This is a genomic window from Capnocytophaga sp. G1920 (assembly GCF_051417515.1).
This window is the reverse complement of sequence record NZ_JBPRKH010000001.1, coordinates 285,817-343,487: the sequence shown is the minus strand read 5'-3', so window position 1 is coordinate 343,487 and position 57,671 is coordinate 285,817. Positions and strand designations below refer to the sequence as shown.

The following is a 57,671-nucleotide window of genomic DNA, read 5'->3' as shown; positions in this document are numbered from 1 at the left end:
GCCTTTACTATCTTTTCAAGAGGTCCTCCGATGTAATTAGCTGATGAGTTAATGAGTAAATTAGCAAAAGAGGAATGATTCCTCTTCTTATCCAGCTTGCTAATTTTCAAATTCCAAAAATTTCCAAATTGATTTTATGCAAAAGATATTCAGTCTTCTGCTATTCAGTTGTGCTTTCTCGCTATATGCGCAAGAAACCTTACAACTGCAAATAGAAGACACTCAAAAACTACCCTTAGGCAATGCGGTAGTGCATTTCCTTGGAAAGCACTTTATAAGCGATGCCGATGGGAAGGTAACGATAAAAAAACTCAGCAAGGGCTCTTACCCTATCAAAGTAACCTATTTAGGCTATCACGATTACGAAAGTACTGTCATCATTCCACATTCACAACCTCTTGTGATTGTAATGAAAGAAGCAGTGAGCGTACTCGAAGGTACTACCGTATCAGGGCATACAACTCAACAGTATGTGAGAGGCTTAACCCCTTCTATCATATCCATTTCACTCAAAAGAAATAGCTTGATAGAGAAACAAGGCGACGATTTAGCCAAAGTGCTCACCTCTATATCGGGGGTATCGATGATACAAACAGGCGCGACCATTGCCAAACCGGTAATTCACGGCTTGCACAGCAATCGTATCTTGATACTCAACAACGAAGTGCGCCAAGAAGGACAACAATGGGGTGCCGACCACGCTCCCGAAATCGACCCTTTGGTAGCCGACCAAATAACAGTAGTAAAAGGTGCTGAATCGGTGCGTTATGGCTCTGATGCCTTAGGTGGAGTGATTCTCATAGAACAAAAAAAACTCCCTTATAGCGACGGTCTGCACGCCAACTTAGCTTCTTCGTTTGGCTCTAACGGACACAAATTGAGTACTACGTTAAAAGTCGAAAGTTCAGTCCCCGAGTTACCTTCTTGGGCGTGGCGTGTACAAGGAACTTTAAAACGTTCAGGCGACATCAGTACAGCTAATTACCTGCTGAATAACACTGCTGCTCGTGAAGCCAATTTCTCAGTAGCAACAGGCGTTCAGAAGGAAAAAGGCACTGCTGAAATATTTTACAGTAGGTATGAGAACGAAAGCAGTGTGTTCTACGGTTCGCATATTGGGAATTTAGACGATTTGCTCGCTCGGTTCGAAATTGGAAGACCGCTTACCACTTATCCATTTTCGTATAGCATCAATGCACCCAAGCAAAAAGTAGTGCACCACTTGCTAAAAGGTAAAGCGTTCTATTTCTTGCCCTTCGGAGGAAAACTCACCGCACAATACGCTTTTCAGAAAGATATTCGTCAGGAGTTCAGTGTTCGCCGAATGGACAGAACCCGCATTCCAGCCTTAAATATGGAGCTCACTACCCACGCACTCGATGTGTATTGGGAAAACGCTTACAGCAAATGGAAGAGTACCATAGGGGGTAGTTTCAACAAGCAGGACAACTACAACCAACCCGGTACGGGGGTAGTACCTGTAATCCCTAACTATGCTTCACTTAGTTATGGTGCTTTTGCAATACAACGTTTTCAGCGAGATGCTTGGTTATTAGAAGCTGGTGTGCGTTACGACTATAAGTACCTCAATGCCGATGGTTACGATATGTACTCACAGCGTTACGGAGGCGAACACAACTTCCATAATCTCACCTATACCTTAGGAGGAACAATGCCTCTCTCGCGAGTTTCACAACTGAAATCTAACATAGGCGTAGCGTGGCGTGCTCCTCAGGTGAACGAACTGTACAGTAGCGGACTTCATCACGGCGCAGGCACTTATGATTTAGGTGACGATAAGCTCGAATCAGAAACAGGAGTGAAGTGGGTTACCTCTCTTTTGCTAAACAATGAGAATAAACGTTGGAATGTAAATCTCGACCTTTATATCCAATATATTAAGAATTACATTTACGATTATCCTACCGGCGAAGTCCAAACCCTCTTTTCAGGTGTGTATCCTATCTTTCAGTACACCCAAGCCAATGCGTTTTTTAGAGGCGCTGACCTCGATGCTACTGTTCGTTTGTTAAACAAAAACAGAGTAGCACAAGTAGGTAATCCTACAAGTTTAGACTACCATTTGAAAGCCTCAGTAGTATGGGCTAACGAAGTGAAAACAGGGCGTTACTTTCCGTTTATCCCTGCCCCTCGTTTGAGTCAGTCGCTAGAATATAACAAAACGCACCGCAACAGTTTATTGAGCCGTATGAGTGCTAGCATAGGACATACTTTTGTAGCCAAGCAAACACGCTTTGAGCCCTCACAAGAGTTAGTACCTACTACACCTGATGCCTATCACCTTTTCGAGGCGAGCATAGGAGGTACTTTGGATATCGGCAAACGCCAAACCCTGGACATAAGGTTATCCGCCGAAAACCTTTTTAACACCGAATATAAGGAATACACTAATCGTTTTAGGTATTATGCCCACGATTTGGGTAGAAACGTATATTTAAGAGTAAATTACAATTTTTAAACACTATTAAGATGAAAAAGATATCTTATTATTTAAAAGCTATTAGTCTAATAGCATTAGTATGTTTTACAATGGGCAGTTGTAGTAAAGACGACACTAAACCCGCTCCTCCAACCGATGAAACCAAAGACAGAGGGCACGATATGCCCGACAAAGTGCAGTTTATCATTACCAATTTAGGAACTAACGAGGTGCAAGAGCGCACCGCCAACAAGTCAGCTAAAGGAGTAGTGTATGACATCACCGAGCCTATAAAATGGCAAGTGGGACACGAATATCGTTTCGAGATTGTCTATTACAACAATGGAGCTCGTATGAACCACGAGTTTGTAAGTGCCAAAATGGCTCCTATTCATCAGCACTTCTTTCAGTTATTTCAAGGAGAGTATCCTAAAGATGAAGCAGGAAGAACCGCTATGGTAACAGCTATGAACAAAGCGGTAAGCTATCTATATCAAGATACCGACCCCGAAAATGGTACTTACGGCACACAAGGGGTGAAATTGCGCTTGCGCACTTGGGATAAAACTAACCCTGAGCAACGCGACCCTATTGGGCTAAAAGGCGTCTTTCACATCAAAGACGATGCTACCGCAGGTGATTACAAGTTGCGCATCAAGTTAGCACACTTTCTTATTGCTAATAAGCTCAACCCTAAAACCCAAGAGGAACGTCCATACAACGTAGTGGAGTATTCTAACGCCTTTCAATTAGACTCTGATATGATACTCCCTATACAGATTATTCGTTAGCTGTGTGTATTATGAACTTTGCCAAAATTTTAAACTTTGGCAAAGATGATACCTTGCTAATACATTATTTACAAAACAATAACTTTTAATATTAAAAAACGATGAAAAGAATATATTATATCTTAAAAATCAGTTTATTTTTACTATTTGTAACAATAACCCTAAATTCTTGCAGTAAGGACAAAAGCCCAGAAAACCCTATTATTACAGACCCTACTGAATTTGCGTGGAGCAAACTCGAAGTGCGCTTTACCAAAGGGCATTCTCACGGATATTTTCACGGGAACCCCGATTACCCTGTGAAATACCTCAAAACAGTACAACGTTTCTATTTTAATAACATAAATGGAGTGCCTACACCTGCCACCGATAACCCAACTGCTATCCGCTGGGAAGGAACTGATGTAGTGGCTGATGATCACCACGATGAAGATGAGGACGAAGATGCTCTCCACAATCATCAGCACAATGCAGGCGTGAGCTTATACGGTATAGAATTGATATTTTATGACAAAGACGGCAAGCGTGTAAATGCACAACTGAGCACTGGTAATGCTCCTAATCACTACCAATTTTTCTTTATCGCAAATAATTTTGCAGCAGTAGCCAGCAATACAACTGTGCCTACCCAAGCTGAAGCACTCGACTACAAATACCGCGATACCAACCCTGAAGAATTGTATATCAAAGGCGGTAGTTTTGATAAAAACCCTAATGCTCCTAAAGGAGTACTTCGTAAAGAGCAGATAGGCTTGAAAGGCTTTTTTGAAGTAAAAAGAACCTATATAAACTTCGATTTGCAAATCGTATTAGGTGTTTTCGCTACCAAGCCCGCAAATCTAACCTATAATACTGTTCCTGCTAATAAAGTGTTAGATGTAAAAATACCTATACATATCTACACAGACCTTTTGCGAGAAGACAAGACGGTAGAAGATGCAATGCGCGAGTTTGGTGTTAGTAAAGCCGAAATAAAGAAAGATCAAGACGACATTATAGCTTCTGATCTTTCTCCTGAAAGCAGTGGTACCTTTTTATAATTTTGTGTATATCACTTAGCAATAATAAAAGAGACTGTTCTTTTTTAAGGAACAGTCTCTTTTTTAAACAATAAGTAAAGCTAATAAAACCAGTTTATACTCGTTTTACTCCTATTATCCTTCATTTATTCTATATCTATCCGCGTGTTTTGTACCGTTCATTGTTCGTCTTTTGTTCGTCTTAGCTTCGCTCTTCCTTCGAATAAACATTGATATTCAGATACATTTTCCTCCTCAAAACATTTTTCTCTCTTCACTTTTCACTAAAATATCTCAACTTGCTCACAGCATAAAAAGTTATCAAACGAGTTAAAACAATTGTATGAAGTTATAACACATCTTTTACTCTCCACCTTTTATCTTTCACCCAAATTGAGAAATTATCTCATCAAAATTTGCACATTCAAATAATTGTTGTAATTTAGCCGAAATTTTCGAATTGTATCAACAACTAAAAACAACTATACTATGGGAAAAGGATTTTTTAAGGTTCCTAAAGCTACCAACGAACCCGTAAAAAGTTATGCGCCAGGAAGTACTGAGCGTGAGTCTGTACTACAAGCCTATAAAGAATTGTGGAATACTAAAGTAGATGCTCCTCTCTATATTGGAGGTGAAGCCGTACGTACAGGTCAGACAGGTGAAATGCATTCCCCTCACGACCATAAGCACTCATTAGGTGTTTACCACAAAGCGAGCAAAGAACACGTGCAAAAAGCCATTGAAGCAGCGCTAAAGGCGCGTACTCAGTGGGCTAACCTTGCGTGGGAAGAACGCGCTGCTATCTTTTTAAAAGCTGCCGACCTCATTGCAGGTCCTTACCGTGCTAAAATGAACGCTGCTACTATGATAGCGCAGTCTAAAACCGTACACCAAGCCGAAATAGATTCTGCTTGCGAGCTGATAGACTTCTTGCGCTTTAATGTGCAGTTTATGGCTAATATTTATAACGACCAGCCTAACTCTTCCGAAGGCGTATGGAATCGTGTAGAATACCGTCCGTTGGAAGGTTTTGTATATGCTGTTACACCTTTTAACTTCACCGCTATCTCAGGCAACCTTCCTACCAGTGCTGCCCTTATGGGAAATGTAGTCATTTGGAAGCCAAGTACTTCACAAATATTTTCCGCTGAAATGATAGTAGAAGTCCTCAAAAAAGCAGGTTTACCCGATGGTATTATCAACGTATTGCACGGCGATGCAGCTATGATTACCGATACTGTTTTAGCAAGCCCTCATTTCGCAGGTATTCATTTTACAGGCTCTACCGAAGTATTCCAAGATATTTGGAAAAAGATAGGTAACAATATTCACCTCTATCGCTCTTATCCTAAAATTGTAGGTGAAACAGGTGGTAAAGACTTTATCATCGCTCACCCAAGTGCTTGCCCCAAACAAGTAGCTACGGCTATTACTCGTGGAGCTTTTGAATATCAAGGACAAAAATGTAGTGCTGCTTCTCGCGTGTACTTACCTAAATCGAAGGCTGACGAAACGCTGAAATTGGTAAAAAAAGATGTACTCTCTTTCAAAATGGGTTCTCCTGAAAACTTTGAGAACTTCATCACTGCGGTAATTCACGAACATTCTTTCGATAAATTAGCTAAATATATAGACCAAGCTAAAAAAGACAAAGATGCCGAGATATTTGTAGGTGGTGGATATGATAAAAGCAAAGGATACTTTATAGAACCTACTGTGATTGTTACCACCAATCCACATTACACCACTATGGAAACCGAACTTTTCGGACCTGTAGTAACTGTGTATGTATATGATGACTCTAAATGGGAAGAAACCTTGAAACTCGTTGATGAAACTTCAGTTTATGCACTCACAGGAGCTGTATTTGGCACTTGTCGTTATGCGTTAGACGAAGCAGTAAAAGTACTCGAAAACGCAGCGGGTAATTTCTATATCAACGATAAACCTACAGGAGCCGTAGTGGGGCAACAACCTTTCGGTGGTGCACGCGCCTCAGGTACTAACGACAAAGCTGGGTCTGCCCAAAACTTATTGCGTTGGGTATCGCCACGCCTTATCAAAGAAACTTTCGTACCCCCAGTAGACTATCGTTATCCATTCTTAGGATAATAAATAAAATTTTAACTTCGCCAAAGTTCTCAGCCCGTGCGGCTCGCACCTTTGGCAAAGTTTCTCTTAAATCTATGTAAAAACAGTTCCCTTACGAACACTTGTATTTGTGGATTGTCCCTCTTCGGGGGTTCGGGAGCTTAATTAATCATTAAACACTAAACATTAATCATTAGACATTAAATGGAATGGCTTTGGAACTTGATGACTAACCACGAGAGTGTGGCTTACACTGTGATAGTGTATAGCGTGGTCATCGCAGTAGGAGTTGCTTTAGGAAAAATAAAAATATTTGGCATCTCTTTTGGTATTGCTTGGGTACTTTTTGCAGGTATCGCTATGGCTGAATTAGGATTCACTGTAAACCCCCATATTCAACATTTTGTAAAAGAGTTCGGATTGATTCTGTTCGTCTACACCATCGGACTACAAGTAGGCCCTGGCTTTTTTGCCTCCTTCCAAAAAGAAGGCATCAAATTCAATCTCTTGGCAGTGCTCTCTATTGTGAGTTGTGTACTTACTGTAATTGCTATCCACTACATCACCCAAACCGATATGGGTACCTTGGTAGGTATAATGTCAGGTGCCGTAACCAATACCCCAGGGTTAGGAGCCGCTCAAGCTACTTTAGAAGATGTATTTAAAGGCGACCCAACTACAATGCCGAACCTCTCGACCGCCTATGCTGTTGCTTATCCTTTCGGGGTGTTAGGAATTATCTTGGTAATGTTAGGGCTCAAAGCCTTCTTAAAAGTGAATTTAGATGTTGAAAAACGTTTAAATTCTGTACGTCACTCTAAAGATCAAGTAGTGATCAATCGATTCGCGATAAAAGTAAGCAATCCTGCCCTCTTTGGTAAAAAATTGAGCGTTATCAAACAAACTCTTGATTTCGACTTTACCATCTCGCGTATGTGTAGAAAAGGAGAGATTATATTAGCTAGTGCCGACACACTGATAGAAGAAGGCGACATCGTACTGATAGTAGCTAACCAAAAAGAAAATGAGAAGTTTTTGACCCTAATAGGTGACAGCGTTTCCATTTTGGATTATTTCCCTGATGTAAAAGATATGCGCTATACTTCACGCCGTATCAACGTTACCCAACGCGCTATTTTCACCAAAACTCTTGCAGAGCTCGATGTACGCAAACGTTTTGGAGTAACCATCACTCGTGTATATCGCGCAGGTATTGAGTTCGTGCCCGCTGCCGATACAAAATTACAGTTTGGTGATACCATTACTGTAATAGGCGATGAATCGCACATACAACTCGTAAGCAAAGAGTTCGGTAATTCTAAACGACGTATGCAAACCCCTCACATAGCCGAGCTCTTTATGGGGATTACTCTTGGTGTATTATTAGGAAGCATTCCGTTTGCTATCCCTGGCATACCTGTACCTGTAAAATTAGGGTTAGCAGGAGGTCCTCTGATTGTTGCCATTCTCATCAGCCGTTATGGCGGTAAATTCTCAGTAACTCACTACGTATCGCAAAGTGCCAACCTAATGGTACGAGAGATAGGTATTGTGCTCTTCCTTGCTAGTGTGGGCTTAGACGCAGGAGCTACTTTTATAGAAACTATTTTGCACGGACAAGGCTTGTACTGGATGTGTTTAGGAGCTCTCATTACTCTTATACCACTTATTATCACCTCTTTAGTAGCACGATTTAAAGCAAAATTAGACTATTTGGGCATCTGCGGATTGCTCTCGGGAGCCTCTACTGACCCACCAGCTTTGGCATTTGCTAACGATATGTCCAACTCCGAAATTCCTGCGCTTACGTACGCTAGTGTGTATCCGCTTACTACGTTTATGCGAATAATGGTTGCACAATTATTGATTGTCTTTTTTGTGTGATGTTTCAAAAAAAGTTGTATTTTTGCCCTCTGAAAGAATAAAAATATTATGTTTGGAAATATGATGGATATGATGGGCAAACTCGAAGAAAACAATGACTTTTTGATAGTTACCTTAAACAAAGCCATTAAGAGAGTGACCGTGAAAAATGAAGCTACGCTGGCTGAAATAGGCAAACAAGAGCTTCCGTTTAACTTTTAAAATATAAATCTATGGGTAAAATAATAGCTATTGCAAACCAAAAAGGAGGAGTAGGCAAAACCACTACTTCCGTAAACTTAGCTGCCTCTTTGGGGGTATTAGAAAAAAAAGTATTACTCATTGATGCCGACCCACAGGCAAATGCGACTTCTGGCATAGGTATTGATGTAGATTCTATTGAGCACGGTACTTACGAGCTTTTGGAACACACGATGGAGGTTAAAGATATGATTGTTCACACCAGCTCTCCTAATCTCGACCTTATCGCTGCTCACATCAACTTAGTGGCTATTGAGATTGAGCTCGTAGACAAAGAACAACGAGAATATATGCTCAAAAAAGCCTTAGAGCCTATCAAAGACCAGTACGATTACATTTTGATAGACTGTGCACCCTCGTTGGGACTTATCACCTTGAATGCTCTTACAGCAGCTAACTCGGTGATTATACCTATCCAGTGTGAGTATTTCGCCTTGGAAGGGTTAGGTAAACTTCTCAATACTATCAAGAGTGTACAAAAAACCTTCAATCCCGATTTAGATATCGAAGGCTTATTACTCACTATGTATGATGCGCGCTTACGTTTGTCTAACCAAGTGGTGGAAGAAGTACAAAAACACTTCAGTGATATGGTATTCAAAACCATTATCCAGCGTAATGTGCGCCTTAGTGAAGCACCTAGTTTTGGTGAAACTATCATCAACTACGATGCTACCAGCAAAGGAGCTACCAATCACATCAACTTAGCTCAAGAGATTATAGATAAAAACAAAACTGTATAATGACAAAACCTGCTAAAAAACCTGCCTTGGGGAGAGGTATTTCAGCTATTTTTGGCAATAGCCCCGAAGTGGCTATTAATTCTATCAAAGATAAAAATGCCGATAAGATTGTAGGAAATATCATAGAACTTGAACTCGACCTAATAGAAACGAATCCTTTTCAGCCTCGTACTTCTTTTAATGAAGAAGAGCTACAAGGGCTCGCTTCCTCTATTGAGGAATTAGGGGTAGTGCAACCTATCACCGTACGCAAACTCGACGGAGAAAATAAATATCAGCTCATTTCGGGCGAACGCCGTTTCAGAGCTTCTAAATTAGCTGGACTCAAAACGATTCCTGCCTATATTCGCATTGCCGATGACAACGAGTCACTCACAATGGCTTTGGTAGAGAATATTCAGCGTCAAGATTTAGATCCCATAGAGATTGCTCTTTCTTACCAACAGCTCATCGAGCAGGTGAATCTCACTCAAGACCAAATGAGCAAACGTGTGGGCAAGAAACGTTCTACCATTACAAACTATTTGCGTTTGCTCAAACTCGCTCCTATCATTCAAACAGGCATACGCGACGGATTCATTTCTATGGGGCACGGTCGTGCAATAATCGCCATAGAAAACCCTGAACAACAAGCAGAAGTATACCAACGTATCATTTCCGATAACCTATCAGTGCGTGATACCGAAGAGTTAGTGCGCCGCTTGCAAAACTCCGAGACACTTAATGTGGTAAGTATTCAAATCCCTAAAAGCAATAGTAAAACTGAAGTACCTACTTATATCAAAGAAAATATGAGTAGTTTTAATCATTTTTTTGGTACTAAAGTTACTGTAAAGATGAGCAAGAACGGCAAAGGTAGCCTTACCATTCCTTTTAGTTCAGAGGAAGATTTCAAACGTATTCAAAGTTTATTACACAAAAAGGATGAGTAGAAAGATTGTTTTGATAATAGCCCTACTTATGGGAGTGGGTATTTCGTATGCACAAGACGATACAGAGGAAGTGGTAAAAACACCTTCAGACTCTGTGCAGATAGCTGTTATGCAAGACAATATGAAAAAAGTCCCTTGGAATACCGACCCTCTTTCGCCTGCTAAAGTTGCCTTCTATTCAGCGGTTATCCCAGGTTTAGGTCAGATATACAACAAGAGCTATTGGAAAGTACCTTTGGTGTATATTGCTATCGGTACCCCAATATACTTCTACATACAAAACTCTAAGGAATACGATCGTTACCTCACTGCCTACAAACGTCGTCAACAAGGATTTACCGATGATGAGTTCTACGGCAATCGCCCTGATGGACAACCGCGTCTCAGTACTGATGGATTAAGACGAGGCATACAGTTCTATCGTCGTAATAAAGAGCTTTCTATTCTTATAGGGATAGGCTTATATGCCCTGAATATCATTGAGGCGAATGTCGATGCACATCTCAAACAATTCAATGTAGATGAACGCCTCACAGTAGAACCTTTCATTCAACACGATTTCCTCACACAGCCCCAATTTGGCTTGACACTCAACTATAAATCCAAGAAATAATGACCACACAAAATCTATTAGAAACCTTGCGCCACATTGTTGGTGCAAAGTACGTTATTACCGACCCTTCAAAAACTGAACGTTACCGCACTGGGTATCGTTTTGGTACCGGAAATGCAATTGCCGTGGTGCGTCCCGCTACTTTGTGGGAACAATGGCAAGTACTGGAAGCTTGTGTAGCAGCTGATGTGATTGTAATTTCACAAGCTGCCAATACAGGTATCACGGGAGGATCTAATCCTTTTGGTAACGATTACGACCGCGATGTAGTAATCATCAACACGATGCGTAATGACAATATTCAGCTTATACTTGATGCCAAACAAGCTATATGTCTTACAGGAGCAACACTCAACCACTTGGAACAAGAGTTAAAACCTCATAATCGCGAACCTCATTCAGTAATAGGCTCCTCTTGCATTGGGGCTTCAGTTATTGGAGGCGTGTGCAACAATTCTGGCGGTTCTTTAGTACAACGTGGTCCTGCTTATACTGAAATGGCTCTCTATGCCCAACGCAATGCCAACGGTAAATTAGAACTTATTAATCACTTAGGTATTGATTTAGGAAGTACTCCTAAGGAAATACTTACCAATCTGCAAGAGGGTAGATACCAAGCAAAGGATATTCACATTTCTGATAAGAAAGGACACGATCACGACTATTGTAACCACGTACGTGAGATTAATGCCAATACGCCTGCTCGTTTCAATGCCGACCCAGCTCGCTTATACGAAGCCTCAGGTAGTGCGGGTCGTTTAGGAGTTTTTGCCGTACGCGTGGATACTTTCCCTGCCGAGAAAAAAACAGCCGTATTCTATATAGGTACTAATAACACAGCGGTACTTACCAAATTGCGCCGTGATATGCTCGGTACTTTCGAAGAAATTCCTATCTCTGGCGAGTATATTCACCGTACCGCCTTTGATATCGCTGCTAAATACGGTAAAGATACTTTTTGGTATATCAAAAATGTAGGTACTGAATACTTACCCAAGCTCTTTTCTCTCAAAGCGTGGGGCGACCGCGTAGCCAAAAAACTACCTTTTATGCCTAACCATTTCAGTGAAAAATTCTTGCAATTCACCTCTAAACTAATGCCTCAACACCTCCCCAAAATATTGTGGGATTACCGCAACCAATACGAGCACCATCTCATTTTAAAAATGGGAGGCAAAGGGGTAGACGAAGCTAGGGCTTATTTGCAAAAAGAATTTGCCGATAGCACTAAAGGAGCTTATATAGAGTGTGATGCCAAACTTGCACAAGCAGCAATGCTCTTGCGCTTTGCAGTGGCTTCAGCAGCTATTCGCTATCGTTCCGTACACGAGGACGAGGTAGAAGATATCGTCGCTTTAGACATAGCTTTGCGTCGCAATGATGAAGATTGGTTTGAAAAGCTTCCTCCTGAACTCGACGCTAAGATACTTTACAAATTGTACTATGGTCACTTTATGTGCCACGTATTCCATCAAGATTACGTGATTAAGAAAGGTTACAACTGTGAGGAAATAGAAGAAGAGATGCTCAAAATATTAGACACTCGTGGCGCACAATATCCTGCAGAACACAATGTAGGGCATTTATATCACGCTAACGACGACCTTAAGAACTTTTACAACTCTCTTGACCCTACCAATAGCTTTAACCCAGGTATTGGTAAGACCTCTAAGAAAAAAGATTGGAAATAGAAACTCATAGTATTACATATTTAGAGAGGCTACCTCAAAAAATTTTGAGGTAGCCTCTCTTTTTTGTTTTTCTTTATCACTTCATACCTTCTCTATAATCACGTGGCGTTATTTTAGTAGCTTGTTTAAAAACCGTACTAAAATACTTAGAAGAGTTAAATCCTACTTCAAAAGCTATATCAGTAACTGATTTTTCTGTTTGTTTTAAGAGCTGGCAAGCTACTTCTATGCGATATTTATTGATATATTCACTGATACCAATGCCTGTAATTTGTTTCATTTTATTATACACCGAAGCACGACTCATTGCCATTGCTTCAGAAATCATTGTTACATCTAAGTCGATATTACTATAGTGCTTTTTGATGATTTCATTAAGTTTTATCATAAACACTTCGTCAGCATTGCTGATAGTAGTAAGTGCAGGTGAAGGAATCAATAGTTCTTTTTCATAACGTTGCTTGATGAGCTCTTTTTGTTTGAGCAAATTACCTATTACTGAAAGCAAAAGGTCTATATCAAAAGGTTTAGAGAGATAAGCATCGGCACCTAATTTATAGCCTATCTTTTGACTTTCGGTATCACTTTTAGCCGTGAGTAATATTACGGGAATATGACTGATTTGCAAATGCTCTTTCACCTCTTTACACAACTGATAACCATTCATTACAGGCATCATCACATCGCTGATAATAATATCGGGCTGATGCGTTTTTAATAACAACAAAGCTTCCTCACCATTTACTGCTTTTAAAACGCTTTTAAACAACGGACGAAGTTCATCATAAAGATAATTTAAAAAATCAGGATTATCATCTACTAAGAGTACAGAATACATAGAGGTATCCATAGTTACTGCTATCTTCTCTGGGGCTTCAGTTTGTTCTTCTTCACCTTCAAACTTGTGAAGAACACCCTCAGTGCTATGAGAGTAAGGTAATTCTACATAAAAAACTGTTTGCTCTTCTTCATCTTGATAAGCCCCAATAGTACCGAGATGTTTCTCTACTAATTCTTTACAATAAGCCAACCCTATACCACTACCTCGCTGGTTGTGTTTTCCTTGTTCAAAGCGAGTAAAGAGCTTATCCATATCAATATTATGCAATCCTATACCGGTATTTTCTACTTGAAAACGCACTTTTTGTTCGTTATAACTACTGCGAATGTGTATAGTAGAATACTCATTACTAAACTTTACTGCATTCATTAGTAAGTTAGAAAGGACTACCCTTATTTTGGCACTATCTAACTCTACAGGAGGTAAATTTTTATCGAGATGTAGTTCTAAACTTATATGCTTTGTTTCAAATTCTTGTTCAAAATCTTTAGCACTATCGGTGATAAGGTGATTCAAATCAGTATAGGCTTTGGTGAGTGTATTTTCTAACGAAGTATTACGGTTGTAGTCTAATACCCAATTGATAATATTCTTCATAGTAGTAGCTTGACGGAAAGCACTCTCTAACTGGGTTTTCTGTGAACGCGTGAGTTTACCACTTTCGGTATGATTAAGCAGACGTTTTAACGGTGCATAAATGAGGGTAAGAGGCGTGCGCAATTCGTGACTTACATTGGTGAGGAATTGTATTTTATCTTCATTGAGTTCCTGCTGATGCAAAGCTATTTGCCATTTGAGTTGTTGTTTTTTACGACGCAGATAACCCCACATTACACCTGCAATAATAGCCAACAAAAGCAAAGAAACTCCTACCAAAAAAGAAGTGCGCTGATACCACACAGGAAGCACTTCGAAGTTGAGCAATGGGGTATCTTTCGTCCAATAGCCATTTTTAGTCATACAAGCGACTTCTACTTGGTATTTTCCTACTGAAAGCAAAGAGATATCTAAACTATTGTCATAAGTTTCAATCACCGAAGTTTGGGCGTTATTTTTAATCTTAAAACGGAAGAGTATGCGCCTAAACATATCTTTTTCATTCAATCCTACATTTAGTTTTAAGGTTTTGAAATAAGGGGGTACCTCTTTAGGAAAGTTTTCGGCGGTGTATATTTTGCCGTTCAATTCTATATTTTGCAAAAAGAGTAAAGGAGTACTACTCTCTTCGGTGTGAATATTCTTATTTATCTTCACAAAACCACCCACTCCTCCCATATAGATGTAAGGGGAAGGCAACAACTGTACATAGCCTGTAAGCACATCGTTGTGGAGAAAGCCATCGGAATCGTCCCAAATCATTATCTTCTTATCGGGAATATGATAAGAAAACAGCACATTGGAAGCATTAATCCACAAACGCTGTTCAGTATCGAGTTGCATATAGCTAATTTGGTGGAACATATTATCGGTTCCTACGGCACTGAGCTTCTTTTGTGGTATCGCATAACTAAACAACCCATTGGAAGTAGCAATCCAAAGGGTGTGATGAGCTTTATCATTGCATACTGCACTAATAGTATACCCCTCATTAAGGGTTAGATAACGTGTTATCTTAGCTTCCGATAACTTCATTTGGTAGAGTACATTTCCTTTGGAGAGAAATAAAGTATCACCTTGTTGTGCTTTGAGTTGTAAGGCATTTTTAGGAGTAAGTCCTTCGGCAAAAGAAATTTTATTAAACTCTTTGTTTTGAAGATTATACAGATAGGTATTTTTAGCTGTAATGAGTATTTTATCTTTATCAATGTAATATACAAAGGGAGTAAAGCCTGCGTGACACTCCTGCTGGTCAGTAGCTTCATCGATGAGCAAGAAAGGAATGTAGGAACGACTCAGAATATTATATATGAAAAGACCTTTGCCATAGAGAGAGACTAACAACTCATTAGGTGAAAAGTAGGTTATAGAAGAGACCTTATCGTTATACGTATTGGTATGATGTACAAATTGTTCTGTTTTGGGGTTAAAAGCATTGATGCCTCCTCCATCGGTGCCTATCCATATGATGCCATTGGGAGCTTCGAATAAACTTATCACAGCGCGCTCACTTAACCCATTGCTACTTCCTAACGCACTATCGGTATAAGTCTTGATATAGGTTTCTTTAAAGAGAAAAACGCCATCGCGCACTGTACCTGCCCAAAGGTTATGATTAGGGTCTTCATAAAGCACTGTAATGGAATTGACTGGCAAAGAATGTATATTACCGGCACTATGCTGAATATTGTAAAAAGTGTTCTTCTCAGGACTAAAAACCGATACTCCTCCTCCATCGGTGGCTAACCATATATTGCCTTTATAAGGCTTGATATCTAAGATAATATCATTGGACAAAAGAGTATTGTGAGTATCGTAATGTGAGCGCAATTCACCGGCAAGGGTAGCACGAAAAAGCCCTTTTTGAAAAATAGAATAATACACTTCTTTGCGTTGTGCATCATAATACAAAGAACTCAGTGGGCTTGTATTTTCAATAAACAAACTCAACAGTTCTGAGGTAAGAGAATACTTATAAATACCATCGTTTTCAGTGCCTACAAGAAAGGTTGTATTATCAACAGGACATAGATAGGTAATGAGGCATTCTTTATCTTTTGTTTTAGGTTCTTTCCTCAAAGGCAAACGCCCTATATTTTTAGTTTTGTAGTTATACTGGTAGATAGCACTATATCCACCAAAGTAAACCCCTTGCTCAGTAGCACAAATGGAGAAGAGTTGTTGCTGGATTTTAGAGGTAAAAGTATCTTTATTTGGGTCGTATTGCCATACGCCTTTATCGGTTACAGCCCAAAGGTTATGCTGGGTATCTTCATAAAGATGATAGATGTAAGACTCAGTATACCTTTTGATATGATTACGGTCTACCCTATTGATACCCTGACGAGTACCTATCCACAAAATTCCCTTATGGTCACGTACAATAGCGGTAACGCCCGATTGAGAGAGACCGTGTTCAATGGAAATACGTTTAAAATAGTATTCCGTAGGATTTTGCCCGTAGATTACCCACGTAAAAAAAAGTAAGATACAAGTGCCAAGCACCGATGGTAGTTTTATTATCTTCATTGGGTTATTCAGGGTATTCGATGCGTACGTGATAGATATTGGTAAGTTTGCTTTTAAATATGCGTTTGATAGCTTCGATTTCTTTGAAAGATATATCGGAATTGGCAAACTGATTATCGTCTAACTGTTTTTTGATAATACGGTCTACAAACTCATTGAGAGCTTCGAAGGTAGGATTTTTGAGGCTCTTAGTAGCTGCTTCAACCGAATCAGCCATCATAAGAATAGCAGTTTCTTTGGAGAAAGGAATAGGACCTGGATAACGGAAATCTTCTTCCTTAGTACCTTCAGGATTTAAGTCTAAGGCTTTGCGATAGAAATAATAAGTAAGACTGCGCCCGTGATGGGTTTTAATAAAATCGATAATGCGTTTGGGCAGTTTGTTTTTATGAGCGAGTTCTACTCCATCGGCTACGTGCTTGATAATCACCTTAGCGCTTTGTTCAGGAGTAAGCTGGTCGTGAGGGTTGAGGCTTGTTTTTTGGTTTTCGGTAAAGTAAATAGGGTTTTCCATCTTACCGATGTCGTGATAGAGGGCACCTACACGCACCAAGAGGGTATTAGCCCCAATCTCGGCAGCAGCAGCTTCGGCAAGATTAGCCACTTGCATAGAGTGCTGGAAGGTGCCTGGAGCTTTTTCGGAAAGCTGACGCAAGAGCTTGGTATTCGTATCGGAGAGTTCTAAGAGAGAGACATCGGAAACTAAGCCAAAAGTACGTTCGTAGATATACGTAAAGGGTTGCGAAAAGAGAATACCAATACCATTGAGGATAAAGAGCGTAAGTAGAGAGATATCGAGTCCTTTGAGTGTTCCTTCGGTAATGGTGTGGAAAGCGATATAAATAATTAAATAGGCAGCCGTGATCAGTCCTGCTGATACAAAACTGCTCAATCGGTAGTGCATTCCCCTAGGGGTGAGAATGATAGCCATAGCAGCCACAATCTGTATGAATACAAACTGGAAGCTATTGGGCACAATAAAGCCTGTGATGAGTATGGTGCTGATATACACAAAGAGGACGGTACGCAAATCGAAAAACGACTTGAGAATGAGCACCATCATTCCTACAGGGACAATATAGATATAATCGGGAAAATACCTTGAAATGAGCCCTACGAAAAGAATCATACTGAGCATATTGAGTAAAATAACACTCAATTTAAGGTTGCTTTTATATAATTTATTTTCGTATATTTTTAAGTATAACGCCATCAGTAGCAATACCATAGCTACTAACGTGTAATAACCTAAAAGCGACCAATTATAGTTGTTCTGACTCCACGTCTGGGTTTCGTACTCCTCTTTGAGCGACAACAGGGTATTCAGTTTTTCGCCCTCTACCAATTCACCTTTGGCAATGATGAGTTTCCCTTTATTTACCCAACCGCGCGTATAGACTATCTCTTTAAGGTTTTGAGTAAGCGCTTTTTGAGTGAAATTTTGGTCGATTACGAGGTTAGGAGTAAGGATTTCAAAGAAAAGGTCGTAGTAATTTTTGTGATACTCATTATAAGGGGCGGTATCGAAATAGTTTTTAATAGCTGTTGCCAACTGTTGAAGATATAACACACGTTCGGCAGGCACCTCTACTATTTGATTGTTATGCTTGATAATGAAGATTTCAGAAGGGCTAAACGCAGGCTGATTGAGCATTACTCCATTGTGATAGCTTTCGGCTAAAAAAGCCTCAGCTTTTTTCAACAAGAGTTCCCGTTTATCGTCGGGCAGATGTTTGAAATAAGCATACTTTTTCTGTTCAAACTTTTGCTTAGCACTCACAAAGGCGGTAGTATCTTGCTTGTAATACACCGTAGATTGGTTGGTTATTTGTTGTTTTTCGGCTTTTATTTGCTCTTCTGTTTTTTTTAAGGGAAAATCAAAAGGGGCATATAGGTTTTCGTGTTGCCAAAGCTCTCCTTTGCGAAATTCGTATTTAAATTTCGCTTTTTCGGGAAATACTTGCAAGATGAGTACTAAGGCTATAGCAAAGGCTAAAACCTTGAACACAAGTGATTTTTTAATAAATGCTTTGATATTTTTGAGCGTTATCATTGTTTTTCCTTTCTCAAATGTAGATGTAAATGCAATGCAAAGATAAGAAATAATTTTTTAATACCAAAAATGCTAATAATACCAGGAAATGAGAAAATGAGGTGCGAGCCGCACAGGCAGTTAAATTAGCAAATGGGGAAAGGTTGAGAGATTCGAAAGATATCGGAGAGATTCGGAAGAATGGAGGAAGGGTTTTTGATGAAAAAAGGCTATTAGATGGGTGTGGTTAGCTTATAGAGAGCTTATAGGAAGCTTATATGAATCTTGGACGATTGGTATAGAAAGGGTGTATAAGTATTTGAAAGTGAGTGGTTAAAAGATGAGAAAAAGAGGTGGTTTTGAGGGTAATAAAACGAATTAAAACGGAAGTGAAGGGGTGGTTGAGATATATGAGAACCATATTTGAACAATATGTGTGAATAATTTTGTATATTTGCCGAAAATTAGAATGTATGATAAAACTTATTGTAACGGATATTGATGGTACTTTGGTGAATAATCAGAAAGAGGTACCTGAGAGTTTTTGGGAAGTTTTTAAGGAGATACGAACCTGTGGAATTAATTTTTGCGTGGCGAGTGGACGACAAATACAGAGTTTGCACGAGCTTTTTGCACCTATTAAAGACGAGATAGCTTTTGCTCCTGATAACGGTGCTTCGCTAATATACAAAGGGGAGACGCTTTTTGAAAACCCTTTGAACCCTAATGGTATACGCCCTATATTGGAAACTTGTGAACAGATTGGGCAGATAGGAGTAGCGCTTTGTGGAAGAGAGAATGCCTACATTAAGACGGATAGTGTTACTATTTTTGATGAAATAGCCAGACATTATCCCGCTCATACAAAGGTGATGAACTTTTCGGAAGTGAATGATGACATCTTTAAGATAACTATTTGTGATGAAGGAATTTCAAGGATTAATAGCTATCCTCTTTTGAAGAAGTATGAGAATGATTTTAATGTGGTGGTCTCAGGAGAGATATGGCTTGATATTACCCGAAGTGATGTGAATAAAGGAGTGGCGGTAAGACGTCTGCAAGAAAAATTGGGTGTCTTGCCATCGGAAACAGTGGTTTTTGGCGACCATATGAACGATGTGGAAATGATACAAACTGCTGAGATGAGTTACGCGATGAAGAATGCCCAAGAGGCTTTGAAAGCTATTGCTAATTACGTGACTGAATACGATAATAACGAGGCGGGGGTAGTGAAAACTATACAGCATTTGATAAAATAAAAGAAGAATAGCAGAAAAGAAGGAGTACAAAACTCATAAAAAAATAAGGAAGGTTACCTGTTGATTTTCAATAGGTAACCTTCTTTTTTGCAAGAAAAAATTAAAATTGGGCGCAAAAAAATAATACAAAAGATATATAAGATACAATTATCTTTTATATATTTGCACCCAGAAATTACAAAAACACTAATATATTTTATTTATGACAGCTAAGAAATTATGGATTTGGCTTGGGGCAACAGTGGCTGCTTCATTCCTTGTGCTGATTCTCTTCGGTGTAGAAATATACCGTACAGCACCTCCTTTCCCCGAAAAGATTGTAACGACCAATGGGGAAGTGCTCTATGAAGGGCAAGACATTAAAGATGGTCAGAATGTTTGGCAATCGATGGGCGGTCAGACCGTAGGTAGTATCTGGGGACACGGTGCTTATATAGCACCCGACTGGAATGCTGATTATCTACATCGCGAATCAGTATTGCTATTAGAGCTTTTTGCTCAGAAAGACGGTAAGGTGTACAAAGACCTGCCTGAAGATGAGCAAGCGAAGTACCAAGTGCAGTTGCGCAAAGAGTTGCGTACGAATACCTTTAACCAAGAAACAGGTGTGATTACCTTCTCGCCAGAGCGTGCTCAGGTGGCTAAAGAGTTGGCTGCGTATTACACCAAACTCTTTATGGACGACCCTTCGCTAAGTGAAACGCGCACTCATTACGCGATTCCGAAGAATGCTATCAAAGACCCTGTGCGTATGCAACAGATGAATGCATTCTTTACGTGGACTTCTTGGGTATGTAGCACTAATCGTCCTAATGACGATGTAACCTATACCAATAACTGGCCTTATGACCCTGTGATAGGCAATCACCCTTCGACTTCATTACAAATGTGGTCAGGATTTAGCGTACTGATGTTGCTTTTCGGGGTGGGACTCTTGGTGTATTATCACGCAAGCAACAAAGAGGAAGAAGAAAATGAGCATCTTCCTGCGGAAGACCCAATGCGCGGTATGAAACCTACACCTTCAATGAAAGCTACCCTTAAATACATTTGGATAGTATCGTTACTTATCTTGGTACAGATGGTGGCAGGGGTGATTACAGCGCACTATGGTGTAGAAGGGGGAGGTTTCTTTGGCATTCCGCTTGATATGATATTTCCACAGGCTATTTCGCGTAGCTGGCACGTACAGTTGGCTATTTTCTGGATAGCAACCTCTTGGCTGGCTACAGGGCTTTACATAGCTCCTGCGGTATCAGGACACGAGCCTAAATATCAAAAATTGGGGGTGAATATACTCTTTATCGCCCTACTGATAGTAGTGTTAGGTTCTTTGGCAGGACAATGGTTTGGCGTGATGCAAAAATTGGGCTTAGTAGAAAACTTCTATTTTGGACATCAAGGTTATGAATATCTAGAATTGGGTCGTTTTTGGCAAATACTATTGCTTGTAGGCTTATTCTTGTGGTTGTTCTTGATGGTAAGAGCTTTATTACCTGCTTTACGAAAGAAAGACGAAAACCGCCATTTGTTATTGCTTTTTGTGTTAGCCTCTATTGCTATTGCGGCTTTCTATGGAGCAGGCTTGATGTACGGTCGCCAAACACATATGGCTATTGCTGAATATTGGCGTTGGTGGGTAGTTCACCTTTGGGTAGAAGGCTTTTTTGAAGTATTTGCTACCGTAGTGGCTGCTTTCTTGTTCTCACGTATGGGCTTATTGCGCTTGAAAGTGGCGAGTGCTTCGGTATTATTCTCTACTATTGTATTCTTAGCAGGGGGTATATTGGGTACATTCCACCACTTGTATTTTAGTGCTACCCCTACGGGTGTATTAGCCTTAGGAGCTACTTTTAGTGCTTTGGAGATTGTGCCTTTGGTACTCATAGGATATGAGGCTTATCACAACTACAAGATTTCTAAATCTACTGAGTGGATAAAAGCCTACAAATGGCCTATCTATTGCTTTATTGCGATGTGTTTCTGGAACTTCCTTGGGGCAGGAATCTTTGGTTTTGCCATTAACCCGCCTATTGCCTTATACTACATTCAAGGATTAAACACTACAGCAGTTCACGGACACGCAGCCCTCTTTGGGGTATATGGTATCCTTGGTATTGGACTTATCTTGTTTGTGCTTCGCGGTTTGTATCCTGATCGTCACTGGAATAACAAGATTCTTGGTTGGGCATTCTGGTTGATAAACATCGGATTACTTGTGATGTTAGTAGGAAGCTTGCTTCCTATAGGTATTATGCAAGCAGTAGAAGCTATTCAAAACGGCTATTGGTCAGCGCGTTCTGAGGAGTTTATGCACACCGATTTGATGCAAACCATACGTTGGTTACGCATTCCAGGTGATATACTCTTAGCAATAGGTGAATTGCTATTGGTATACTTCATCATTGGACTTAAAACCGGTTGGTCATTAAGAGACAAGCGATAATTTACAAAATAAACTTGAAAAAGCCAAAGAGCTGTCCTCAAAAGAGGACAGCCCTTTGGCTTTTTGGGTATAAAAAAAGAGCAAATCATAAGCCGGATTCTGTACCTACTCTTACCGAGCAGGTGCTTATCATTTATCTCGGTTAATGATTGCTCATTAGCTCTAACCGCCTACCCTCCAACATCGGGCGAGCAACCCTCAAACGCTGGTTTACGCGACGTTGCACCTCATAGAGTTTACCTGATTTCACTATGGCATTACCCATACATTCTTTCTGTTGCACTTGTCCTCGCCTCACGACGGACGGGTGTTACCCGCTATGATGCTCTGTGGTGTCCAGACTTTCCTCTACTTTTGTAGCGATAAGCTGATTTGCTCTTTTAATCTTTATTAGTAGTCTCCTAAAGTTTCAGGATTCTGTGCTAAGCCTTTGGCTAATTGCTCGTCGTTAGGAGCTTTGCCATGCCAAGCGTGAGTGCCCATCATAAAGTCTACCCCATTACCCATTTCGGTATGGAGTAAGATACACACGGGTTTGCCTTTGCCGGTTAAAGCTTTTGCATCTGCCAATCCTTTTAAGATAGAGGCGATATCGTTACCCTTTTCAATATCGATTACTTGCCAACCAAAGGCTTCCCATTTGGCGCGAAGGTTGCCCAAAGGCATTACTTTATCCGTAGGTCCATCAATCTGTTTGTGGTTGTAATCTACAGTAGCGATGAGGTTGTCCACTCCTTTACCTCCGGCGTACATTGCCGCTTCCCATATTTGCCCTTCTTGCAGTTCACCATCGCCGTGGAGGGTATATACCAAGTGGTTATCGCCGTTGAGTTTTTTAGCCAAAGCCACCCCAATCGCTACTGAAAGCCCTTGTCCCAACGAACCCGAAGCCACGCGCACGCCTTCTAACCCTTCGTGAGGGGTAGGGTGTCCTTGTAAGCGAGAATTGAGCAAGCGGAAAGTGTTCAGTTCACTTATTGGAAAGAACCCACGTCGTGCTAATACACTGTAAAACAGTGGCGATATATGTCCGTTAGAGAGGAAGAATAAGTCCTCGTTTTTACCTTCCATAGAGAAAGGTAGTTTGATGTCCATTACCTCGTTGTAGAGGCATACAAGGAATTCAGCGCAACCCAAAGAGCCCCCTGGGTGACCTGAATTTACTTTGTGAACCATTCTGAGGATATCTCTACGCACCTGCGTAGTAAGGTCGGTAAGTTGTTGGATATTCATTGTATTTCTTCAGTTTTATATTTTTAATACCGCAAAGGTACAATTTTTAAAGACAAAAGCAACAACGAAAGGATAATAAATTTTATTTCTTCATATAATGAGCTTTCTTATACATTATCTTTGAAAGCACAAAAGAGGGCATATATGAGAGGAAGCGCATTAACCATTTCATTTGTTTTGGGAATAAAAGCAATGCTTTCTTTTCAGTAATAGCTTGTGCGATTTCTCTCACGGCTTGGGCTTCGGTTACAAGAAAAGGTTTCTTAGAGAGGTCGTTGTGGTTGAGGTCGCGTAGTTTTTGGGTATCTACATAGCCTGGAGCAATGGTAGTAATTGCGATTCCATACGGACGCAAAGCACGGCGATAAGCATCGGCTATTTGTATCACACTACGCTTGGTCTTGGTGTATAGGCTTGACTCGGGATAGTCTAAAATACCTGAAATAGAAGCGAGTAAGACTATTTGTCCGCCTGTGTGGCACATTGCTTTTCGTCCAACTTCTAAGCAGTTCACGGCTCCCATAATATTGGTTTGAAGCATTGCCACAGCCTCTTCATAGCTAATCTCATCTGCTACATCTTCAGCATAACTACCTGCACAATTGATGAGCAACGACAAAGCCCTCTCGCCTGCGAATTGCTGTATAACGTTTTGTAATTGCACTATATTGGTTACATCGGCTTGGTACTTCTCAAAACGCGATTCATCAGTGAGCTTTTGCAAATCTCTTCCACATACGCCTACGCGATTGCCTTGTAGATGATAATAGCTCGCCAATGCTAACCCTATGCCTGAGGTGCCTCCTATGATAAATATATTCATTGTTTAAAAGCGTTTATTGTAGTTTGATAACCGTAGTTCCATTGTTTTTCTATTTGTTCACGATAGTGAGCGTAGCTTTTTGGAAAGTGAATACCTACCGCACATCGCTTCCAGTTGATATACTTCTCTGAGTAAAATCGTTTTAAGACCATAGTAGCATCGCGGGTATCGATGAGCCGAGCGGGATATTGTGCTACTTCGGCTAAACGCTCGTTGCCACTAAAACCTAAAACTGCACGCACTAACGCTTCTTCAGTAGAACTATAAGGCTGTTTTTCCTCTCTTATCACTTCTTGCGAAAGAGCATTTGCTACTTCTATAGGTAGTAAATCTATTGCGCCTCCTGCAAACACATCATCTGCTATATTCACGGGAGCTACGTAGAACATATCAGAAACTGAAATGCGGGCAGCAGTGAGTATTGGTATCTCTGTTTTAAGGAGAATATTTTTAGCAACAGCCGATTGTAAATAGTTATCAGAGGAGATTTCAATGGTTTGCAGATTTATATGTCTTGCAGTTTGTGTATCGGTAAAGAGTACTTTTTGGTAAAGTTTACGAGCCCCTCTCCGTTTGCCACATTCATCAGGAGTAAAAAGCATTTTAGAACCGACAATAATAGTAGGTAGGGTAGAGGAGAAGCGCACTTTGGCGAGACTCGGTAATAGGTTAGAAAGGTCTTGTGCCATTGTTACCAAGTAGCGATGATACACATCTTCAATATAAGGAGCTTGCCTTTTGTCGTATTGTTTTTTAAGAGCTAAAAAGCCTATACCGTATAATTGACTATAAGGGGTGAGAGAAAGACTCTTGATGAAGTTATAAAATTCTTCGGATTGCAGGTAGGCTTTGCGAGCAGTATGTGTAGTAAAAGCGTTGATGATTAGAGTTGCAAAAGCACCTCCACAAGAGGCTATCAGTAGCGAAGGAGTTTTGCCTAAATCATCTAAAGCATTGTACATACCGCCATAAAGGGCAAAACGTGTACCTCCTCCTGAGAAGACTAAGGAGCGATGGAATGTTTTCACTGTACCCATAGAAAGAACCATATACTGTTAAACAAAAGGCTATCCATACGGTCTAAAAGTCCGCCGTGACCAGGAATAAGTTTGCCAGTATCCTTTACGCCTGCTTTGCGTTTGAGAAAGGAAATACATACATCACCCCAAAAGCCGAAAAAGCTAATAGCTACCCCTAAGAGTAGCCACGTGTAAAGAGACGCTTGCAAACCGAGCGTATACGCTAAACACACGCTTACGAAAGGCGTGAGTAAAATTCCTCCTACGCAACCTGCTATAGTTTTATTTGGACTCACCTCGGGCAGTATTTTCCGTTTGCCAAAGCATTTACCTGATAAGTATTGAAACACGTCGTTCAGTTCGGTGGAAACAACCAAAAAGATAAGCCATAGTAAGCCGTTAGGTACTGAAAGCAAAAAAAACAAATGTGGATAAGCAAATAGAACGATACCCAAAGAGAGGACTATATAAAGTACTTTGTTTTTGGCTACAAAGAAAGTTCCTAAAACTGAAATAATGAGCAGAACTATAGCTCCTAATAAATAAAATTGATAATGAGGAAAACAGAAAAGTAAAACGCCTTGTAGTATAGCAATAACAATAGGTAAGTAACGGGTACTGAAAGAAAAGAGCCGTCCTAACTCCTTTAAACATTGAAAACTCACCCAACATATAAAAATACGCATCGTAAGTTTATTATATACAGCCCCTGCAAAGACAGCAATAATGAATACCCAACTCCTAATGCGAAGAGGTACATCGGCAAACTTACTATGGCTATTAGTGTTGGGCATAAAGTCCTTTTTTGAGACGAATAAAGGTGCTGAGGGACAGTAAAGCAATTATAATCCCGAAGACAATCGCTGAGTAGGAAGTGATAGAAACACCCAAGAAAGCTAAAAGCCCGTAAATGCCTATTAGTAAGGCACGGTCGCTTTTGCCCATAGGTCCTTCATAGCGTCTTTCACCGCCTAACACTTTACCCATTACGCCGGCAAATTCATTGAGAACGCTGAGCACAATAAAAATAACTACTAAATAAAGGCTTTCGGGGTGATATTTCAGCAAAGGGAAGAAGATGAACACATCAGAAACCACATCACCCAATTCGTTGAGGATTTCACCTAAAGAAGTGGTTTGCTGGAACTCGCGAGCCATCATTCCGTCGAGTGCATTGAGAATCATACGCAAGAGTAAACCTATAGGTAAGGCTAAGAAGAAGTAACGACATTCAGAAGCTTGCCAAAAGAGCACTCCAATTATTAAAGAAAACAAAATAGCAACTATCGTTATTTGGTTTGCAGTTACTTTCTTACGATGCAAGAACAGCAAGATAGGGTGTAGCAACTGCTGAAATTTAGGTTTTAGTTTGTAAACGGAAATCATATACTGAACTATATAAACATTGATGAGGCAAAAGTAATAAAAAATAGTGAAAAACAAAACTTGCTTTTCACTATTTACTAATCATTTCTTAAGCCAATTGTTTTCAAACTTACAGTTCTTGTATTCTCCGTTTACTGAAATATAAGTTTTCTCGATATGTTCTTTCATCCACTTACTGATGGCTTTCAGTTGTTTTTCTTTCAGAGCTAAATCTTGTATCTTTACGTAATCCTTTACAAAGTCGGCTTGGTGTTCCTCAATACGGTTGGTGATTTGGTAAATCTTATAGGTCTTTTTGCCTGTTCTGTCTTCGTCGAGGAAAGGTACTGATACCTCATTGTCTTTAAGGTCTGAAATGCGAGCGTAAAGTGTAGGCTCTATACGGGTAAGCTCGAAACGAGTAGAAAGGTCTTCGGGGTTGATAAGCTGACCGCCATCGTTGCGGGTTTCTTTTTCATCGGAGAAATTACGTGCAGCCTCGTCGAAAGTAAGCTCTTTGTTTACAATACGGTCGCGTATTTTGGCTATCTTCTCTTTAGCTTCGTTGAGAGCTTCTTGAGGAATTTCAGGCATTAACAAGATGTGTCGTACACTTACTTCCTTACCGCGAATCTTGTCCATTTGGATAATATGCCAACCGAAACTAGACTCAAAGGGCTTAGATATTTCTCCTTCCCGCAGAGTGAAGGCTACGTCTTTAAAAGCTTTATCAAAAGCAGAGTTACGGTTGAAGGTGAGTACTTGTCCGCCAGTAGCGCGGTCTTGGGAGTAGAGAATGGCTTTGGTAGAAAAACTCATACCGTTTTCCTCTACATCTTTTTTAATATCGTTGAGTTGGTTTATTACTTTTTGTACAGAACTCTTGGGAGCTACAGGATTGACTACAATTTGAGCGATTTCTAATTCAGTACCAAAGTGCGGACGTTCATCGGCTGGAATAGCGTTGAAGAAGGTACGTACTTCCTCAGGAGTTACTTCTATATCTTTTATAATTTGTTGTTTCATACGCTGAGCGAGCATACTCACTTTTAGGAGGTTGAAAAGCTCGTCGCGCATAGATTGTTCGTCGTCTTTTTTATAGAACTCTAAAAGTTTCTTAATGTCGCCACCTAACTGAGCGGTCAAAAACTCAATACGTTGGTTCACTTGGTCACGTACTTCGCTATCGGTGAGCTTCACACTGTCTTGCACAGCTTGGTGAGCATAGAGTTTGTCCTCCATCAGTTTGCCGAGCATCTGGCAACGGTTGATTTCACGAGTGTCTACCTCTTGCTGTTGCAAATCAATATACGCCTTGTCGATATCTGATTCTAAAATCAAATAATCACCTACTACCGCTGCTACACCATCTACCTTTCTGCGCTCGTTGTTTTGGGCAAAAAAAGGAGTCGTGAACAACAATATTACAAGTACTGACCAAATTTTTGTTTTATTCATAAACTTCGTTATTAACTTTAAACGTTCTGTTATTATATCAAAAGATGTGCCTAATTGCACTAACCAATTTGCAAAAGTAGTATTTATATTGGAAAAACGAAACTTTCTACTTTATTTTATTTTAAAACTACCGATGAGCCACCCTATTGCGGGAAAGTAAAAAAGAGCAGTGAATGCCCATAACCATTCATAAAAATTACTGAAAATAGGATAGTTTACAATTACTGAAAAACCTTTGTAGGTGATGAGTACCTCGGTGCTGATAAAAGCAAAAAGAAACAGATAAACGAGCCATCGGTTTACTTTGTACACTTCTTCTAAAAACAGTAAAAGACCTATGGTTATAATCCCTAGGAAGTTAAAATGCAAGTAACTTATCAACAGGTCGATGTTTTTAAACAAATAAGGCGTAAGAACAGGGAAAGCACCTGTGAACATCATTACTACTTTGGCGATAAAGAAACTGATAAATACAGTAGCTAAAAAACTCTTAAGTTGAGTTTTTAGGTATAAACGCAATATCATCACTACCGCAATAAGCCAAATAAGTACCGAAGCTCCTCCTACGATATAGTAAATAGGATAACTAAAATAGCCTACCCAAGAGATGAAAAGCGAACCTATAATTCCGGCTTGAAACAGAATAAATACGCGCTTGATGAGCTGAGGATATTGAACGTCCCAACCGTATTTCTTTATAAAGAGTCCCATTAGGCTACTGAGCATAAAACCATTGTATTGAAAGTGCAAAAAGAAGGCAATGGCACACATATACATATCAGAGAACTTGCCGTATTTTACTATGGTTACGGGCATTAGCCATATTCCTAAACTCGATAGGATAAGATACCAAATTCCCATTTTTACAAAAGGAGAAGTGGCATACTTCATAAAAAACTTCGCAAAAAAATAGGTACAGAAGATAAACACTGATGAAAAACTGATAGAAACAGCCCCATATCCTTGAAAAGGAAAGCTACATAACATACCTAATACCGATAACTGAGTGATGTAGAACAGCCATCGGTAACGTTTGTGAAGTTGAGCGTTAAGAGGAATGAAAGTGCGCACTAAAATAGCCGAGAGCAGTACGTATACAAACCCTAAAAGTGCTAAATGCGAATGGGTATGCACGATATTTCGATAATTGAAATCGAAAGGATAGTCCACTACTTGTACCGAGCGCATAAAGATACCCAAGCACACTACTATAACGAAATAGGTAAATGCCCATCGTACATCAGTTCGTATGTTTAATTTAGTATTCAAAAGTACCATATTCGCTTTTTATAGTGAGACATTTATTATCTGATGAGGCTACCCTACCTATGATTTGCGCTTCTACATTAAATGATTTTGCAATAGTGATAATATTTTCTGCAATGGCTTCCTCTACATAAAGCTCCATACGATGCCCACAGTTGAACACTTGGTACATCTCTTTCCAATCGGTGTTAGATTCTTCTTGAATGAGTTTGAAAAGGGGAGGGGTAGGGAAAAGGTTGTCTTTGATAATATGTAAGTTATCTACAAAGTGCAATATTTTAGTTTGTGCGCCTCCACTGCAATGCACCATTCCACATATTTGGGTATTGTTGTACTTTTCTAATATCTTCTTGATGATAGGTGCATAGGTACGGGTAGGAGAGAGAACGAGTTTGCCAGCGTTTAACGGACTGCCAATTACCTTGTCGGTAAGTTGTTTCGTGCCAGCATATACGAGTTCACTGGGTACAGCGGCATCGAAACTTTCGGGGTATTTGTGTGCTAATACTTTTGCAAACACATCGTGACGCGCTGAGGTGAGTCCGTTGCTACCCATACCGCCATTGTATTCGTTTTCGTAGGTAGCTTGACCGTAGGAGGCGAGTCCTACAATCACATTGCCCGCTTTGATATTTGCGTTATCAATCACTTTACGGCGTTCTATGCGCGCTGTAACGGTAGAATCGACAATGATAGTGCGCACCAAATCACCTACATCGGCAGTTTCTCCCCCTGTAGAATGGATATGCACTCCAAAAGCAGAGAGTTCTGCAATCAGCTCTTCTGTTCCGTTGATAATAGCTGAAATGACTTCCGCAGGAATAAGGTTTTTATTGCGCCCAATGGTGGACGAAAGCATAATATTATCGACAGCTCCCACGCACAATAAATCGTCTATGTTCATTATGAGAGCATCTTGCGCAATGCCTTTCCACACGCTTAGGTCACCGGTTTCTTTCCAATACATATACGCCAAAGCCGACTTGGTACCGGCGCCATCGGCGTGCATTACAAGACAATAGTTGTCGTCGCCCGTAAGGTAATCGGGGACTATTTTACAAAAGGCTTTTGGGAATAATCCTTTATTGATATTTTTGATAGCTTTATGCACTTCGTCTTTGGCTGCCGAAACTCCGCGTTGTGCATAACGTTTGCTTACTTCCATTATAGTTTATTTTTGAGAGGCAAAGGTAAGAATAATTTATCAATTAGCAAATTTGATACAATGTGGTGCAGTGCGTTCGCATTTAAAGACCTAACCCCCGTTCCCCTCACATACTCCGCTCTCGCGGACTTTCCGAAAGTAAGGGGCAATCCTCAAAAGTGACTTTTTAATTAGAAAACATCTAATATTCTCTTATTGAGGAGTTTATTTTTGTAATTAATCAAAAAAATATAAGTTTATTATTTAAAATGCAAATGCCGTGAAATTGGAAGAGAATTATACAAAGCTTATAGGATAATTAAACAATAAGTGGCTCTACAGTGGCTCTACAGTGGCTCTACAGTGGGTCTACAGTGGGTCTACAGTGGGGCAACAATGGGTCTACAGTGGCTCTACAATGGTGCAACAGTGATGAATAAACGACCGAATGACGAATAAAACCTCCCCTTTACACATACCCAGCTTTCGCTGGCTTCCTTCCAAAGGGGGAACTAAAGCGACGTAAAGACGAAGGAATAACGAAGAAAATATCCTCTCCCCATCCCTCTCCCAAGGAGAGGGAGTGTAGTAATGGAAAAGTGAGACGAAGAAAAGACGGTGCGAGCCGCACGGGCAGATGATGAAAAGACGAAGGAATAACGAAGAATGAACGAAGAAACAATAAATCTAAGATGAATGTAAGGTGAATGGAAAGAATAAATGTGTTGTGTAAATGACGGTCTTTTGGTGCTGAAAAGGGGAATTTGTACAATTGTTATTATTTTACTACTTTTGCCAAAAATTCTGTACTGATGGAAGCAAATGTTATCAGAGCTGGAAATTACAACGTTTATTTTAATGAGGAAGGGACTGATTTTATCAATCGAATAGTTGCGGAAAAACGTCCTTCGAAGCTGTTTTTGTTGGTGGACAGTCATACCAATGAAAAATGTTTGCCTGTGTTTTTACCCACTCTCATTACTGATATTCCGATAGAAATTATAGAAATAGAAGCGGGAGAACTGCATAAAAACCTCGACACTTGTACGCAAGTGTGGCACGCACTTTCAGAATTAGGAGCCGACCGCAAGAGCTTGCTCATAAACGTAGGAGGAGGAGTGGTAACCGATTTAGGAGGCTTTGTAGCTTCTACCTATATGCGCGGAGTGCCCTTTATTAATGTACCGACGAGTTTACTTGCAATGGTAGATGCCTCGGTAGGGGGGAAGACGGGGGTGGATTTAGGTCCTTTGAAAAATCTTGTAGGAGTGATAAACAATCCGTTGGGGGTGGTGATAGACTCGCAATATTTAGGAACGTTACCTGCTGAGGAATTGCGTAGCGGAATGGCAGAGATGTTTAAGCACGGACTTATTCGTTCGGAGGCTTATTGGGACAAAATGTGTGATTTGAGAAGTCTTTCGTTAGCTGATTTAGACAGCCTTATTCACGAATCGGTGGTGATAAAGAACGAGGTGGTAATGCAAGACCCGAAAGAAAGTGGATTGAGAAAAATACTGAATTACGGTCATACGCTGGGGCACGCTATCGAGTCGTATTGCTTGGAAAACCCCAATCGCCAATGTTTGTTGCACGGTGAGGCTATTGCGATAGGAATAGTGTTGGCTACTTACCTATCGGTGAAAAAGTTAGGTTTTCCTAAGGATAAATGCGATAAGGTGAAAAGCGTGTTGGGTGAGTATTTCAGCAAACAAACTTTTCATAAAGAGGATATTGAGGATATTTGTGAGTTGATGCGTTTTGACAAGAAGAATGTAGCGGGCAGAGTACACTTTGTGCTTTTGGAGGAGATAGGCAAGCCTAAAACGGATTGTGTAGTGCCTGAGGAAGAGATTTACGAGGCGTTTAAGTACTATAGCGAGTCGCACGGGCAGATAAAAGGTAAGAGATAAGAGGTAAAAGGTAAAGCCAGTGAGGGCTCACTGCTGGGTGTGTGGAGGCGGATTAATTAGCAAATGAGGAAATGAGAAAATGAGGGAATGGGAAAATGGGGAGATGAGAAAATTTGACTAATAAAACAATAATTAATTATGACAATCTTTTTTAGGACGTGACAGTGATTTTTTTGGGTGAAAATTAAGTGAGGAAGCAAAAGAAATAAAAAGTATATAAAGAATTAAACATTGAGATATAGCAATTACAATAGTATTTTTTGGTTATTTATTTTGGTGGTGTTACAAGGGTCGGCACAGAATTATTGGCGCAAAGCAGATTTCTCGACTCAGCGCAGTGCAGCAGTAACTACTAATAACCCCAATTATCAGTATTTTACACTGAATAAAAAGGCGTTTGCACGTGCTTTGGAAACCGATAGTAGACGCAGTGAGGCTACCGTTCAGATACCTGATGCCAACGGAGCTCTCATTACTTATCGCATTGCACCTACGCAGGTTCTTTCGGAAGCAGTTGCACGCAAATATCCTTCTATTAAAACTTTTGTGGGTAAATCAGTAACCGACCCCTCTAAACATATTCGTTTTACGTGGAGCGATTATGGGCTTGATGCTATTATGGAAGAAGAGTTGAGCTATTCGTTTATAGAAGCAGAAGATAAAGAAGGCGTTTATTACAGGGTTTATTGTCGTAAGGATGTTGAAAAAGCATTCATAGACTGTAAAACATTGGATGTGCCTACTCTTTTGCAGGAAAGTAAGGCGGCTCAACGCCCTTCATTTCAGACTAAACCTATGCAACGTACTTTTCGCATTGCAATTGCTTGCACCCACGAATATACTGATTATTTCTGGGGGAAGGCTTCAGCTTTTGCCCAAATAGTCAGTACGCTAAACCGTGTAAATGAGGTCTATGGGCAACAGCTGTCGATTGTTTTCCAGTTAGTTTCGGACGATAGTATAGTATATGAGACTAAAGATACTGACCCTTTTACGGGTATTAACTACGAAAAAGAATGGTACAAAAATAAAGCTCGTGTACTGCAAGAAGTTTTGGACAACAAGATAGGTAATGCTAATTATGATATAGGGCAGTTGTTTCACAATGCCGCAGAAGGAGGTAATGCAGGTTGTATAGGGTGCGTGTGTACCAACGACCTCAAAGGACAGGGATTTTCGTCTTATCCGTTTGCTTACGTACGCAATAGAAGTGCTTTTGATATAGATGTGGTAGCTCACGAGATAGGACATCAACTGGGGGCACGGCATACTTTTTCTTATCGCAGAGAAGATGGGTCGGGGTCGCAGATGGAACCAGGGAGTGGTACTACTATTATGAGCTACGCAGGAGTTACGCGATATTATGATGTGCAACAGAATGCTGACCCTTATTTTCATCACCGCACTATTTACGACATTACAGATAACCTACAAGGCAAGTCTTGTGCTACCGAAATTTCTACGGGCAATACCCCTCCTGAGATACCCGACTTGAAAAGCTATACTATTCCGTATGGAACTGCCTATTTATTAGAAGGTACTGCTACCGATGCTGATGGCGATGCATTGCTTTATACGTGGGAAGAAAGCGACAATTATACAGAAACGGGTAATTATTATTTTTCACCTACAATACGTTCAGGAGCTACGGCACGCTCTATGAAACCCTCAGCACAATCATATCGCTATATCCCGCGTTTGGAGCGTATAGTAGCGGGTACGCTCACCCAGCAAAAACCTAAAAAAGGAGATGCTTGGGAAACAGTGCTCAACATAGGGCGTACCTTGCATTGGACTTTTATGGTTATCGACCGTCCTTTAGCAAGTAATCAAACAGGAAATACAGCTTATAAAACCATTGATGTGGTAGTGAGTGCAGATGCGGGTCCGTTTAAAGTGAGTTCGCATACCGAGCAAAGCATCTGGTATGTAGGACAAAAAGTAAGTTTGCAGTGGGATGTAGCTAACACTGATAAAGCACCTGTGAACGCCGAAAAAGTGAAAATACTCTTTTCGACTGACGGAGGAGTTACTTTTTCGCATACCTTAGCTACGGGCTTGCCCAATAACGGGAAAGCTGAAATAAGCGTGCCTGATGCTATTAAAACGCAGCAAGGAAGGTTTATGGTGAAAGCTGAAGAGAACCTATTTTTGGCGGTGAATGCAGGGAATATTACCGTAAAAGAAGATGATGATGTGGATAATGACGGTATACCTTCGCGTATGGATAACTGTCCGACTGTAGCCAACCCTGACCAAGCTGATGCTGATAATGACGGTATAGGCGACGCTTGTGATGACGATATGGACGGTGATGGAATTTTAAATGTTTTGGATAACTGCCCTACCGTGTCTAACACTACCCAACAAGACACTGACAACGATGGTATAGGAGATGCTTGCGATAACGATATAGATGGAGATGGTTTCTTAAATGACCAAGATAATTGTCCTAATGTATACAATCCAGACCAAGCTGATTTAGACGATGATGGTATAGGCGACGCTTGTGATGACGATGTAGATGGCGACGGAATCCCGAATGCACAAGACCCACAGGTGGATTATGTGCTTATCTCCAACGCTTTTACCCCTAATGGCGATGGGGTGAATGATACTTATGTAATAGCGCGTGCTGAACGATACCCTAATAACACCCTGTATATATTCAATACCTTAGGGCAATTAGTCTACTCGGCTCACGGGTATAAGAACCAATGGGACGGTAAAAAGTCTGACGGCACCTTAGTGCCACGAGGTTCGTATGTAGCTATTTTCAGTATTGACGGCAGTGAAAAGAACAAGAAACAACTTTGGATTTACATTAATTATTAAGAAGAGAAAAACACAGAATCCTATGAAAAAGATATTATTAAGTATGTTGGTAATAGGCACAAGTGCTTTGCACGCACAAGCTACAGACCCTACATACATTTTTTATCAACAACACGAAAACCTAATAAACCCAGCGGCAGTGGGAATGGAGTTTGGACACACTATTTCGGTAGATATACGCAACCAGTGGCGAGGAATGACCGAAGCCCCACAAACGCAAACCCTTTTTACTACGCATCGTTTGAGTGACCGCGTGGGGTTAGGTTTTTCATTGGCAAGCAACAAAGTATTTATACAGAAACAAGCAGGCATTTACGCTGATTTCTCGTATGCAATACCCATTTCGTACAACTCGCGATTGATAGGAGGAATTAAATTTGGCGGTGATTTCTATAATATAGACGGCAGTGATATGACGTATTATAACGGTTTATATAACCAATATTACCCTAATGGCACACGTATGCACCCTACTTATTATTACGACCCTTATTTGCAAACCATTTCAGGAAAGTTCCAGACTAACTTTGGGGCAGGGCTGTATTATGACCACCCTAACTTTTACGTAGGTTTTTCTATCCCTAATATGCTTGCTACTGATAGGGTACGAATGGATAATGACCAAATGACTTCTTTAGCCGAAACGATGTACTTCTATACCATAGCAGGCTATTATTGGCGTCTTACTCCTGATTTCACTATTAAACCGCGCTTGCAGATGCGCTTAGCCAAAGGCGAATATCCCTCGACCGATATTACAGTAGCAGGAAACTTTTTGGAACGAGCAGAATTAGGGATTACTTATCGCACAGATAAAGCTGTGAATGCTTATGTGTTATTTAATATTCCTAATTATTATGTATCTATAGGCTATGGTTTTGAGAGCTATTTTCAAACCCATATGAATTTACAGTCGCGCAACTCTCACGAGTTTTTGGTGCAATTTAAATGGTAAAGCTAAGAGGTGAAAATGAAACAAAGAGTGTTATTATAATTCAGAATTTAAGTGTTTGAGTTGTTTTTGTTTCTAATTGTTAGTTTATATTGTCTTTACTCAAATATTGGAGCTTTGTAGTTACAATTTGCTCTTATCCTTTATTAGAAGAAATTATTATCAGAATGAAAAGAAGATTACTTATCAGTGTTTTTTTGCTTATCGCAGGAGCACTACAAGCTCAATCTATAGATCCTACGTACATATTTTATCAACAACACCAAAACTTGGTGAATCCAGCTGTAGTGGGTAAGGAAAAGGGACATACTATTTCAGCAGACATTCGCAACCAATGGCGTGGAATGAATGAAGCTCCTCAAACGCAAACCTTTTTTACCACTCACAAGATAACTGACCGCGTGGGCTTAGGGCTTTCAGTAACCAATAATAAAGTATTTATTCAGAAGCAAACGGGTGTTTTTGGAGACTTTTCTTATAGAGTGCCTATAAACGAACATTCTAATATCGTAGGAGGAATTAAGTTTGGAGGAGAGTTTTTTAATATTGATATAAGCCAAATACGCACATATAATCACTTGTACAATGCGGGACAGAATGCTACGCGCTACGACCCCTATTTGCAAGATATATCAGGGAAGTTCCAATTCAACTTTGGAGCTGGAGTTTATTATGAATTGCCTGACTTTTATGTAGGGTTATCTATCCCCAATATGCTTGCTTCTGATAAAGTGGGTATGGAGAATGATGTAATGACTTCCGTTGCTGAGAATATGTTGTATTATGCAATGGCGGGCTATCATTGGCATATATCTTCTGAATTTACTCTAAAACCAAGCGTACAAATACATCTTGCTAAAAAACAAGATGCCTCAACAAACTTCACTGTAGCTACTGACTATTTAAACCGTGCTGAGGTAGGACTTACCTATCGCACTGATAAGGCTTTTAGCTCTTATGTGCTTTTCAATATCCCGAATTATTATATATCAGTGGGATATGGTTTTGAAACCTACTTTCAAACACATCTCAATTTACAATCGCGTAACTCTCACGAGTTTTTGGTACAAGTGAAGTGGTAGTGTGAGCCGTACGGGCTACTATTTTACTGTATATTGTAGCGTAGTATACTGTGCCACCCGAAAACCTCCAAGAGGGTTCTCACGAGAATTTCCTTTGTTCACAATATTACCTATGGGGCGCGTAGGAATAGTAAACGGACCTTGTCCTTCTGATAGTCTTATAAGCATTTGCACAAATTCTTTGTATTGAGGGTGAATCCGATAAAGTGTTACGTTTACAATATCTCCTTTGTTTAACTTATCATTATTGAGTCCTGTCATTATAAAGAAAAACTTATAGTTAGCTATATAGTTGTCGTCCAAAGTCCCGTAAGTAATTTTTTTACTACTACTTTGTGTCAGCCTTACTAAATAAGCATTGGCTACACCATCACTAATACCGTCAAAGTAGAATTTTAACTCTATTTGGTCACCTAAAAAGCCTCCGTTTTCTTTCTGTGCTATTTTGTCAGAAGGTATTATAGGAGCTTCAAGCATTTTGCTCTTAGCAGTATAGGTTTGTCCGTTGAGTTCTATGATAAGTTCATAGTCTTTGCCCAATTCAGGAGTGATACCTGCGGGAAATACATAACGGCTCCCGCCTTTTAATGTAGCTACGTTATCAGTGGTAATGGTAGAAGTACCATCCCATAACGAGAGTTGGTACTCTTGCGTCTGGGTTTGAGTATGTGCTTTGATTTTCACAATGGCGTTATCAATAGCAGGTGAAGGCGTATCGCCAAAATAGGCTTCCGTATAACTGATGTCCACTACAGGATAGGCTTTTGTTTCTCCTTTCTTCCAATCGAGAGATGCATCAATCACTAACTTCTGGGGAGCAGAGTCCAACTTTAAATCTATAACTTCTTCACAAGAAGTTAAAGCTAAAGCACTGAGAAGTATAATATAAATATTTCTTATTTTCATAGTAAATAGAGGTTTAAGCATTAGAAACTAAAGTTATAAGTTACACTGGGTATAATACCAAAAATAGAGAGTTTAACGGCTTCATTTTTATGGGTGTCTAAGTTCTCACGGAAGGAAACACTCACAGCATTCTTGCGGTTGTACACGTTGTAAATACCGAAAACCCATTCGCTTTTCCAACGCTTGTTTGGGCGTTGTGGCGTATAGGTAGCCGAAAGATCCAAACGGTGATAAGTAGGCAAGCGGTATTCGTTGCGTTTGCTATAGTCAGGAACACTCTTTCCTAAGTAGTTATAACGTCCTACGGGGTAATTAGTAGGTAAACCTGATTGAAAGTTAAATACAGCTCCGAATGTCCATTTAGCAGAGAGCTCATAGGTAGCCGTAATCGAAATATCGTGAGGTTTGTCGTAGGGGGCACTATACCAGTCGCCGTAGTTGATACCTATTTCTTCAAGAGTACGTCCTTTGGTTTGCATTTCCGATTTTGAGAGCGTATAAGCTATCCACCCAGTAAGTTTACCGGTGTTTTTACGCAATAATAGTTCCAAACCGTAAGCTCTGTTTTCCCCTGTTAGCAATACTTGTTCAATCGCTTCGTTAGCAATGAGGTTCGCACCGTCTATATAGTCTAAGCGATTTTGCACTTTCTTGTAATAAGTTTCAACCTCTATGCTGTATTTATCGTCCGAGAAGTTAGAAGCATAACCCAACGCCACTTGGTCAGCTAACTGTGGTTTGATAAACCCATCACTGGGTGCCCATACGTTCAAAGGCGAAGGCGAAGCTGTGTTAGAAATCAAATGTACATATTGAGCCGTGCGTGCATAACTCGCTTTTATTGATTTATTATCGTTGAATGCATAGCTCATAGTAAAGCGCGGTTCGAAGTTAGAGTACAAATTTATAATACGGTTACTACCGTAGTACTTCGTCCCAATAGGGGTCGCTTTCTGATAGATTTGTCGGCTCGTGTTAAATATCACAGGGTTGTCATCTTTATACATATTTATTGTGCGTTTCCCTAAGTGATAGAAAGAGCTCAATCTCACTCCGTACGATACCGTAAGAGCTTCTCCTAATTTCTGTTCGGCATCTATATAAAAAGCTGTTTCGGCAGCGTATTTATGGTCAAGAACCTTTTCTTTGATAGTAGAGGCAGGAGATTTAGGGAGGACTTTACCAGGTTTGAAGGTATAATATAGTCCTTGAAATCCATAAGTGAATTTAAACTTCTCTGATACATAGTTCTTAAAATCATATTTTAGGTTGAAATTCTCTATCCCTGAAGTCCATATCATATCAATCCAGTTAAAGTCAAACTTATAGTCGTAATTGCTATAAATAGCAGATAAATTAGAGAAGAGCTTCTCAGTAAATAAGTGATTCCAACGCAAATTCACTAAAGCATTGCCATAAGCATTAGTAAGGTTATCGCTCAGTTTAAAAAGGTCTCTACCAAAGTAACCCGAAAGATACAGCGCATTGTTTTGGTTCAGTTGGTAAGAGAGTTTTGTATTGAGGTCGTAAAAGTACATCGAATTTTCATTGTCGCTCAGTTTGAGAAAGAGATGAGCGTAAGAGGCGCGACCTCCTACTAAAAACGACGCTTTGTCTTTTATTATAGGACCTTCCGCTAGTAGTCGTGAAGAGAGCACCCCTATGCCCCCTGTAGCGCCAAACTTGTTCTTGTTCCCCTCTTTCTGATAAATATCCAAAACTGAAGCGATACGTCCGCCATAACGTGCTGGAATTCCTCCTTTGTAGAGCTTCATATCACGTATAGCATCAGCGTTGAAGACACTCAAAAAACCAAAGAGATGCGAAGCGTTGAAAATCGTTGCTTCATCAAGAAGCACTAAATTCTGGTCGGCAGCTCCTCCACGCACGTTAAATCCTGATGATGCTTCGCCTGCGTTGCTCACCCCTGGCATCTGCATCAGCGTTTTGATAATATCCACTTCACCTACTAGTACTGGCAGTTTCTTCACCGTAGCGATAGGAATAGAAGCTACACTCATTTCAGGCTTGCGTACTGCTGTTTTCTGGGTTGTGGCATTTGCTGTTACGTCTACTCCTGTAAGCTGAATAGCCTCAGGCTTCAGTTTGTAATCTTTGCGGATATTCTTGTTCAGTACTATAGTTTCTTGGTGAGTACCATAGCCTATATACTCAATGGTAATGGTATATTTACCTTCGGGCAAGGTAATAGAATAGAACCCGTACTCGTTGGTAGAGGTACCTGTGTGCAGTTCTTTGATGATAAAGTTTACCCCTAAGAGCTTTTCGCCGTTAGAAGCATCAGCAATCGAACCACTAAGGGTGTACTTGTGCTGTGCAAAAACAGCAGTTGTAGCTACTAAAAACAATAGTAGCAAACATTTTCTTTTCATATGTTACTGTTTTTATTTTTCGGTACAAAAGTATAAGACAAGATGTTTATAGCACTTATCTATTTCTTTTAATAAGTTATCAATTTTGTGTCTTTTTGAGTGCAAAGGTATAACAATATTGTGGTTTATACAAAAAACTAATCAATGATTAGTGAAATAATAACCAACGCTTGATTGTTTTTTTACTAAACTTACAACTTCAAAAATCTACTAATTTACCAATTAAAAAAATACCTATCGTGCTACGACTGCTTGTGTGGCTCGCACTTTCTATTCACTCTTCCATACAAAAAGTCAGCAATTAGCTTTACACTAACTGCTGACTCTTATTTCATTTTCTAATTTACTAACTGCGCCTGTGTAGCACGCACAATATATCAACAATATAAGCAAATTGACTCCTCCCAAAACGTCTTCTTTATGTTTTATTGTAAGAAAATCAGAAGTTACTTGGTTCATTTCGTACTGCTGAAAAGCTAAAAGTGAAGTTTCGTAAGATAAGGGTATGATAAAAAACTCACCCAATATAAATACTGCGATTGAAAGTATAAGCAATAGTAAGTTTTTCCGAGTTCTTTGGCATAAGTAAATTACAATATTGCCTATAAGGAACAACCACATTCCCTTAATCATTCCCAGTTGAACCATCGCATCTATAAATCGGCGTTGCCATAAGAAGAACGAAGTGTCTTGTGGTGTAGAAAGCATATTCATCGCTATAAAAGCCGAAATATTTCCTATTAATAAACTAAGCCCCACAATAGTAATAAATTGAGCTACTCGCTGAAGAAGATTTTTACTTTTCATCTGTTATTCTGTTTTTAATTTCTGAGATGCAAAATAATGCAGAAGTGGTGAGATAAAAATTAACTTGGGGTAATAAATTACATATAGGCTATTCTTCTTCTAATTCTGCTCAATGATTGTGGAGTAACTCCTACAAACGAAGCTATGTATTTCTGTGCTACTCGTTGCTCAATATTTTTATATTGTTTCATAAATTTCGAATAACGTTCTTGCGGACTATCAGTAAGTCCCGAAATGATGTATTGTACTGCTTTGATAAAAGTCTCTTCAAGTAGTAGCCTACCAAACCGTTCACCCTCTTCTATTTCTTTGTAAAACCGTTGCAGATTACCGTAAGAAATCATTTGCAAGACACTATCTTCAAGTGCAATGATTGTTTTCTGTGAAGGTGTTTTAGTTATAAAACTCTCATAGTCGCAAACAAAAGTATTCTCTTCGTTAAAGTGTATAGTAAGTTCTTTCCCATCATAATTCATAAATTGCCTCAGTAACCCCTTGTTTACATAACAGAAATGCCTACAGACTTTACCTTCTTGTAGTAGTACCTCTCCTTTGGCAAGATACAAAGGCTCAAAAAGCTCTTCTATAAGAACACAGTCCTTTCCCGATAGAGCTATATATCCCCTTATCTTGTTTAAAAGTAATTCGTATTTCATCTTCCATACAAAAAAGTCAGCAATTAGCCTTACACTAACTGCTGACTCTTATTTCATTTTCTAATTTGCTAATGTTCAAATTTGCTAATTATTTTCCTTTACCACCGATAGCAGGGTCTTTCATTCCCTCTTCAATCATAGTGTAGAATTGGTCAAGCTTAGGCAATATCACAATACGAGTACGACGGTTTAAGGCACGTCCGTTAGCATCACCATTGCTTGCTAAAGGCACGTAATAGCTACGACCGGCTGCAGTCATACGTTCAGGAGCAACTCCAAAGTCTTTTTGTAATACACGTACAATCTCGGTAGCACGCATTACGCTCAAATCCCAGTTGTCACGAATACAACTTGTTTTGATGTTTACGTTATCGGTGTGTCCTTCCACCATAAACTCAAAGTCAGGTTTATTTTTAACCACTTTTGCAACTTTTTCAAGTACGCTCTTTGCGTTTTTAGAAATAGTGTAGCTACCACTGCTGAAAAGCATCTTATCAGAGATATTGATAAATACCACACCTTTTTCTACTTTGATGTCTACATCTTGGTCGTCTAAGTTACCCAACACTCCTTTGAGGCTTTGTACCAAGGCGAGGTTTATTGAGTCACGACGGGTAACAGCATCGCGCAAATTCTTGATAGTTAAATCTTTTTCACGCAAGCTTTCCAATGATTTTTCAAGGTTCTCAGCACCTTTTTGGGTAAGCGTAGTAAGGTTACCCATATTGTTGATGAGCTGCTGATTGTTTTCTTTGAGCAAGTCGTTCTGATTTTTCATACTCTCCAACTTGTGAGTCAAGTTGTTCTTTTCGTCTAAACACATATTGAGTTTTACGGTAGCAGTGTTTAGTAAATCCTCAGTCTGTTTGTTTCTTGCTTCTAATTCAGCATACTTCTTTTTGGATACGCACGATGTGGTAATTAATCCCAACACCGACATTGCGATAATAAATTTTTTCATATAGTTTATGTTTTAAAATTAATCAATAGGCAAATGTACGCCTTTTTTTATTATTGTGCAATAAAAATGCCAACTTTTCGTCTTATTTGCTTTTTGGCTTCTCTTTAGCCTTCTCTTTTCCTGCCTTATTGTCTTTTTTAAGCGACGGATTTGCAAGCAAATTTTCCTCCTCGTCTATCTCCTCAGGGGTCTTCATTCCCTTAATTTCTTTGGGTTTTATTTTCTTCTCCGCATCGCTAAAAATCTCTTCTTTACTGCGGATACGTTCATCACCTCGCCATATAAATTCCTTAAACTTGCGGTCGTTCACGTGTAATTTATCGTCTGGGTATAAATTCCCCGATGGTTGTGTAATAAACACCGTTTGTTGTATTTGCTGGTCTTTGTTTAAATAGAGCTTAATATGACTACAAGTCAGTTTGTTGATACCTACCAGCTCCTTAGCGTCGTTATACACGTAATAAATAGACTCGGTATTCTGCAAAAAGTCTATTTGTCGTAAAACATTTTTCTTGAATTTGCCATACAAGAACTTACCTTTCACTTGGTTATAGCCATCGCCCAAACTGTCTTTCTCTACCACCAGTGCGTTGTTAAACACTTTTAAAGAGTCCAATTGCTCGGTCTTCGTATTGGCAATCAAGTGAATATTGTCACCCGTCATTTGGCTTTCGCCCGTCCAAGCTACAGGTTTGCCCACCATTTGGGTCAGCCCATTAGCCTCGTCAGAATGAATTGAATCGCACTTGGCTTGCATATCACTTTTGAAAATACGAGCATCGGGGTAAGCGCGAATCACGCGGTATTGCGGTTTGCCAGTAACCAAAATGCGCTTGCCGTGCATATACATCGAGTCTTTCTCCACTAATGTGATTACCACTGCCTTTTTGGTGATAAACATCGAATCTTTTGCCTTGTGAATTTCGCCGTAATGCCCTCGTACAAAGGTCTTGTTTACCGTGTCTGAAATGAAGATATTGTTAGAGCCCGAAGAAAACTGACGGCGTTTATCAAAATACAAACTGTCGCCCACCAAGGTTTTCAGGTCGTATTCTATCTTGGCGTGCTTCATAAAATAACCCAATTGTCTACGCGTATCGTAAAAACCTCGCTCGCAATACACTTTGTAGTCAGCGCCCACAATGGTAGTTTTGCCGTAAAAATAGGCGTTGCCCGAATTGTGATAATAGTCCAACACCTGCGAATTAACCGTAAAATCTCTATTGACAATCTTTACCGAATTGGTAAATTGGTTTTTCTTGGTCGTTACGTAATACTTTCCTGTTTTACTGGTGAGCTCATTTTCAGGGTCAGTAATTTTTCCGAAATTGTTGTAATAAGCCTCCTGAGAGTTGCGGTCGAAGAAGAGTTCTTGGGTTTCCAGCGTCATATTCCCATTGCGCAATAGCACGTTCTCGCGGGCTACAGCTGTTTTAGTATTCCCTTTATACGATACGTACTGACTGTTCATTTGTAGCGTGTCGCCTTGTTGTAGCACTACATTGCCGTGTGCAATCACCTCGTTTTTCTCCTCGTAGAGCACTGCCAAATCGCACCACACGTCTAACCCTTGATGTCGAAACTGTACCCGTTGTCCATCCGATTTAAAGATAGTAGCCCCAGGGTATTTCTCATTGTCAATCGTAAATTCCCCCCCGTAGATAATTTCGATACGGCGGGTCTTGCTATTGTCATTCTGAGCCCAAAGGTTAGTACAAAAGGTTAATAAACAAGTGAATAATATATAGTAATACGTTTTTTTCATTCAAATTCATTCCAATGATGGTGCAAAGATACGAAAATAATCATAAATGCCAATACATCTATGCCCCACACATCAATTTTTATACCATTCTCTTCCAGTTCACAGCCTTTTTTTATACCATTCTCTTCCAGTTCACAGCCTTTACGGTTTCTATATTCCTCCTTTTTCGCCTCTATATACTTTCGTTTCTCCAGTCTTTACCCTTCGTCTAATTAACACTTTTTAACTCTTTAATCTTCGCTCTTAATCCCTCATTCTTAACTACTTATATACCCTTTCTATACCAATCGTCCAAGATTCGTATAAGCTTCCTATAAGCTTTCTATAAGCTAACTATACCATAACCCTATCTTCGATATCTTACGAGTCTCTCCGAGATTCTCCGATAACACACCTTTGCAATTTCCTTCAAAACCTTCTCCATTTCTCATTTTCTCATTCTCACATTTTCTCATTAACCACTAACCATTAATCATTAACCACTAATCATTAACCATTAACCACTAATCATTAACCATTAACCACTAATCATTAACCATTAACCACTAATCATTAACCATTAACCACTAATCATTCACCATTAATTTAAATTTGGTGGTTGAGTATTAAATTCGTACCTTTGCACTCTATTATATCACGTAGCAAGTAAATGAACAATAACACCCCCTATCATACTCCTGTACTCTTAACGCAAAGCATTGAGGGACTGAATATCAAAGATAATGGCACTTATGTCGACGTTACCTTTGGTGGGGGAGGGCATTCGCGCGAAATCTTAAAGCACCTCGGTAAAAACGGACGCCTCTATGCGTTCGACCAAGATGCCGACGCCCTTAATAATACCATCGATGATGAACGTTTTACTCTTATTCAGCAAAACTTTAAGTATCTGCGTCAGTATTTGCGCTTTTATGGAGTAACACAAGTAGATGGGGTTTTGGGTGATTTTGGGGTTTCCTCTCACCAGTTCGATGTAGCTGAGCGTGGTTTCTCTACTCGTTTTGAAGGTACACTCGATATGCGTATGAACCAGCAAGCTCCTCTTTCAGCCCAAGAAGTCGTCAATGAGTATGGCGAGATAGAACTCACTCATATCTTTTTTCAATATGGCGAACTGAAAAATGCCAAAGCGATAGCTCGTGCCATAATCAGTTACCGAGAGCAGAAACCAATACGCTTAGGCAGTGAATTACAAGAGGCAGTAAAAGCTCTTTTGCCTAAATTTAAAGAGAACAAAGTGTTAGCACAAATCTATCAAGCCATTCGTATAGAGGTAAATGCCGAAATAGAAGCTTTGGAATCATTTTTGCTACAACTCCCTGCCGTAGTCAAGCCACAAGGGCGTATCAGCCTTATCAGCTATCATTCACTCGAAGACCGCTGTGTAAAACGCTTCATTCGAGACGGACAGTTAGAAGGAGCTCCTGAGAAAGATTGGTATGGCAATGTGTCAGTACCCTTTAAAAAAGTAGGCGGTCTCATCACTCCTGATGATACTGAAATAGCACAAAACAGCCGTGCCCGTAGTGCCAAACTCCGTATCGCCGAACGATTAAACTCATAACTGAAAAAAAATGGGAAAAGCCACTGATGAAATAAAGAATATATTGCGAGGAAAATTTTTGGTAGAAGGTAAAGAAGCTACCCGAAATTGGTTTTTCATAAGCTTCCTTTTTGCTTTGGGAGTTATAATGATAGCCAGCTCACATATGGTAGACCGCAAAGTACACCAAATAGCTAAGCTCAACGACGAAGTAAATGAGCTCAAGAGTGAATTCGTCGATGTGCGTTCGCGTTTGCAGAAAGTGCGTTTGGAGTCTTCGCTTTTAGAACAATTAGAAAGCAAAGGACTCAAACAACCCGAAAAACCACCACAAAAGATAAAGGCAATTGTAGAAGAGTAATCTTTGAGATAATAGATAATACAAGTAGAAAGAAGCATTGGAAAAAAACGATAAAAAGATAACATCGCGCACTTATTTGGTAGCCATTATGATGCTACTGATGATAGGTGTCATTGCGGTAAAGCTCATAAAAATACAAATTGACGGTGATGAGTATCGCGCCAAAGTAGACGAAACTACCTTGCGAGAAGCTGATATTATCCCCAGTCAAGGTAATTTGTATTCTGATGATGGTAGTTTGCTTGCCACTTCGGTAACTCGGTATGATATCCGTTGGGACGGTATTGCACCTTCCAGAGCTAATTTCAATAGGTATGTAAAACCCCTCAGCGATTCGCTTTCGCGTATGTTTGGAAAGCCCAATAGCTATTACTTAAATCTCTTTAAAAAAGAACGTAGCTTAAAGAATCGCTATATGCTCGTAGCCACTAATCTGGGTTATAGCGAGTACTCCCGAATCAAGAAATTCCCCCTCTTCAATAAAGGTCCTTATAAAGGCGGTATTATCGTCGAGCGCAATATAAAACGCGAATATCCATTAGGAGGGATTGCACACCGCAGTATCGGTTATGCCCGTACTGATGAAACAGGCTATACTACCCGTGTAGGTTTGGAAGGTGCTTATGCCAGCTATTTGTTAGGAACCAAAGGTCGACGCGTAGAACAAAAAATAGCACAAGGACAGTGGAAACTTGCTAGTGGTTTTAATATCATCGAACCTAAGGACGGCTACGATGTAGTGTCTACCATCAATATCAATATCCAAGATATCGCTCACCACGCTTTGCTTACACAACTTAAAAAATACAAGGCTCAGCACGGATGTGTGATAGTAATGGAGGTGAATACAGGTGAGATAAAAGCTATTTCTAACTTAGAGCTGAATACTAGAAACGATACGTATTCTGAGCGTTATAACTTTGCTATTGGTGAAGCACACGAACCTGGTTCAGTCTTCAAACTAATGACGGTAGTAGCCGCTATGGAAGCCCGCAATATCGATACGACTTATGTAGTAGATATCAAGGAGGGAAAACAACAGTATTACGATAAGACTTTTCAAGACTCTCAACATAGGTTTACAGGAAATATAAGTCTCAACAAAGCTTTTTCGGTCTCTTCTAATGTCGGAATGACTGAACTCGTGCATAGCCTCTTTTCAAAATCTCCTTCTGATTTTACTACCAAGCTCATTCAAATGAACCTAAATCAACCCTTAGGCTTACCTATTTTAGGTGAAGGGATTCCCTATATTCCTACACCTCGCGACAAAATATGGAGTGGGGTAACGCTTGAGTCAATGGCAATAGGTTATTCCGTAAAACTTACTCCTTTGCAAAGCTTGGCTTTCTATAATGCAATTGCCAACGGAGGAGTAATGGTCAAACCTCGAATGATAAAAGAAGTAAAGGAATGGAATAAAACAGTAGAGAAGTTTAATGTAGAGATTATCAATGATAAAATATGTTCTAAACAAACTGCTGACCGTGCCAAGGGACTATTGGCTAATGTAGTAGAACGTTCCTACGGTTCAGGACATCGCCTCCATTCTCCCGATTTCTCAATGGCAGGTAAAACAGGAACAGCCCGTAAGAACTATGCTAGCGCCGATAAGAGTAAGCTTAGCTATATATCTTCATTTGCAGGCTTCTTTCCTGTCGATAACCCGAAATACTCTTGTATAGTGGTAATTCACGAACCCGATAAGAGTGTAGGTTTCTATGGAGCCGATGTATCAGGTCCCGTATTTAAGAGTATTGCTCATAAAATCTATACCAATTCGCTGTTGATGGATACGGTAGAAAACGTAGATAAAATATCAGCCAGTACCACAACAAACTACGAAGATTACTACGCCAAAGCTGCTAAGTACAAAACCATAATGCCTGATCTTAGTGGTATGAACGTAATGGACGCTGTTGCTCTCTTGGAGAATATGGGCTTACGAGTGAAATTCTCTGGTGAAGGTAAAGTAAGCGCACAATCAATTGCCAAAGGTACTAAAGTGCCCCGCAATATAGTAGTAGTGTTACAATGTGGCAAATTAGAGAATTAGCCAACGTGCTAATATACTAATTTTACACCTTGCATTCTATTGTACATTTGTACCCTACAAACTCCAACCAGTCCTACTGGTCTGTATTATCCGATTTAAACTAATAACTAAAAAATAATGCTTTTTGATGATTGGAAAGATAAAGACCCTTTAAAAGTTTCTCCTACTTTACTTTGGGACTACGACCTCTCTACCTTTGATTGGGAGAAAGGTAAAGTAATAGTCGTACAACGCATTGTAGAAAGGGGGTGGGACAACGATTTTTATGCCGCTATGCAATTGTATGGGGGCTTGGAAGCGTTTATAGAAATAGTAAAACAAGTGCCTTACCTAAACGAAAGGGATATGAATTTCGTTTCAAAGGCATTTCAAATAGATTTAAACGATTTACAATGTTACAAGAACAGACAGTACCGGGAGCAACTTTTGAACTCCTGAAAATCTTGATGAAAGATGAAAAGCTGAATAAATTCTATTTAGCTGGAGGTACTGCTATAGCCCTGTATTTAGGACATCGCACTAGTATTGATTTAGATTTGTTTTCGTTAGAAGATTTTGATAATACTGAATTAGAGTTTTATCTATCTCAGCAATATAACTTTCTTACTGACAATAAGGCTCGCAGTACTCTAAAAGGAAGTATAGAAGGAGTTAAAATAGACTTTATTACTTTTAATACTCCTTTGTGCGAACAGATACAAAACATAGGAGGTATAAGGCTATTCAATTTGCAGGATATTATTGCAATGAAACTCTTAGCTATTGCCGATAATGGTACGCGGTTGAAAGATTTTATTGATATAGCCTATTTGTCGATGCGATTTTCATTTGATGAGATGCTCTCGTTTGTAGCTTATAAATTTCCTAATAAAAATCTGCAAATATACCGAAAAGCTCTTTTGTTTCATAATGATATTTATTTTGATGTCCCTATTCAACTCACTGAAAAGAAATACCAATGGGGAAAGATAGCAAAACGCCTCGATGAAATGGTTACTTCTCCTAAGAAAGTTTTTGAACATTCGCCTTTGTAAAATGACACTGACAAATAGAAAAATCGGTTAATTACTAATTAACATTATGAACTTAAAAACATTACTTAAAAACATCATTATAAAAACTTCTCTTTATGTGGAAGATAAAGATATTACCTCCGTTTGCTTCGACTCTCGCAAGGTCGAAAAGGGAAGTATGTTTGTTGCCATCACGGGTACGCAATCTAACGGACACGAATACATAGACCAAGCTATACGCAGTGGCGCTAACGCCATTGTATGTGAGCAATTACCTCAACAGCCCTTGCCTGATGTGAGCTATATAGTAGTTCCCAATAGTCATAGTGCTTTAGCCTTGATTGCAGCTAACTTCTATGGCAATCCTTCCGAAAAACTTACCTTAGTAGGCGTAACAGGTACTAACGGAAAGACTACCATTGCAACGTTACTCTACCAATTGTTTAGAAAAGCAGGACAAAAAGCGGGGTTACTCTCCACAGTGGCGGTATACGTAGACGACCAGCGCTTTGAAGCAACTCACACCACCCCCGACCCTCTTCAACTGAATCATTACCTGCACTTAATGGTAGAACAAGCGGTGAAATACTGCTTTATGGAAGTGAGCTCTCACGGCATCGACCAGCATCGCACCGAAGGACTACAGTTTGCAGGAGGTATTTTCACTAACCTCACCCGCGACCACCTCGACTATCACAAAACCTTTGCTGCCTATCGCGATGTGAAAAAGCGCTTCTTTGATGCGTTACCCTCTACTGCTTTTGCTTTAGTAAACAACGATGATAAGAATGGGGCTTTTATGCTACAAAATACCAAAGCTCAAAAGAAAACATACGCGCTTAAAACTCACGCAGATTATAAGGCATATATCATCGAGAGTAGATTTGACGGATTGCTGTTGCGTATCAATCAACACGAGGTATGGACAAAACTCATAGGTGAGTTCAATGCCTATAACCTTTTGGCAGTATATGCTACTGCCACTCTACTGGGTATTGATGAAATTGATGCACTTACGCTTATCAGTGTCATAGAACCTGTGGCAGGACGTTTTCAGTATGCAGTATCGGCTACGGGAGTCATTACCATAGTGGATTATGCTCATACCCCCGATGCCCTTGAAAACGTTCTGAAAACCATCAACGATATACGCACTCACAACGAGACTCTCACTACCGTAGTGGGCTGTGGTGGCAATCGCGACAAAGGCAAACGCCCTATAATGGCTGATATAGCTACAACCCTCAGCGATAATGTAATCCTCACTTCCGACAACCCGCGCAACGAAGAACCTGAGACGATTCTTTCCGAAATGGAACAAGGGGTACAGCCACAATACTTTCACAAAGTACAAACCATCACCGACCGTCGTCAGGCAATACAATCCGTTTGCAAGAATGCCAAAAAGGGAGACATAATTCTCATCGCCGGTAAGGGACACGAAACTTACCAAGAAATTAAAGGCGTTAGACACCATTTTGATGACTTTGAAATCGTACGGGAATACTTGGAGCTCTATAAGAAATAAGATTAGGTTTTAAGAAGGAAGTTTTTAAGTATTTACATCATTATAAAAATAAACTTTTCCAAGAACTTTAAGTTCTTGGAAAAGTTTATTATGCCACTACTTTGTTTTAAGATTTAAATTGTGTATATTTATTTTCCTTATACGACGTTCATTAAGATAAAAAAAGCTCCAACTTTGTTGGAGCTTTTTTCGTGACCTCGACAGGATTCAAACCTGTAACCTTCTGAGCCGTAATCAGATGCGCTATTCAGTTGCGCCACGAGGCCATTGTTGTTCTTGTTTTACGGGTGCAAAGGTACGACCTTTTTTGAAACCTGCAAACTTTTTCACAACTTTTTTTCACAAATTATTTTCTTCTTACTTTACTTGCACTCTCCAGCCGAAGGGGTCTTCAGCCTTGTTATACTGAATGTTAAGTATAGCTTGTTTAATTTTATCGGTGTACAATTCTGCAGGACGATTTACGCTGTAATCTTTGCCTTTGTAGCCAAATCCAGATATAGGGCTAATCACAGCTGCCGTTCCACAACCAAATGCTTCTTTCAATTCACCTTTTTCAGCAGCTTCAATAAGTTCGGTTACTTTCACTGGACGAATTTCGGTTTTGATACCTAATTTTTTGGCTACTGCAATGATACTTTTACGAGTTACCCCATCGAGAATACGCTCACTGGTAGGGCAAGTAACAAGGGTATCACCAAAACGGAACCATAAATTCATTGTACCTGCTTCTTCTAAGAATTGGTGTGTAGCATCATCTGTCCACATCACTTGTTGGTAACCTTCATTGGCAGCTTCCTGAGTAGGGAAAAACTGACCTGCGTAGTTACCTGCTGCTTTAGCAAAACCAAAACCACCATTAGCAGCACGGCTATAATAGTCCGCTATTTTTACTTTTACATCGCCTTTGTAGTAAGCCTGTACAGGGGCAGTAATAATCATAAAGAGGTAGTTTTTAGCAGGAGCCGCTTGTACGCCTGCAGTAGTAGCAATCATAAACGGACGCAAATAGAGAGCATTGCCAAATCCAGGTTTTATCCACTCACTATCAATATCTACAAGAGTACGGAGAGCTTGGTCAAACCATTCTTCAGGAAACTCAGGCATTGCCAATCGTGAGCAGGATTTGTTGATACGTTTATAGTTTTCTTGCGGACGGAATAGAAAAACGTGTCCGTTGTCGTCCTTATAAGCTTTCATTCCCTCAAAAACAGCTTGTCCGTAGTGGAATACGCTTGCTGAAGGCTCAAGGGTAATAGGAGCATAAGGTTTGATGGTTGGGTTTTGCCACTGTCCATCTTTGTATTCGCAGATGAACATATGGTCGGCAAAAGTTTTACCAAAACTCAGTTTTGAAAAGTCTATCTGGTTAATACGACTTTCTTTTACTTTTTCAATCTTTAAATTCATATTGTTTTAGTTTTTAATTCTTAAATTTTCGTCAAAGGTATAAAATATTTTTTAACTTTGTCGCGTAAAATACAAAAATCTTTACCTATATTTTTCAACGCACTAACTATTAAACGATTACTTGTTATCTTTTATCTTTTACCTGAATAATGACTCACGAACTTATAAAAACATCTGATGGCTCTACCAGCCTTTATATTCCACAGTTAGACGAGACCTATCACTCAGTACACGGTGCGCTTCAAGAAACTCAGCACGTGTTTATCAAGAACGGACTGCAACTATTTGACCATCAAAGCATCTCTATCTTAGAAATTGGATTTGGTACGGGTCTTAACGCTTTGGCTACTTACAAAGAGCACGAATCCTTGCAACTCAACATTCATTACGAAACGGTAGAAGCCTACCCACTTTCGTGTGACGAAGCCTCGCAAATGAACTTTCCACAGATGCTCAACGCTACAGCACTCGTGCCCGTTTTTGAGCAGATGCATCGCTGTATCTGGAACAAACTCATTACCCTATCACCCTCTTTTAGTTTCAAAAAGCGATTACAACGTTTCGAAACTATTAACGATACCGATACTTTCGACCTTATTTATTTCGATGCTTTTGGGGCGCAAGTACAACCCGAATTGTGGCAAGAAGCTATTTTCCAACGAATGTACATTGCCCTCAAACAAGGAGGCTATTTGGTAACCTATGCTGCCAAAGGCTCTGTGCGTCGTGCAATGCAGGCTTGTGGCTTTACGGTGGAACGATTGCCCGGACCGCTTATGAAAAGGGAAATGTTACGCGCTCACAAGGATTAAAGCCTATATGTCCGTTTTCTACATACAAAGGAAAAGGTATATTGTTTGTATACAGCATTCCCGTGCCTAAGCCTTGGGGCATTGGGTTGCGAAGTGTGTACGTCCATTGTGCAATGGCATTAAGCCCTATGTTGCTCTCCAAAGCCGATGTTACCCACCAACCTATACCCAATGTTTCGGCAAGAGTTATCCATTCTTCAGAACCACTATAACCTCCTATGAGCGAAGGTTTTAAAATGATATACTGCGGTTGTATCTCTCTCAGAAGTCGTTGTTTTTCTTCCCTTGTAAATATCCCTATCAGCTCCTCGTCGAGGGCAATAGGCAGAGGTGTTTGCTCACACAGTTCAGCCATCGCTTCCCACTGTCCTGCGCGTATAGGTTGCTCAATAGAGTGTAATTGCAAAGTAGCCAAGTGTTCTAAATACCTCAGTGCCTCAGTTGCTTGAAACGCACCATTAGCATCTACCCGTATTTCTATATCGTTTGCCGAAAACTCATTGCGCAAAGCTTTTAAAATGCGATATTCTTCTTCAAAGTCAATCGCTCCTATCTTCATTTTGATACAGCGAAAACCCTGAGCGAGTTTCTCTTTTATCTGCGCTTTCATAAAGTCGGGAGAGCCCATCCAAATGAGTCCATTGATAGGTATAGCGTCTTTTCCCTTCGTAAAGTTCGAAGGAAAGAGCTCGTACCACTGTGGAGCTGCTATCGACCTAAATGCTTGTTCCACCCCAAATTGTATAGACGGAAAAGTCTTGAGCTCTTCTAATAAAGCCTTTTCTCCCAAGTGTAAGTGTTGTTCTACCCATTGCAATTTGGTTTCATAATCAGGTACATCATCGGCACTAAGCCCACGAAAGAGATTGCATTCTCCTATGCCTTTTTTGCCCTCTTGTTCTATTACTAAAAAGAAGGTTTCTTTGGAGGTAAGAACCCCTCTTGATGTCCCCGAAGGACGTTTAAAATTGAGAATGTGTTTAATCATAATTTGGTGCGAGCTGCACGAGCATTTTATCAATTTGTCAATTTTCTAATTGCTAATTACTAATTTTCTATAGTTTTTATCTATTTGTATCAATTCGACTGTGGTATAAGTATCAGGCAAGTATTTTTCAACCTTTTCCGCCCATTCAATAAAACACCAATCGCCCGAATAGAGGTATTCTTCAAAACCAATATCAAAAGCCTCTTCCTCATTTTTGATACGGTAGAAATCAAAGTGGTAAATACGACTATCAGCACCTTCATAAGGGTTCACAAGGCTAAAAGTAGGACTGCTCACAATGTCGGTACTGCCTAAGGCACGCACCAAGGCTTTGATGAGTGTTGTTTTGCCAAATCCCATTCCTCCTCTAAAAATCACCACTTTGTAGTGTAAGTGAGGAAGAAGTTTTTTCGCAATAGTATCGATATCCGCTAAAGTGTAGGTAAATTCCATAACGTTATTTTTGAGGGCAAAGGTAGCAAATAATTGCGAATGTCCTCCGTTCGACATTGAAAAGAATTTTTAATGTTATATACAAAAATCTTAAAAAATCAAAAAATGGAAATTAACTGAATTATAGAAATTATATTATTTTTAACTATTGTATATCAAGTGTTTATATACCTTTTGTATAACAATCTTCCAAGATTCGTTCAAGGTTCCTATAAGCTTCCTATAAGCTAAGTATAAGTTATCTCCTAACTTTAAAAGTTCTTTTTATTTTAAAAAATATTCTTTTTTTCTTTTTTGTTTTCAAAAACTTTCGTATCTTTGACCCGAAATTAGTAGTTGTTAATTGTTATTGTCAATTATTCATTGAATATGATATATATAGAATTATTAATCGTGCTCCTCGCTATCTTTGTAGGAGCCAGAGTAGGAGGTATTGGGCTCGGTATCTTCGGTATGATAGGTTTAGGAATTCTGGTCTTTTGTTTCGGACTCAAACCTGGTAATCCGCCTATCGATGTAATGCTTATCATTGTAGCAGTTATTACAGCGGCTGCTACATTGCAAGCAGCGGGAGGTTTAGATTATTTGGTGAAGGTAGCCGAAAAAATTCTACGCAAAAATCCTGCTATGATTACCTTCTTGGCACCTGTAGTCTGCTACTTTTTTACTTTGTTTTCAGGTACAGGTCACATTGCCTATTCGCTTTTACCTATCATCTCCGAAATTGCGACCGATAGCAAGGTACGCCCTGAGCGTCCCCTTTCTATATCGGTAATAGCTTCACAACAGGCTATTACAGCCAGCCCTATTTCGGCAGCTACAGCCGCTTTACTTTCAGCTGAGCTCTTAGGTAGTAAAGGTATTACGCTGGGCAATATCCTGATGGTGTGTATCCCCGCTACGCTCATAGGGGTAATTGTAGGCGCCATAGCCGTGAGTTTTATGGGCGTTCCTCTCGAAAAAGACCCTGAATACCAACGCCGTTTACGTGAAGGGCTTTTAGAAAAAGAAAGTCATACCGCTTCGCAAATGACCGGTAAAGACCTGCAAAGAGCCAAAACGTCAGTGATTATATTCCTTATAGGAGTCCTCTCTATCGTACTTTTTGGTTCTATTGATACCTTGCGTCCATCTTTTGAAGTAGGAGGTGAGAAAGTACAGATGGGAATGACCCAACTCATCGAAATTATAATGATGTCTATCGCTGGCTTGATGATTATCTTTACTCGAGTAGACATCAACAAAGCAGTAAAAGGCTCGGTATTTATTGCAGGTATGCAAGCCGTGATAGCTATTTTTGGGATTGCTTGGATGGGAGATACTTTTTTCAATGGCAATATTGAGTTCTTCAAAATGCACATCGAACAAATAGTTACTCAATATCCTTTCCTCTTTGCAGTAGCCCTTTTTGTAATGTCTGTTCTTTTATTTAGTCAAGCCGCTACGGTACGAACTCTTTATCCGTTGGGGATTGCCTTAGGCATTCACCCAATGGCAATGATAGCAATGTTCCCTGCGGTGAATGGCTATTTCTTTATCCCTAATTATCCTACCGTAGTAGCTGCTATCAATTTCGATAGAACAGGCACCACTCGCATAGGCAAGTACGTGCTGAACCACTCGTTCCAAATTCCTGGTTTTGTAGCTACTATTGTAGCCATTGCAGTAGGTTACCTAATAATTATGTTTATGTGAAATATCTAATTTCTAATTCTTAACTTTCCATTTAAAACTAATAACTAAAATTATATATGATGACATTGATGAAAAAAATTGCCCTCTCATTGCTCTTAATGATGACTGTGGCAGTCTTTGCGCAACAAAAGCCAAAGATTCGTATTTTAGCTACTGGCGGGACTATCGCTGGAGTAAGTAAATCGAATACTGAAACCAACTATAAAGCTGGTGAGCTCGGTATTTATCAACTCTTGGAGGCAGTGCCTGAAGTGAAGAACGTAGCCAATGTAAGTGGTGAACAGATTGTGAAAATCGGTTCACAAGATATGAACGATGAGGTATGGCTCACCCTTGCCAAACGCATCAATCAATTGCTCAACAAAGAAGGATACGACGGAGTGGTAATCACTCACGGTACCGATACAATGGAAGAAACCGCCTACTTCCTCAACCTTACCGTACACAGCAAAAAACCTGTGGTAATGGTAGGAGCAATGCGTCCTGCTACCGGTATGAGTGCCGATGGTCCTCTAAACCTCTATAACGCAGTAGTAACTGCTGCCGATAAAAATGCTATGGGACGTGGAGTAATGGTTTGTATGAACGATATTGTACTTGATGCTAAAGATGTGATTAAAACCAATACTACAGCTGTCGAAACTTTCCAAGGTGCTAACTATGGCAAATTGGCATACATTCACAACGGTAAGGTATTCTTTAATCGTACTCCTGAAAACAAACACACTTATCAATCAGTGTTTAATGTTGATAATTTGAAACAATTGCCTAAAGTAGGTATCGTATACAGTTATTCTAATGTATCTGAATTACCAATGAAAGCTTTTATGGACGCTAAATTCGATGGTATTGTACACGCAGGAGTAGGTAATGGTAACCTCTATCACACTATTTTCGATTTGGCAGTAAAAGCTAGAGAGCAAGGCATTCAGTTTGTGCGTTCTTCACGCGTACCTACAGGAGCAACAACTCTCGATGCCGAAGTAGACGATGCTAAATATCAATTTGTAGCTTCACAAACACTCAACCCACAAAAAGCTCGCGTACTACTGATGTTGGCACTCACTAAAACTAAGGATTGGA

General features: G+C 39.9%; 46 protein-coding genes, 1 tRNA gene and 1 other RNA gene (2 of these 48 only partly in view). 27 read left to right on the top strand and 21 right to left on the bottom strand.

Annotation, left to right across the window (positions count from 1 at the left end; genetic code table 11):
* The 11 genes from ACSQ7D_RS01650 to dld all read left to right on the top strand — a co-directional run.
* Window positions 1-36: the final stretch of a hypothetical protein gene (locus tag ACSQ7D_RS01650; RefSeq protein WP_437135176.1), read on the top strand. Its footprint begins 246 nt before the window's first position; 36 of the gene's 282 nt are visible here — the last part of the coding sequence; the start codon falls outside the window, past its left edge; it ends in the stop codon at window positions 34-36.
* Between the two features lie 100 nt (window positions 37-136).
* Window positions 137-2,479: a TonB-dependent receptor gene (locus tag ACSQ7D_RS01645; protein ID WP_437135144.1), complete on the top strand. Its 2,343-nt coding sequence runs from the start codon at window positions 137-139 to the stop codon at window positions 2,477-2,479.
* 11 nt (window positions 2,480-2,490) lie between these two features.
* A complete protein-coding gene (locus tag ACSQ7D_RS01640; protein ID WP_437135143.1) occupies window positions 2,491-3,231 on the top strand; it encodes a hypothetical protein in 741 nt (246 codons plus the stop codon).
* Window positions 3,232-3,332: 101 nt separating this feature from the next.
* Window positions 3,333-4,271: a hypothetical protein gene (locus tag ACSQ7D_RS01635; RefSeq protein WP_437135142.1), complete on the top strand. Its 939-nt coding sequence runs from the start codon at window positions 3,333-3,335 to the stop codon at window positions 4,269-4,271.
* A 468-nt stretch (window positions 4,272-4,739) separates the two neighbouring features.
* Window positions 4,740-6,365: an L-glutamate gamma-semialdehyde dehydrogenase gene (gene pruA / locus ACSQ7D_RS01630; protein WP_437135141.1), complete on the top strand. Its 1,626-nt coding sequence runs from the start codon at window positions 4,740-4,742 to the stop codon at window positions 6,363-6,365.
* Window positions 6,366-6,548: 183 nt separating this feature from the next.
* Complete coding sequence (locus tag ACSQ7D_RS01625; protein ID WP_437135140.1) at window positions 6,549-8,228, top strand: putative transporter; 1,680 nt, start codon at window positions 6,549-6,551, stop codon at window positions 8,226-8,228.
* 48 nt (window positions 8,229-8,276) lie between these two features.
* Window positions 8,277-8,429, top strand: a complete 153-nt coding sequence (locus ACSQ7D_RS01620) for a hypothetical protein (protein ID WP_437135139.1) — start codon at window positions 8,277-8,279, stop codon at window positions 8,427-8,429.
* 11 nt (window positions 8,430-8,440) lie between these two features.
* A complete protein-coding gene (locus ACSQ7D_RS01615) occupies window positions 8,441-9,211 on the top strand; it encodes a ParA family protein (protein ID WP_437135138.1) in 771 nt (256 codons plus the stop codon).
* Window positions 9,211-10,143: a ParB/RepB/Spo0J family partition protein gene (locus ACSQ7D_RS01610; RefSeq protein WP_437135137.1), complete on the top strand. Its 933-nt coding sequence runs from the start codon at window positions 9,211-9,213 to the stop codon at window positions 10,141-10,143. Before ACSQ7D_RS01615 ends, ACSQ7D_RS01610 begins: the two co-directional genes overlap by 1 nt.
* Entirely contained in the window at window positions 10,136-10,756 is a 621-nt protein-coding gene (locus ACSQ7D_RS01605; RefSeq protein ID WP_437135135.1) for a DUF5683 domain-containing protein, read from the top strand. The genes ACSQ7D_RS01610 and ACSQ7D_RS01605 overlap by 8 nt, the downstream gene beginning before the upstream one ends.
* Window positions 10,756-12,447, top strand: coding sequence for a D-lactate dehydrogenase (gene dld, locus ACSQ7D_RS01600; RefSeq protein WP_437135133.1), 1,692 nt, complete (start codon window positions 10,756-10,758; stop codon window positions 12,445-12,447). The genes ACSQ7D_RS01605 and dld overlap by 1 nt, the downstream gene beginning before the upstream one ends.
* Window positions 12,448-12,523: 76 nt before the next feature.
* Here the strand turns inward: dld and ACSQ7D_RS01595 are convergent, their stop codons facing one another.
* Window positions 12,524-16,414: a hybrid sensor histidine kinase/response regulator transcription factor gene (locus ACSQ7D_RS01595; protein ID WP_437135131.1), complete on the bottom strand. Its 3,891-nt coding sequence runs from the start codon at window positions 16,412-16,414 to the stop codon at window positions 12,524-12,526.
* Window positions 16,415-16,418: 4 nt separating this feature from the next.
* On the bottom strand, window positions 16,419-18,467 hold the full coding sequence (locus ACSQ7D_RS01590; protein ID WP_437135129.1) for an HD family phosphohydrolase: 2,049 nt from the start codon (window positions 18,465-18,467) through the stop codon (window positions 16,419-16,421).
* Between the two features lie 452 nt (window positions 18,468-18,919).
* On the opposite strand from ACSQ7D_RS01590, the gene ACSQ7D_RS01585 reads away from it, so the two are divergent.
* The gene (locus ACSQ7D_RS01585; RefSeq protein WP_437135127.1) at window positions 18,920-19,705 is read left to right on the top strand and encodes an HAD family hydrolase; all 786 of its coding nucleotides are present in this window, start codon (window positions 18,920-18,922) and stop codon (window positions 19,703-19,705) included.
* Window positions 19,706-19,907: 202 nt separating this feature from the next.
* Window positions 19,908-22,151 carry a nitric-oxide reductase large subunit gene (locus tag ACSQ7D_RS01580; RefSeq protein WP_437135126.1) on the top strand — a complete coding sequence of 748 codons (2,244 nt, stop codon included), beginning with the start codon at window positions 19,908-19,910 and terminating at the stop codon, window positions 22,149-22,151.
* A 73-nt stretch (window positions 22,152-22,224) separates the two neighbouring features.
* On the opposite strand, the gene rnpB is transcribed toward ACSQ7D_RS01580, so the two are convergent.
* The 9 genes from rnpB to ACSQ7D_RS01535 all read right to left on the bottom strand — a co-directional run bounded on the left by rnpB (window position 22,225) and on the right by ACSQ7D_RS01535 (window position 30,480).
* Window positions 22,225-22,530: RNase P RNA component class A (rnpB, locus tag ACSQ7D_RS01575), an RNA gene on the bottom strand.
* A gap of 11 nt (window positions 22,531-22,541) precedes the next feature.
* The gene (locus tag ACSQ7D_RS01570; protein ID WP_437135125.1) at window positions 22,542-23,384 is read right to left on the bottom strand and encodes a transketolase; all 843 of its coding nucleotides are present in this window, start codon (window positions 23,382-23,384) and stop codon (window positions 22,542-22,544) included.
* 82 nt (window positions 23,385-23,466) lie between these two features.
* Window positions 23,467-24,207 (bottom strand): SDR family NAD(P)-dependent oxidoreductase, encoded by a 741-nt coding sequence (locus ACSQ7D_RS01565; RefSeq protein WP_437135123.1) that lies wholly within the window; start codon window positions 24,205-24,207, stop codon window positions 23,467-23,469.
* Window positions 24,204-25,256, bottom strand: coding sequence for a patatin-like phospholipase family protein (locus tag ACSQ7D_RS01560; RefSeq protein ID WP_437135121.1), 1,053 nt, complete (start codon window positions 25,254-25,256; stop codon window positions 24,204-24,206). The genes ACSQ7D_RS01565 and ACSQ7D_RS01560 overlap by 4 nt, the downstream gene beginning before the upstream one ends.
* The gene (locus ACSQ7D_RS01555) at window positions 25,232-26,020 is read right to left on the bottom strand and encodes a phosphatidate cytidylyltransferase (RefSeq protein ID WP_437135119.1); all 789 of its coding nucleotides are present in this window, start codon (window positions 26,018-26,020) and stop codon (window positions 25,232-25,234) included. The genes ACSQ7D_RS01560 and ACSQ7D_RS01555 overlap by 25 nt, the downstream gene beginning before the upstream one ends.
* Window positions 26,007-26,612, bottom strand: a complete 606-nt coding sequence (locus ACSQ7D_RS01550; protein WP_034575847.1) for a CDP-alcohol phosphatidyltransferase family protein — start codon at window positions 26,610-26,612, stop codon at window positions 26,007-26,009. Before ACSQ7D_RS01550 ends, ACSQ7D_RS01555 begins: the two co-directional genes overlap by 14 nt.
* Before the next feature lie 81 nt (window positions 26,613-26,693).
* The gene (locus ACSQ7D_RS01545; RefSeq protein ID WP_002677119.1) at window positions 26,694-28,049 is read right to left on the bottom strand and encodes a peptidylprolyl isomerase; all 1,356 of its coding nucleotides are present in this window, start codon (window positions 28,047-28,049) and stop codon (window positions 26,694-26,696) included.
* Between the two features lie 111 nt (window positions 28,050-28,160).
* Window positions 28,161-29,327 (bottom strand): hypothetical protein, encoded by a 1,167-nt coding sequence (locus tag ACSQ7D_RS01540; protein WP_437135117.1) that lies wholly within the window; start codon window positions 29,325-29,327, stop codon window positions 28,161-28,163.
* The gene (locus tag ACSQ7D_RS01535; protein WP_437135116.1) at window positions 29,308-30,480 is read right to left on the bottom strand and encodes an AIR synthase related protein; all 1,173 of its coding nucleotides are present in this window, start codon (window positions 30,478-30,480) and stop codon (window positions 29,308-29,310) included. The genes ACSQ7D_RS01540 and ACSQ7D_RS01535 overlap by 20 nt, the downstream gene beginning before the upstream one ends.
* A gap of 309 nt (window positions 30,481-30,789) precedes the next feature.
* Between ACSQ7D_RS01535 and ACSQ7D_RS01530 the strand changes: the two genes are divergently transcribed.
* The 5 genes from ACSQ7D_RS01530 to ACSQ7D_RS01510 all read left to right on the top strand — a co-directional run bounded on the left by ACSQ7D_RS01530 (window position 30,790) and on the right by ACSQ7D_RS01510 (window position 37,241).
* Window positions 30,790-30,918, top strand: a complete 129-nt coding sequence (locus ACSQ7D_RS01530) for a hypothetical protein (protein ID WP_437135114.1) — start codon at window positions 30,790-30,792, stop codon at window positions 30,916-30,918.
* 353 nt (window positions 30,919-31,271) lie between these two features.
* Window positions 31,272-32,372 carry a 3-dehydroquinate synthase gene (gene aroB / locus ACSQ7D_RS01525; protein WP_437135113.1) on the top strand — a complete coding sequence of 367 codons (1,101 nt, stop codon included), beginning with the start codon at window positions 31,272-31,274 and terminating at the stop codon, window positions 32,370-32,372.
* Between the two features lie 231 nt (window positions 32,373-32,603).
* A complete protein-coding gene (locus tag ACSQ7D_RS01520) occupies window positions 32,604-35,207 on the top strand; it encodes a thrombospondin type 3 repeat-containing protein (protein ID WP_437135112.1) in 2,604 nt (867 codons plus the stop codon).
* 22 nt (window positions 35,208-35,229) lie between these two features.
* Entirely contained in the window at window positions 35,230-36,162 is a 933-nt protein-coding gene (locus ACSQ7D_RS01515) for a PorP/SprF family type IX secretion system membrane protein (protein WP_002677100.1), read from the top strand.
* A 164-nt stretch (window positions 36,163-36,326) separates the two neighbouring features.
* Window positions 36,327-37,241: a PorP/SprF family type IX secretion system membrane protein gene (locus ACSQ7D_RS01510; RefSeq protein ID WP_437135111.1), complete on the top strand. Its 915-nt coding sequence runs from the start codon at window positions 36,327-36,329 to the stop codon at window positions 37,239-37,241.
* A gap of 18 nt (window positions 37,242-37,259) precedes the next feature.
* Here ACSQ7D_RS01510 and ACSQ7D_RS01505 read toward each other — a convergent pair whose 3' ends face one another.
* The 6 genes from ACSQ7D_RS01505 to ACSQ7D_RS01480 all read right to left on the bottom strand — a co-directional run bounded on the left by ACSQ7D_RS01505 (window position 37,260) and on the right by ACSQ7D_RS01480 (window position 44,729).
* Complete coding sequence (locus ACSQ7D_RS01505) at window positions 37,260-38,147, bottom strand: hypothetical protein (RefSeq protein ID WP_437135110.1); 888 nt, start codon at window positions 38,145-38,147, stop codon at window positions 37,260-37,262.
* Window positions 38,148-38,167: 20 nt separating this feature from the next.
* A complete protein-coding gene (locus tag ACSQ7D_RS01500) occupies window positions 38,168-40,540 on the bottom strand; it encodes a TonB-dependent receptor (protein ID WP_437135109.1) in 2,373 nt (790 codons plus the stop codon).
* 312 nt (window positions 40,541-40,852) lie between these two features.
* Window positions 40,853-41,347 carry a hypothetical protein gene (locus tag ACSQ7D_RS01495; protein WP_437135108.1) on the bottom strand — a complete coding sequence of 165 codons (495 nt, stop codon included), beginning with the start codon at window positions 41,345-41,347 and terminating at the stop codon, window positions 40,853-40,855.
* 77 nt (window positions 41,348-41,424) lie between these two features.
* Complete coding sequence (locus tag ACSQ7D_RS01490; RefSeq protein ID WP_016478900.1) at window positions 41,425-42,003, bottom strand: Crp/Fnr family transcriptional regulator; 579 nt, start codon at window positions 42,001-42,003, stop codon at window positions 41,425-41,427.
* 88 nt (window positions 42,004-42,091) lie between these two features.
* On the bottom strand, window positions 42,092-42,964 hold the full coding sequence (locus ACSQ7D_RS01485; protein WP_009410200.1) for an OmpA/MotB family protein: 873 nt from the start codon (window positions 42,962-42,964) through the stop codon (window positions 42,092-42,094).
* Between the two features lie 82 nt (window positions 42,965-43,046).
* Complete coding sequence (locus ACSQ7D_RS01480; protein ID WP_437135107.1) at window positions 43,047-44,729, bottom strand: OstA-like protein; 1,683 nt, start codon at window positions 44,727-44,729, stop codon at window positions 43,047-43,049.
* A gap of 649 nt (window positions 44,730-45,378) precedes the next feature.
* Here ACSQ7D_RS01480 and rsmH point away from each other — a divergent pair.
* From rsmH to ACSQ7D_RS01450, 6 genes are all read left to right on the top strand, one after another.
* Entirely contained in the window at window positions 45,379-46,293 is a 915-nt protein-coding gene (gene rsmH, locus ACSQ7D_RS01475) for a 16S rRNA (cytosine(1402)-N(4))-methyltransferase RsmH (RefSeq protein WP_009417475.1), read from the top strand.
* A gap of 10 nt (window positions 46,294-46,303) precedes the next feature.
* A complete protein-coding gene (locus ACSQ7D_RS01470) occupies window positions 46,304-46,633 on the top strand; it encodes an FtsL-like putative cell division protein (protein ID WP_002671172.1) in 330 nt (109 codons plus the stop codon).
* An 88-nt stretch (window positions 46,634-46,721) separates the two neighbouring features.
* Window positions 46,722-48,689, top strand: a complete 1,968-nt coding sequence (locus ACSQ7D_RS01465) for a penicillin-binding protein (RefSeq protein ID WP_437135175.1) — start codon at window positions 46,722-46,724, stop codon at window positions 48,687-48,689.
* 117 nt (window positions 48,690-48,806) lie between these two features.
* The gene (locus ACSQ7D_RS01460; RefSeq protein ID WP_082150244.1) at window positions 48,807-49,127 is read left to right on the top strand and encodes a DUF6922 domain-containing protein; all 321 of its coding nucleotides are present in this window, start codon (window positions 48,807-48,809) and stop codon (window positions 49,125-49,127) included.
* Entirely contained in the window at window positions 49,082-49,723 is a 642-nt protein-coding gene (locus ACSQ7D_RS01455; protein WP_437135106.1) for a nucleotidyl transferase AbiEii/AbiGii toxin family protein, read from the top strand. The genes ACSQ7D_RS01460 and ACSQ7D_RS01455 overlap by 46 nt, the downstream gene beginning before the upstream one ends.
* A 46-nt stretch (window positions 49,724-49,769) precedes the next feature.
* Window positions 49,770-51,230, top strand: a complete 1,461-nt coding sequence (locus tag ACSQ7D_RS01450) for a UDP-N-acetylmuramoyl-L-alanyl-D-glutamate--2,6-diaminopimelate ligase (protein WP_437135105.1) — start codon at window positions 49,770-49,772, stop codon at window positions 51,228-51,230.
* Between the two features lie 192 nt (window positions 51,231-51,422).
* On the opposite strand, the gene ACSQ7D_RS01445 is transcribed toward ACSQ7D_RS01450, so the two are convergent.
* A tRNA-Arg gene (locus tag ACSQ7D_RS01445) sits at window positions 51,423-51,496 on the bottom strand.
* 91 nt (window positions 51,497-51,587) lie between these two features.
* Window positions 51,588-52,640, bottom strand: a complete 1,053-nt coding sequence (locus tag ACSQ7D_RS01440) for a branched-chain amino acid aminotransferase (protein ID WP_437135104.1) — start codon at window positions 52,638-52,640, stop codon at window positions 51,588-51,590.
* A gap of 149 nt (window positions 52,641-52,789) precedes the next feature.
* Between ACSQ7D_RS01440 and mnmD the strand changes: the two genes are divergently transcribed.
* Window positions 52,790-53,452 (top strand): tRNA (5-methylaminomethyl-2-thiouridine)(34)-methyltransferase MnmD, encoded by a 663-nt coding sequence (gene mnmD / locus ACSQ7D_RS01435; protein ID WP_437135103.1) that lies wholly within the window; start codon window positions 52,790-52,792, stop codon window positions 53,450-53,452.
* On the opposite strand, the gene ACSQ7D_RS01430 is transcribed toward mnmD, so the two are convergent.
* Both ACSQ7D_RS01430 and tsaE read right to left on the bottom strand, forming a co-directional pair.
* Complete coding sequence (locus tag ACSQ7D_RS01430) at window positions 53,415-54,440, bottom strand: o-succinylbenzoate synthase (RefSeq protein ID WP_437135102.1); 1,026 nt, start codon at window positions 54,438-54,440, stop codon at window positions 53,415-53,417. The genes mnmD and ACSQ7D_RS01430 overlap by 38 nt on opposite strands.
* 45 nt (window positions 54,441-54,485) lie before the next feature.
* On the bottom strand, window positions 54,486-54,950 hold the full coding sequence (gene tsaE / locus ACSQ7D_RS01425) for a tRNA (adenosine(37)-N6)-threonylcarbamoyltransferase complex ATPase subunit type 1 TsaE (RefSeq protein WP_437135101.1): 465 nt from the start codon (window positions 54,948-54,950) through the stop codon (window positions 54,486-54,488).
* A gap of 312 nt (window positions 54,951-55,262) precedes the next feature.
* Between tsaE and ACSQ7D_RS01420 the strand changes: the two genes are divergently transcribed.
* Entirely contained in the window at window positions 55,263-56,588 is a 1,326-nt protein-coding gene (locus tag ACSQ7D_RS01420; protein ID WP_437135100.1) for an anaerobic C4-dicarboxylate transporter family protein, read from the top strand.
* A 56-nt stretch (window positions 56,589-56,644) separates the two neighbouring features.
* Window positions 56,645-57,671, top strand: the 5' portion of a protein-coding gene (gene ansB, locus ACSQ7D_RS01415; protein ID WP_009410063.1) for an L-asparaginase 2. It continues 32 nt past the right edge of the window; only the first 1,027 of its 1,059 coding nucleotides appear in the window; it begins with the start codon at window positions 56,645-56,647; its stop codon lies off the right edge, out of view.

What these genes read in the sequence shown, in the direction of transcription:
- ACSQ7D_RS01645 (WP_437135144.1), top strand. Translation starts at nt 137, where the DNA reads ATGCAAAAGATATTCAGTCTTCTGCTATTCAGTTGTGCTTTCTCGCTA.
- ACSQ7D_RS01640 (WP_437135143.1), top strand. Translation starts at nt 2,491, where the DNA reads ATGAAAAAGATATCTTATTATTTAAAAGCTATTAGTCTAATAGCATTA.
- ACSQ7D_RS01635 (WP_437135142.1), top strand. Translation starts at nt 3,333, where the DNA reads ATGAAAAGAATATATTATATCTTAAAAATCAGTTTATTTTTACTATTT.
- pruA (WP_437135141.1), top strand. Translation starts at nt 4,740, where the DNA reads ATGGGAAAAGGATTTTTTAAGGTTCCTAAAGCTACCAACGAACCCGTA.
- ACSQ7D_RS01625 (WP_437135140.1), top strand. Translation starts at nt 6,549, where the DNA reads ATGGAATGGCTTTGGAACTTGATGACTAACCACGAGAGTGTGGCTTAC.
- ACSQ7D_RS01620 (WP_437135139.1), top strand. Translation starts at nt 8,277, where the DNA reads ATGTTTGGAAATATGATGGATATGATGGGCAAACTCGAAGAAAACAAT.
- ACSQ7D_RS01615 (WP_437135138.1), top strand. Translation starts at nt 8,441, where the DNA reads ATGGGTAAAATAATAGCTATTGCAAACCAAAAAGGAGGAGTAGGCAAA.
- ACSQ7D_RS01610 (WP_437135137.1), top strand. Translation starts at nt 9,211, where the DNA reads ATGACAAAACCTGCTAAAAAACCTGCCTTGGGGAGAGGTATTTCAGCT.
- ACSQ7D_RS01605 (WP_437135135.1), top strand. Translation starts at nt 10,136, where the DNA reads ATGAGTAGAAAGATTGTTTTGATAATAGCCCTACTTATGGGAGTGGGT.
- dld (WP_437135133.1), top strand. Translation starts at nt 10,756, where the DNA reads ATGACCACACAAAATCTATTAGAAACCTTGCGCCACATTGTTGGTGCA.
- ACSQ7D_RS01595 (WP_437135131.1), bottom strand. Translation starts at nt 16,414, where the DNA reads ATGAAGATAATAAAACTACCATCGGTGCTTGGCACTTGTATCTTACTT.
- ACSQ7D_RS01590 (WP_437135129.1), bottom strand. Translation starts at nt 18,467, where the DNA reads ATGATAACGCTCAAAAATATCAAAGCATTTATTAAAAAATCACTTGTG.
- ACSQ7D_RS01585 (WP_437135127.1), top strand. Translation starts at nt 18,920, where the DNA reads ATGATAAAACTTATTGTAACGGATATTGATGGTACTTTGGTGAATAAT.
- ACSQ7D_RS01580 (WP_437135126.1), top strand. Translation starts at nt 19,908, where the DNA reads ATGACAGCTAAGAAATTATGGATTTGGCTTGGGGCAACAGTGGCTGCT.
- ACSQ7D_RS01570 (WP_437135125.1), bottom strand. Translation starts at nt 23,384, where the DNA reads ATGAATATCCAACAACTTACCGACCTTACTACGCAGGTGCGTAGAGAT.
- ACSQ7D_RS01565 (WP_437135123.1), bottom strand. Translation starts at nt 24,207, where the DNA reads ATGAATATATTTATCATAGGAGGCACCTCAGGCATAGGGTTAGCATTG.
- ACSQ7D_RS01560 (WP_437135121.1), bottom strand. Translation starts at nt 25,256, where the DNA reads ATGGTTCTTTCTATGGGTACAGTGAAAACATTCCATCGCTCCTTAGTC.
- ACSQ7D_RS01555 (WP_437135119.1), bottom strand. Translation starts at nt 26,020, where the DNA reads ATGCCCAACACTAATAGCCATAGTAAGTTTGCCGATGTACCTCTTCGC.
- ACSQ7D_RS01550 (WP_034575847.1), bottom strand. Translation starts at nt 26,612, where the DNA reads ATGATTTCCGTTTACAAACTAAAACCTAAATTTCAGCAGTTGCTACAC.
- ACSQ7D_RS01545 (WP_002677119.1), bottom strand. Translation starts at nt 28,049, where the DNA reads ATGAATAAAACAAAAATTTGGTCAGTACTTGTAATATTGTTGTTCACG.
- ACSQ7D_RS01540 (WP_437135117.1), bottom strand. Translation starts at nt 29,327, where the DNA reads ATGGTACTTTTGAATACTAAATTAAACATACGAACTGATGTACGATGG.
- ACSQ7D_RS01535 (WP_437135116.1), bottom strand. Translation starts at nt 30,480, where the DNA reads ATGGAAGTAAGCAAACGTTATGCACAACGCGGAGTTTCGGCAGCCAAA.
- aroB (WP_437135113.1), top strand. Translation starts at nt 31,272, where the DNA reads ATGGAAGCAAATGTTATCAGAGCTGGAAATTACAACGTTTATTTTAAT.
- ACSQ7D_RS01515 (WP_002677100.1), top strand. Translation starts at nt 35,230, where the DNA reads ATGAAAAAGATATTATTAAGTATGTTGGTAATAGGCACAAGTGCTTTG.
- ACSQ7D_RS01510 (WP_437135111.1), top strand. Translation starts at nt 36,327, where the DNA reads ATGAAAAGAAGATTACTTATCAGTGTTTTTTTGCTTATCGCAGGAGCA.
- ACSQ7D_RS01505 (WP_437135110.1), bottom strand. Translation starts at nt 38,147, where the DNA reads ATGAAAATAAGAAATATTTATATTATACTTCTCAGTGCTTTAGCTTTA.
- ACSQ7D_RS01500 (WP_437135109.1), bottom strand. Translation starts at nt 40,540, where the DNA reads ATGAAAAGAAAATGTTTGCTACTATTGTTTTTAGTAGCTACAACTGCT.
- ACSQ7D_RS01495 (WP_437135108.1), bottom strand. Translation starts at nt 41,347, where the DNA reads ATGAAAAGTAAAAATCTTCTTCAGCGAGTAGCTCAATTTATTACTATT.
- ACSQ7D_RS01490 (WP_016478900.1), bottom strand. Translation starts at nt 42,003, where the DNA reads ATGAAATACGAATTACTTTTAAACAAGATAAGGGGATATATAGCTCTA.
- ACSQ7D_RS01485 (WP_009410200.1), bottom strand. Translation starts at nt 42,964, where the DNA reads ATGAAAAAATTTATTATCGCAATGTCGGTGTTGGGATTAATTACCACA.
- ACSQ7D_RS01480 (WP_437135107.1), bottom strand. Translation starts at nt 44,729, where the DNA reads ATGAAAAAAACGTATTACTATATATTATTCACTTGTTTATTAACCTTT.
- rsmH (WP_009417475.1), top strand. Translation starts at nt 45,379, where the DNA reads ATGAACAATAACACCCCCTATCATACTCCTGTACTCTTAACGCAAAGC.
- ACSQ7D_RS01470 (WP_002671172.1), top strand. Translation starts at nt 46,304, where the DNA reads ATGGGAAAAGCCACTGATGAAATAAAGAATATATTGCGAGGAAAATTT.
- ACSQ7D_RS01465 (WP_437135175.1), top strand. Translation starts at nt 46,722, where the DNA reads ATGATGCTACTGATGATAGGTGTCATTGCGGTAAAGCTCATAAAAATA.
- ACSQ7D_RS01460 (WP_082150244.1), top strand. Translation starts at nt 48,807, where the DNA reads ATGCTTTTTGATGATTGGAAAGATAAAGACCCTTTAAAAGTTTCTCCT.
- ACSQ7D_RS01455 (WP_437135106.1), top strand. Translation starts at nt 49,082, where the DNA reads ATGTTACAAGAACAGACAGTACCGGGAGCAACTTTTGAACTCCTGAAA.
- ACSQ7D_RS01450 (WP_437135105.1), top strand. Translation starts at nt 49,770, where the DNA reads ATGAACTTAAAAACATTACTTAAAAACATCATTATAAAAACTTCTCTT.
- ACSQ7D_RS01440 (WP_437135104.1), bottom strand. Translation starts at nt 52,640, where the DNA reads ATGAATTTAAAGATTGAAAAAGTAAAAGAAAGTCGTATTAACCAGATA.
- mnmD (WP_437135103.1), top strand. Translation starts at nt 52,790, where the DNA reads ATGACTCACGAACTTATAAAAACATCTGATGGCTCTACCAGCCTTTAT.
- ACSQ7D_RS01430 (WP_437135102.1), bottom strand. Translation starts at nt 54,440, where the DNA reads ATGATTAAACACATTCTCAATTTTAAACGTCCTTCGGGGACATCAAGA.
- tsaE (WP_437135101.1), bottom strand. Translation starts at nt 54,950, where the DNA reads ATGTCGAACGGAGGACATTCGCAATTATTTGCTACCTTTGCCCTCAAA.
- ACSQ7D_RS01420 (WP_437135100.1), top strand. Translation starts at nt 55,263, where the DNA reads ATGATATATATAGAATTATTAATCGTGCTCCTCGCTATCTTTGTAGGA.